At 70.6% G+C, this 56212-nt stretch carries 55 protein-coding genes and 1 tRNA gene; 35 read left to right on the top strand and 21 right to left on the bottom strand.

The window, feature by feature from the left end:
* The first annotated feature begins 63 nt into the window (after positions 1-63).
* Together FYW95_RS21045 and dnaN are read left to right on the top strand one after the other, a co-directional pair.
* A complete protein-coding gene (locus FYW95_RS21045; RefSeq protein ID WP_160050686.1) occupies positions 64-522 on the top strand; it encodes a DUF4442 domain-containing protein in 459 nt (152 codons plus the stop codon).
* Positions 523-611: 89 nt separating this feature from the next.
* Positions 612-1754, top strand: coding sequence for a DNA polymerase III subunit beta (gene dnaN, locus FYW95_RS21050; RefSeq protein WP_159944330.1), 1143 nt, complete (start codon positions 612-614; stop codon positions 1752-1754).
* Positions 1755-1978: 224 nt separating this feature from the next.
* On the opposite strand, the gene FYW95_RS21055 is transcribed toward dnaN, so the two are convergent.
* The 3 genes from FYW95_RS21055 to FYW95_RS21065 all read right to left on the bottom strand — a co-directional run bounded on the left by FYW95_RS21055 (position 1979) and on the right by FYW95_RS21065 (position 3939).
* On the bottom strand, positions 1979-2776 hold the full coding sequence (locus FYW95_RS21055) for a DUF2786 domain-containing protein (RefSeq protein WP_159944331.1): 798 nt from the start codon (positions 2774-2776) through the stop codon (positions 1979-1981).
* Between the two features lie 87 nt (positions 2777-2863).
* Positions 2864-3283, bottom strand: a complete 420-nt coding sequence (locus FYW95_RS21060) for a hypothetical protein (protein ID WP_159944284.1) — start codon at positions 3281-3283, stop codon at positions 2864-2866.
* Between the two features lie 176 nt (positions 3284-3459).
* Positions 3460-3939 carry an NUDIX hydrolase gene (locus FYW95_RS21065; protein WP_159944332.1) on the bottom strand — a complete coding sequence of 160 codons (480 nt, stop codon included), beginning with the start codon at positions 3937-3939 and terminating at the stop codon, positions 3460-3462.
* Positions 3940-4612: 673 nt separating this feature from the next.
* Here FYW95_RS21065 and FYW95_RS27815 point away from each other — a divergent pair.
* A complete protein-coding gene (locus FYW95_RS27815) occupies positions 4613-4783 on the top strand; it encodes a hypothetical protein (RefSeq protein WP_201294965.1) in 171 nt (56 codons plus the stop codon).
* Between the two features lie 117 nt (positions 4784-4900).
* The gene (locus FYW95_RS21070) at positions 4901-7876 is read left to right on the top strand and encodes an AfsR/SARP family transcriptional regulator (RefSeq protein WP_201294966.1); all 2976 of its coding nucleotides are present in this window, start codon (positions 4901-4903) and stop codon (positions 7874-7876) included.
* On the opposite strand, the gene FYW95_RS21075 is transcribed toward FYW95_RS21070, so the two are convergent.
* A complete protein-coding gene (locus FYW95_RS21075; protein WP_201294967.1) occupies positions 7812-8693 on the bottom strand; it encodes an oxygenase MpaB family protein in 882 nt (293 codons plus the stop codon). The two genes, FYW95_RS21070 and FYW95_RS21075, sit on opposite strands and share 65 nt — an antisense overlap.
* Positions 8694-8742: 49 nt before the next feature.
* Entirely contained in the window at positions 8743-9780 is a 1038-nt protein-coding gene (locus FYW95_RS21080; RefSeq protein ID WP_159944285.1) for a DUF4037 domain-containing protein, read from the bottom strand.
* A gap of 509 nt (positions 9781-10289) precedes the next feature.
* On the opposite strand from FYW95_RS21080, the gene FYW95_RS21085 reads away from it, so the two are divergent.
* Positions 10290-10808, top strand: coding sequence for a lytic polysaccharide monooxygenase auxiliary activity family 9 protein (locus FYW95_RS21085; RefSeq protein WP_159944286.1), 519 nt, complete (start codon positions 10290-10292; stop codon positions 10806-10808).
* Positions 10809-10862: 54 nt separating this feature from the next.
* On the opposite strand, the gene FYW95_RS21090 is transcribed toward FYW95_RS21085, so the two are convergent.
* Positions 10863-11198, bottom strand: a complete 336-nt coding sequence (locus FYW95_RS21090; RefSeq protein ID WP_159944287.1) for a DUF1330 domain-containing protein — start codon at positions 11196-11198, stop codon at positions 10863-10865.
* Positions 11199-11317: 119 nt separating this feature from the next.
* The gene (locus FYW95_RS21095; RefSeq protein ID WP_236567954.1) at positions 11318-11845 is read right to left on the bottom strand and encodes a hypothetical protein; all 528 of its coding nucleotides are present in this window, start codon (positions 11843-11845) and stop codon (positions 11318-11320) included.
* Positions 11846-12549: 704 nt separating this feature from the next.
* On the opposite strand from FYW95_RS21095, the gene FYW95_RS21100 reads away from it, so the two are divergent.
* Positions 12550-14274, top strand: coding sequence for an AIPR family protein (locus tag FYW95_RS21100; protein ID WP_159944288.1), 1725 nt, complete (start codon positions 12550-12552; stop codon positions 14272-14274).
* A 122-nt stretch (positions 14275-14396) separates the two neighbouring features.
* Here the strand turns inward: FYW95_RS21100 and FYW95_RS21105 are convergent, their stop codons facing one another.
* On the bottom strand, positions 14397-14852 hold the full coding sequence (locus FYW95_RS21105; protein ID WP_236567955.1) for an NUDIX hydrolase: 456 nt from the start codon (positions 14850-14852) through the stop codon (positions 14397-14399).
* 30 nt (positions 14853-14882) lie between these two features.
* On the opposite strand from FYW95_RS21105, the gene FYW95_RS21110 reads away from it, so the two are divergent.
* The 10 genes from FYW95_RS21110 (at position 14883) to FYW95_RS21155 (ending at position 23545) form a co-directional block, all read left to right on the top strand.
* Positions 14883-15662: a GntR family transcriptional regulator gene (locus FYW95_RS21110; RefSeq protein WP_159944290.1), complete on the top strand. Its 780-nt coding sequence runs from the start codon at positions 14883-14885 to the stop codon at positions 15660-15662.
* 620 nt (positions 15663-16282) lie between these two features.
* Positions 16283-16525 (top strand): hypothetical protein, encoded by a 243-nt coding sequence (locus tag FYW95_RS21115; protein WP_236567956.1) that lies wholly within the window; start codon positions 16283-16285, stop codon positions 16523-16525.
* On the top strand, positions 16522-16953 hold the full coding sequence (locus FYW95_RS21120; RefSeq protein ID WP_159944291.1) for a hypothetical protein: 432 nt from the start codon (positions 16522-16524) through the stop codon (positions 16951-16953). The genes FYW95_RS21115 and FYW95_RS21120 overlap by 4 nt, the downstream gene beginning before the upstream one ends.
* Before the next feature lie 215 nt (positions 16954-17168).
* Positions 17169-17909, top strand: coding sequence for a GntR family transcriptional regulator (locus tag FYW95_RS21125; protein WP_159944292.1), 741 nt, complete (start codon positions 17169-17171; stop codon positions 17907-17909).
* A 116-nt stretch (positions 17910-18025) separates the two neighbouring features.
* Entirely contained in the window at positions 18026-18427 is a 402-nt protein-coding gene (locus FYW95_RS21130; RefSeq protein WP_159944293.1) for a plasmid replication, integration and excision activator, read from the top strand.
* A 102-nt stretch (positions 18428-18529) separates the two neighbouring features.
* Complete coding sequence (locus tag FYW95_RS21135) at positions 18530-18784, top strand: hypothetical protein (RefSeq protein WP_159944294.1); 255 nt, start codon at positions 18530-18532, stop codon at positions 18782-18784.
* Complete coding sequence (locus FYW95_RS21140) at positions 18781-20211, top strand: FtsK/SpoIIIE domain-containing protein (RefSeq protein WP_159944295.1); 1431 nt, start codon at positions 18781-18783, stop codon at positions 20209-20211. Before FYW95_RS21135 ends, FYW95_RS21140 begins: the two co-directional genes overlap by 4 nt.
* Positions 20212-20416: 205 nt before the next feature.
* Positions 20417-22108, top strand: a complete 1692-nt coding sequence (locus FYW95_RS21145; RefSeq protein ID WP_159944296.1) for a replication initiator — start codon at positions 20417-20419, stop codon at positions 22106-22108.
* Positions 22105-22314, top strand: a complete 210-nt coding sequence (locus FYW95_RS21150) for a helix-turn-helix transcriptional regulator (RefSeq protein ID WP_159944297.1) — start codon at positions 22105-22107, stop codon at positions 22312-22314. Before FYW95_RS21145 ends, FYW95_RS21150 begins: the two co-directional genes overlap by 4 nt.
* A 31-nt stretch (positions 22315-22345) precedes the next feature.
* Entirely contained in the window at positions 22346-23545 is a 1200-nt protein-coding gene (locus tag FYW95_RS21155) for a tyrosine-type recombinase/integrase (RefSeq protein WP_159944298.1), read from the top strand.
* Positions 23546-23659: 114 nt separating this feature from the next.
* Here FYW95_RS21155 and FYW95_RS21160 read toward each other — a convergent pair.
* Positions 23660-23733, bottom strand: a tRNA-Pro gene (locus tag FYW95_RS21160).
* A 61-nt stretch (positions 23734-23794) separates the two neighbouring features.
* Positions 23795-24715 (bottom strand): metallophosphoesterase, encoded by a 921-nt coding sequence (locus tag FYW95_RS21165; protein WP_159944299.1) that lies wholly within the window; start codon positions 24713-24715, stop codon positions 23795-23797.
* A gap of 97 nt (positions 24716-24812) precedes the next feature.
* Here FYW95_RS21165 and FYW95_RS21170 point away from each other — a divergent pair, with 97 nt between their 5' ends.
* Positions 24813-25274: a GatB/YqeY domain-containing protein gene (locus FYW95_RS21170; RefSeq protein WP_159944300.1), complete on the top strand. Its 462-nt coding sequence runs from the start codon at positions 24813-24815 to the stop codon at positions 25272-25274.
* 52 nt (positions 25275-25326) lie between these two features.
* Here the strand turns inward: FYW95_RS21170 and FYW95_RS21175 are convergent, their stop codons facing one another.
* The gene (locus FYW95_RS21175; protein WP_159944335.1) at positions 25327-27711 is read right to left on the bottom strand and encodes a penicillin-binding protein; all 2385 of its coding nucleotides are present in this window, start codon (positions 27709-27711) and stop codon (positions 25327-25329) included.
* Between the two features lie 453 nt (positions 27712-28164).
* Between FYW95_RS21175 and FYW95_RS21180 the strand changes: the two genes are divergently transcribed.
* On the top strand, positions 28165-28488 hold the full coding sequence (locus FYW95_RS21180) for a WhiB family transcriptional regulator (protein ID WP_159944301.1): 324 nt from the start codon (positions 28165-28167) through the stop codon (positions 28486-28488).
* Between the two features lie 9 nt (positions 28489-28497).
* On the opposite strand, the gene FYW95_RS21185 is transcribed toward FYW95_RS21180, so the two are convergent.
* Both FYW95_RS21185 and FYW95_RS21190 read right to left on the bottom strand, forming a co-directional pair.
* A complete protein-coding gene (locus FYW95_RS21185; RefSeq protein ID WP_159944302.1) occupies positions 28498-29640 on the bottom strand; it encodes an ArsA family ATPase in 1143 nt (380 codons plus the stop codon).
* Positions 29637-30680 (bottom strand): ATPase BagA, encoded by a 1044-nt coding sequence (locus FYW95_RS21190; protein ID WP_159944303.1) that lies wholly within the window; start codon positions 30678-30680, stop codon positions 29637-29639. Before FYW95_RS21190 ends, FYW95_RS21185 begins: the two co-directional genes overlap by 4 nt.
* A 151-nt stretch (positions 30681-30831) precedes the next feature.
* Between FYW95_RS21190 and FYW95_RS21195 the strand changes: the two genes are divergently transcribed.
* From FYW95_RS21195 to FYW95_RS21210, 4 genes are all read left to right on the top strand, one after another.
* The gene (locus tag FYW95_RS21195) at positions 30832-31005 is read left to right on the top strand and encodes a Sp36 family protein (RefSeq protein ID WP_013156298.1); all 174 of its coding nucleotides are present in this window, start codon (positions 30832-30834) and stop codon (positions 31003-31005) included.
* Positions 31005-31466, top strand: a complete 462-nt coding sequence (locus FYW95_RS21200; protein WP_159944304.1) for a RidA family protein — start codon at positions 31005-31007, stop codon at positions 31464-31466. Before FYW95_RS21195 ends, FYW95_RS21200 begins: the two co-directional genes overlap by 1 nt.
* Positions 31467-31528: 62 nt before the next feature.
* The gene (locus FYW95_RS21205; protein WP_160050678.1) at positions 31529-32389 is read left to right on the top strand and encodes an NUDIX hydrolase; all 861 of its coding nucleotides are present in this window, start codon (positions 31529-31531) and stop codon (positions 32387-32389) included.
* Positions 32390-32478: 89 nt separating this feature from the next.
* Positions 32479-33285 carry an MBL fold metallo-hydrolase gene (locus FYW95_RS21210; protein WP_160050679.1) on the top strand — a complete coding sequence of 269 codons (807 nt, stop codon included), beginning with the start codon at positions 32479-32481 and terminating at the stop codon, positions 33283-33285.
* A gap of 121 nt (positions 33286-33406) precedes the next feature.
* On the opposite strand, the gene FYW95_RS21215 is transcribed toward FYW95_RS21210, so the two are convergent.
* The gene (locus tag FYW95_RS21215; protein WP_201294972.1) at positions 33407-34081 is read right to left on the bottom strand and encodes a Crp/Fnr family transcriptional regulator; all 675 of its coding nucleotides are present in this window, start codon (positions 34079-34081) and stop codon (positions 33407-33409) included.
* Positions 34082-34387: 306 nt separating this feature from the next.
* On the opposite strand from FYW95_RS21215, the gene nth reads away from it, so the two are divergent.
* From nth to FYW95_RS21230, 3 genes are all read left to right on the top strand, one after another.
* Positions 34388-35131, top strand: coding sequence for an endonuclease III (gene nth, locus FYW95_RS21220; RefSeq protein ID WP_201294968.1), 744 nt, complete (start codon positions 34388-34390; stop codon positions 35129-35131).
* A 385-nt stretch (positions 35132-35516) separates the two neighbouring features.
* The gene (locus FYW95_RS21225; RefSeq protein WP_159944308.1) at positions 35517-36170 is read left to right on the top strand and encodes an NUDIX hydrolase; all 654 of its coding nucleotides are present in this window, start codon (positions 35517-35519) and stop codon (positions 36168-36170) included.
* Between the two features lie 21 nt (positions 36171-36191).
* Complete coding sequence (locus FYW95_RS21230) at positions 36192-37370, top strand: MarP family serine protease (protein WP_159944309.1); 1179 nt, start codon at positions 36192-36194, stop codon at positions 37368-37370.
* A 95-nt stretch (positions 37371-37465) separates the two neighbouring features.
* On the opposite strand, the gene FYW95_RS21235 is transcribed toward FYW95_RS21230, so the two are convergent.
* The gene (locus FYW95_RS21235; protein WP_159944310.1) at positions 37466-38014 is read right to left on the bottom strand and encodes an ATP-binding protein; all 549 of its coding nucleotides are present in this window, start codon (positions 38012-38014) and stop codon (positions 37466-37468) included.
* 13 nt (positions 38015-38027) lie between these two features.
* Entirely contained in the window at positions 38028-38375 is a 348-nt protein-coding gene (locus FYW95_RS21240; protein WP_159944311.1) for an STAS domain-containing protein, read from the bottom strand.
* A 232-nt stretch (positions 38376-38607) separates the two neighbouring features.
* Between FYW95_RS21240 and FYW95_RS21245 the strand changes: the two genes are divergently transcribed.
* From FYW95_RS21245 to FYW95_RS21260, 4 genes are all read left to right on the top strand, one after another.
* Positions 38608-40896, top strand: coding sequence for a DEAD/DEAH box helicase (locus tag FYW95_RS21245; RefSeq protein ID WP_201294969.1), 2289 nt, complete (start codon positions 38608-38610; stop codon positions 40894-40896).
* Positions 40897-41093: 197 nt separating this feature from the next.
* Positions 41094-41231 carry a DUF4244 domain-containing protein gene (locus tag FYW95_RS28420; RefSeq protein WP_236567962.1) on the top strand — a complete coding sequence of 46 codons (138 nt, stop codon included), beginning with the start codon at positions 41094-41096 and terminating at the stop codon, positions 41229-41231.
* Entirely contained in the window at positions 41209-41565 is a 357-nt protein-coding gene (locus FYW95_RS21255; protein ID WP_305081038.1) for a TadE family type IV pilus minor pilin, read from the top strand. Before FYW95_RS28420 ends, FYW95_RS21255 begins: the two co-directional genes overlap by 23 nt.
* A gap of 4 nt (positions 41566-41569) precedes the next feature.
* Positions 41570-41938, top strand: coding sequence for an Rv3654c family TadE-like protein (locus tag FYW95_RS21260; protein WP_159944313.1), 369 nt, complete (start codon positions 41570-41572; stop codon positions 41936-41938).
* A 346-nt stretch (positions 41939-42284) separates the two neighbouring features.
* Here FYW95_RS21260 and FYW95_RS21265 read toward each other — a convergent pair whose 3' ends face one another.
* The 5 genes from FYW95_RS21265 to FYW95_RS21285 form a co-directional block, all read right to left on the bottom strand.
* Complete coding sequence (locus FYW95_RS21265; RefSeq protein ID WP_159944314.1) at positions 42285-42980, bottom strand: type II secretion system F family protein; 696 nt, start codon at positions 42978-42980, stop codon at positions 42285-42287.
* Between the two features lie 18 nt (positions 42981-42998).
* Positions 42999-43691: a type II secretion system F family protein gene (locus FYW95_RS21270; RefSeq protein ID WP_201294970.1), complete on the bottom strand. Its 693-nt coding sequence runs from the start codon at positions 43689-43691 to the stop codon at positions 42999-43001.
* Positions 43679-44827 (bottom strand): TadA family conjugal transfer-associated ATPase, encoded by a 1149-nt coding sequence (locus FYW95_RS21275; RefSeq protein ID WP_160050680.1) that lies wholly within the window; start codon positions 44825-44827, stop codon positions 43679-43681. The genes FYW95_RS21270 and FYW95_RS21275 overlap by 13 nt, the downstream gene beginning before the upstream one ends.
* Complete coding sequence (ssd, locus tag FYW95_RS21280) at positions 44824-45945, bottom strand: septum site-determining protein Ssd (RefSeq protein ID WP_159944317.1); 1122 nt, start codon at positions 45943-45945, stop codon at positions 44824-44826. Before ssd ends, FYW95_RS21275 begins: the two co-directional genes overlap by 4 nt.
* Before the next feature lie 893 nt (positions 45946-46838).
* Complete coding sequence (locus tag FYW95_RS21285; protein ID WP_159944318.1) at positions 46839-47651, bottom strand: Fic family protein; 813 nt, start codon at positions 47649-47651, stop codon at positions 46839-46841.
* A 199-nt stretch (positions 47652-47850) separates the two neighbouring features.
* Between FYW95_RS21285 and acs the strand changes: the two genes are divergently transcribed.
* From acs to FYW95_RS21315, 6 genes are all read left to right on the top strand, one after another.
* Positions 47851-49821, top strand: a complete 1971-nt coding sequence (acs, locus tag FYW95_RS21290) for an acetate--CoA ligase (RefSeq protein ID WP_159944319.1) — start codon at positions 47851-47853, stop codon at positions 49819-49821.
* Positions 49822-50107: 286 nt separating this feature from the next.
* Entirely contained in the window at positions 50108-50584 is a 477-nt protein-coding gene (locus FYW95_RS21295; RefSeq protein ID WP_159944320.1) for a phage holin family protein, read from the top strand.
* Between the two features lie 10 nt (positions 50585-50594).
* A complete protein-coding gene (locus FYW95_RS21300) occupies positions 50595-51506 on the top strand; it encodes an alpha/beta fold hydrolase (protein WP_159944321.1) in 912 nt (303 codons plus the stop codon).
* A 30-nt stretch (positions 51507-51536) separates the two neighbouring features.
* Positions 51537-52037: a DUF309 domain-containing protein gene (locus tag FYW95_RS21305; RefSeq protein WP_159944322.1), complete on the top strand. Its 501-nt coding sequence runs from the start codon at positions 51537-51539 to the stop codon at positions 52035-52037.
* Between the two features lie 499 nt (positions 52038-52536).
* Complete coding sequence (locus FYW95_RS21310; protein WP_160050688.1) at positions 52537-54948, top strand: sodium-translocating pyrophosphatase; 2412 nt, start codon at positions 52537-52539, stop codon at positions 54946-54948.
* Positions 54949-55267: 319 nt separating this feature from the next.
* Positions 55268-55750 (top strand): SixA phosphatase family protein, encoded by a 483-nt coding sequence (locus FYW95_RS21315; RefSeq protein ID WP_236567957.1) that lies wholly within the window; start codon positions 55268-55270, stop codon positions 55748-55750.
* Positions 55751-56212: the final 462 nt, after the last annotated feature.

Raw genomic sequence — 56212 nt, forward strand, 5'->3', positions numbered from 1 at the left:
ACAGGCGGCCGGCCGGGTTCCACCCTTGGGTTACTCGCTAGTAACATGAGGTTCATGGCACACATGAACGCTGAGGCGGCCGAGACGGCCAAGGCCGGTTTCCTGGCCGCCGTGCCCTTCGCCCGCACCCTCGGACTGACCTTCACCGAGCTGGACCACGGGCGCGCCGTCATGCGCCTGCCCGACAACGCCGACCACCACAACCACGTCGGAGGCCCGCACGCGGGCGCCATGTTCACCGTGGCCGAGTCCGCCTCCGGCGCGGCCGTCATCGCCGCCTTCAGCGACCAGTTCGACCGGGCCGTCCCCCTGCCCACCACGGCCCGGATCGACTTCCTCAAGCTCGCCATGGGCGACCTGACCGCCGAGGCGACCCTGGGCCGCCCCCGGGAGGAGGTCGTCGCCGAGCTCGACGCCGGCACGCGCCCGGAGTTCCCCGTGGAGGCCGAGCTGCGTACCGGGGACGGCACCGTCACCGGCCGCATGAGCGTCACCTGGACGCTGCGCCCCGACCGGAGGTAGGTCCGTCGGACAGGGGCGTTTGTCGGCCTCGCTGGGTACGTTGACCGGTGGACCACAGCGACGAGGGAGGCCCCATCGTGAAACTTCGAGTGGACCGCGACGCGTTCGCCGACGCGGTCGCCTGGACGGCCCGGGCACTGCCCTCCCGGCCCGCCATCCCGGTGCTCGCGGGTATCCGCATGGAGCTCTCTCCGGACGGCTCCTCACTGCACCTGAGCGGTTTCGACTACGAGGTCTCCACCCGCGCCTCGGTCGAGGTGCTCTCCGAGGAGGGCGGAGCCGCCCTCGTGCCCGGCCGCCTGCTGTCCGAGATCGTGCGCAACCTGCCGCCCGGCTCCGTGCACATCGACACCGACGGCCCCCGGCTGCGCGTCTCCGGAGGCGCGGCCCGCTTCACCCTCATCACCATGCCGCTGGAGGACTACCCCACGCTGCCCGGCATGCCCGGCCGCATCGGCTCGGTCTCCTCCGACGCCTTCGCCGCCGCGGTGCGCCAGGTGACCCCGGCGGCCAGCCGGGACGACACCCTGCCCATGCTCACCGGCGCCTACCTCGACTTCCGCGGGGACACCCTGAGCGTGGTGGCCACCGACCGCTACCGCATCGCCGTGCGCGACCTGTGGTGGAACCCCGACGGCCAGGGGCTGGACGTGGCCGCCCTGGTGCCCGCCCGCACGCTCAGCGACACCGTGCGGGGCCTGATCACCCGCTCCAACGTGGACATCGCCCTGTCCACGGTCCGCGGGGGCGACGGCGTCAGCCTGTCCCCGGGCGAGGGCATGATCGGCTTCGAGAACGGCGAGCGCCGCACCACCACCCGGCTGATCGACAGCGAGTTCGTCAAGTACGCCGCCTGGTTCCCCAAGGAGTTCGCCGCGCGCGCCGAGGTGGCCGTGGCGCCCCTGGCGGAGGCGGTCAAGCGCGTGGCCCTGGTCGCCGACCGCAACACGCCGCTGCGTCTGGCCTTCGCCGGGGGCGAGGTCGTGCTGGAGGCGGGCTCGGGCGAGGACGCCCAGGCCGTCGAGGCGATCGAGGTCGGCTACGAGGGCGACCCGATGCGGTTGGCCTTCCGCCCCGACTACCTCATGGACGGCCTGTCGGGCGTGGAGAGCGACACCGCGCACCTGAACCTCACCGAGCCGACCAAACCCGCGGTGATCACCGACGTGCCGGTCAAGGAGGGCGAGAAGCCGTCCTTCCGCTATCTGGTTCAGCCTTTGCGGGTGTCCTGAACTGGGGTTTTGGTCCCTTTCTCTGCCGACCCGGCCCCTTATCCACAGAGTTATCCACAGGAAGGCGGCCTTCCTGTGGATAACCCGCGGTAACCGTGACCAACCGACACCCGAACCGCCCTCGCTGAACTCTCGCATTTCGGCTCTGACATGCGGAAACAGCAAAGAGGGCTGTTCTGTGCACAACCTGTGGATAACTTCGGCCTCCGGTGGAGGAAAAGGTGCTAGTCGCTCTCCGCCAGCGCGGACGTGCCGCCGCCGCCCACAGGGGTGTCCAGTCCCAATTCCGCCTGGCGCCCCCGCCGGTAACCCGCCCGGTACCCCGCCGCGCTGTGCGTGCGCTCGGGACGGTGCTTGCGTAGCTGAGGGAACTGGCGGTGGAACTCCTCGTTCACCCGGTGCACGTCGTCCCGCAGCACCAGCTCGGCACCGCGCGCGGGCTCCTCGCCGCCCCCGACCGAGCCCTCCGGCGAGGCCATCTCCTGCAACCGGGCCCGGAACTCGCGGATGCGCTCGGCCACCGCCTGCCCGTAGGCGCGCACGAACGAGCGGTAGTAGCGCTTGCGCTCGGTCTCCAGCTCCGAACGCGTGTAGTTGCGCAGCTCCCGGATGTCGGACACGTGCGACGAGCTCATGAACTTCGCCGACGCCTCCATCTGCATCGAGATCGACGGCAGGAGCATCCGCAGCGCGTCCAGCGCGCTCACCGTGCCCACCAGGATCATGACGCGCTCGGTGTTCTCGGAGTTGTTGCCCCGTACCGCGGACTGGCAGCCGTAGGCGGCGGCGATGTCGGCCAGCGCCCGCACCCGTGCCTTGCCGTGTCCGCCCACTCCCGACACCGTGTAGTCCATACGGCTGATCGCGTCCGGAGCCTCGCCCCTCTCGGCGCGGGCCTCGGCCTCCGCGATCGCGTGGCGGGTCATCAGCTCGGCGGCCTTGGCGGTGAACGCCTGGCTCTCGGCATCAGTAACCGCGGGGTCCTCCGCCATGCGGAGGAGCCCGCGGACCCGCTCGACCATCTTCTGACGAGCAGATTCAGTCATCGGCGCCCGGTTGTCTCCCTAGGTTGCGTGTCTCGCTTCCGCCAGCGGCGGAAAACACCGAGCCTAGGCGTTCTTGTTCCCGACCACCATCGCGATGAGACCCACGGTGACCCAGATGGCCGCCGCGACGAACAGTCCGCCGAACAGTCCGCCGAGGATCGAGCCCGTGAGGATGCTGACGAGGGCGTAGCCCGCGCCGCCGATCCCGGCGGGCACGGCCGCGTACCGGAACGGGTAGGTGGCCGCGTACCGCCTGCCCCGGCGGTCGGCCTTGCCTCTCATCACGCCGCCCACGCCGCCGATCAGCGAGAAGAAGATCACCGCGGCGGTCAGCCCGGAGGCGATGGCGCCCAGGCCCGAGCCCAGGTTGAGGAGGAAGAAGAGGGCCCCACCGGCGGCACCGCCCAGCACCGAGGTGGTCCAGGGCCAGATCATCGTCGCCGATGCGACGGGAGTGAATGCGTTGCCCCGTTCCAGCGTCATGTCCACTGCTCCAGTCGAATAGCGTGACGACCGCTCTTCGCCGGGCCGTCCCCTCCAGCATGCGGGACCGGGGGTACCGAGTACATCAGGGCCCGTCCCTGACATTCCCCTTACTCGCACGTGGTACCCCGCCAACGTTCGGGGAGGGGTCGCGGGTTCCGGGCGGGGCGTGCGGATCACCCGGCCGCGGAGGCGGTCAGGTTCGCGTACAGGTGCGGCCACGCCGCGCGGAACGGGGGCAGCAGCGGAAGGGCGGGGGCCGACTCCACCGGGACCCAGCGCACCTCGTGGCTCTCGGAGTTGCCCGGCCGGAACGGCGTCATCCCCGGAAGCCGCGCCATGAACGTGTCGTAGCGCCACACGGTCAGGTCCTGCTCGTGCACGCCCAGGAGCGTGTACTCGTCCAGGTCCCCGGCGACCTCCTCGCGGAACTCGCGCACGGCCGCCTCCAGCGGCGTCTCGTCCCGGTTGCGCGCTCCGCCCGGGATGCCCCAGGTGCCGCCCATGTGGGTCCACCCGGCCCGGTGCTGGAGCAGCACGTGGCCGGTTCCGGCCGTGTCGGTGGCGTACAGCAGCAGACCGGCCGCGCCGTAGACCCCCCACCTGCGCGATCCGTCCGGCAGGCTCACCCAGCCGTTTCCGTCGCCGTCCAGCATCACGTCCTCCAACTCCGCACCCTCCAGGATCGCCGGTGCCGTCCATCCGGCTACTCCCTAGAACCTATGGCCCGGGCCGGTGCTTCCGCAGCCCTTCCGCCGATGTACCTGCCCGCAGTGGCCCGGTGCTACCGCGCTCCCGCGGCCGGGGTGGCCGGGGATCCGGGGCCACCAGGGGTTTACCCGGTCCGTTTCTCGGAAGTATTGAGCAGCGTGTGCGGTTTCGTGGGGCTTCGGCATTCCTCTTCCCGAGTCTTTCGCCAAATAGGACCAATGTACCAGGGGTATCGTTCGCATAACAGAAGAGCATCATTTCCTGTTGTTGTCCGCAATCGGCCAGGCGCTGGTCACGGCGGGCGGCGGGGGTCAATGATGTCCCGGTCTCCAGAAACCCCTGCGGTTACGCCGTTTTCGGTGCTGAAAGAAGACTGAAAGCGGAGCAGAAGAGGATCTCTCTAGCGTGGAAGACGTTCGACGCGGCCGGTCCGCGAGAGGACGGCTCGCGAGGCCGGCCAGTGCGACGTTCGTTGGACACGAGCCACCCGTGGTGTGGTCTGAGGCGGAACTCACCACGGGTGGCCGGTCCGCCGGAAGGCGGGGTCCGTTGATGCTTCGTAGGAGGCGTAGGGCGACGTTGCGGCTCTACGCGAGTGCTGTCAGACGAGGAGTCCGAGTGCCGAAGATGCTGACCGTGGACGAGGAGTTCGAGGCCATCGTCGCCGACGTGGCCCCTGAGGCGAAGCTCAGCCCGTTCCAGGAACCGGATCCGAGCAAGCCCGCTCCGGCCGAGGAGAAGCCCGCGGAGAGCGCGCCCGGCGAGGAGAAGCCCAGCCAGGAGAAGTAACTCCGCGAAAAGTAGCCAGAAGGTCACTCCGGGTGCCTGGATTGAGGGGGTGCTCGGAGCCTTTGGCGTACCCGGATTCCCTTTTTCCGCCAATGACCCTTGCTAGGGTGGCTGTTTGTGGAATTCGGCGTCCTTGGCCCCATCACCGTCTGGTCCGACGGCCGACCCGTTCCGGTCGGCGGTCCGCGCCAGCTCTGCGTGCTGGGCGCATTGCTGGTGCATCTGGGGCGCGAGGTAACCATCGAACAGCTCATCGGTTACCTCTGGAGCGATGATCCGCCCCGTACCGCGCGATCGGTCATCCAGGTCCAGGTCTCCCACCTGCGCCGCGCCCTTCCCGGCATCATCGCCACGACGTCGGGCGGCTACACCCTCGACGTCGACCCGGACTCCGTGGACCTCCACCGCTTCCGGCGGCTGCGGGAGGCCGCTGCTTCCTCCGACCCCGAGGAAGCGGTCGAGCTGCTGGAACGCGCCCTGGAGTGCTGGCGCGGGGTTCCCTTCTCCGGTGTCGGCTCGGAGTACCTGGACCACTCCGTGGTGGCCCCCCTGAAGGAGGAACGCTGGTCCTCCGTCATCGCCTGGGCCACCCGCGCCCTGGAACTGGGCAGATACTCCGACGTGGTCTCCCGCCTGACCCCCCTGATCACCGAGGAGCCGTTCCGGGAGCGCCTGCACCACCTGCTCATCACGGCGCTGTGGCGCGACAACGAACGCGCCAGGGCGCTCTCCGTCTACGAGGAGTTCCGGTCCAGGCTCGCCGAGGAACTGGGCGTCGACCCGGGTCCGGAGCTCACCACCCTGCACACCCGCATCCTCCAGGACGACCTCCCGGAGGAGCCGGACGAACCGGCCGCCGAGCAGGGCACGCGTTTCGTGGTGCGCAACGACCTCCCCCGGGACCTGCCCGACTTCACCGGACGCCACGATTCCCTGCGGCAGCTGGACGAGGTGGCCCGTGCCGGGGAGGACCGCGCCCAGGTCTGCGTCATCACGGGCAGCGGCGGCGAGGGCAAGACGACCACAGCGGTGCGCTTCGGTTACGAGGTGGCCAAACGCTACCCCGACGGACAGCTGTTCATCGACCTGTACGGCTACACCCCGGACCGGGAGCCGCTGGACGCCGCGTCCGCGCTCGGCGCTCTGTTGCGCGCGGTCGGGGTCGAGCCCGAGGAGGTGCCCGAGTCCCTGGACGAGCGCTCGGCACTGTGGCGGGCCACCCTCATGGGACGCAGGGTGCTGGTCGTGCTCGACAACGCCTTCAGCTACGCCCAGGTCAGCCCGCTCCTGCCGTCGTCCCCGGGGTCGCTGACCCTGGTCACGACCCGCAACGAGCTCTCCGGGCTCAGCGGCGCCCGCTTCCTCTCCCTCGGGGTGTTCGACGAGCGGTCCTCCCTGGAGCTCTTCGGACGTGTGCTCGGTGACGAACGCGTTCAGAGGGAGCAGGACCAGGCCCGAGAGATCATCCGCGTCTGCGGAGGCCTTCCGCTTGCCCTGCGCGTGGTCGCCGGCCGCATGCTCAGCCGTCCCAGATGGTCGTTCTCGCACGTGGCCCGGCGGCTCAACGAGCAGAACCGCAGGTTCCGGGAACTCCAGGTCGAGGGGCAGAGCGTCGAAGCCGCCATCGACCTGTCGTACCAGAGCCTCAACCAGGAACAGGGCCGGGCCTTCCTCCTCCTGGGCCTGATGATCGGCAGCACCATCGACCTCGGCGGGGCGGCGGCGCTGCTGGACATGTCGGTGGAGGACGCCGACGACATCCTCCAGGAGCTGGTCGGGATGTGCCTGCTGGAGGAACCCCAGGGGGACGTGTACCGCCTGCACGACCTCATCGGTGCCTTCTCCCGGGAGCGCGCGGCGACCACACTGGCCGCTGAGGAGATCGACGCGGCCAGGCTTCGTCTGGCGGAGCACTACATGGCGACCGCCCAGCAGGCCGCCGACCTCCTGGGACCGCGGGGACACGACGACTTCGATGTCGTACCCAGCTACAGGACGGAACTGTCCGTCCGCGAGGACGCGGAGAACTGGTTCACCCTGCACCAGGAGAACCTGGCGGAGACGATCGAGTACTTCGCCTCGCATGACAACGGCGAGTACGCCTGGCGGATGGCCGACGCGGTGTGGCGCTTCTACGCCCTCCACGGCCAGATGGGCCTCTTGATCAGCTCACATCAGCGGGCACTCCAGATCAGCGACAAGCAGGGGAACCGGCGCGGGCGCGCGGTGACCCTCATCGGACTGGGCATCGCCCACTGTCTCTCGGGGCGCTTCGACGAATCGTTGCGTCTCCTCCTGGAGGCCCGGGACCTGCTTGACTCGCTCGACGACAACAGGGGCATCATCCGTGCCCTGGCGAATCTGGGCATGGTCTACGAACGCGTCGGACGCCTCCAAGACGCGGCCGAGGCCATCCAAGGAGTGCTGGACTACGCCGTTCAACTGGACGACGCTCGGCTGGAGGCGCTCCAGTGGGGCAACCTCGCGGTGATGAAGCAGACGCTCGGGGAGCACGCCGCAGCGCTGCACTGCGCTGAGCGGGCCGTGGCGAAGGCGGCGGGCGGGGACCAGAACGAGGCCCGGGCCCAGGCCAAGCGCGTCATGGGAGAGGCCCGGATCGGCCTGGGAGAACTGGAGCTGGCCTTCCAGGACCTGAACGAGGCGCTGGAGCTGTCCCTGCGTCTCCAACTGCTGGGCAACCAGGTCTACGTGCACAACGCCCTGGGCGTCGCCCACCGGGCCGCGGGGTCGTGGGACCAGGCGGTGGAGTCCCACACCGAGGCCCTGACCCTGGCGGAGAAGTCCGGCCACCGCAGCGGCGACGCCGAGATCCGCACCGACCTGGGGATCACCCACGCGGCCGCGGGGCGGCACGCGGAGGCCGCCGAGGAGCTGGAGCGGGCCCGGGCGATCGCGGTCGAGCGCAGTGAGCGCTACATGGTCGCCCGCGCCGCGCTGGCCCTGGGACAGCTGCCGACCGTGGCGGGCGACCGGGCCCGGGACTTCCTGCGCGAGGCGGAGGAGATCTTCACCGACCTGGGTCTGTCCGAGGCGGCGCGGGCACGCCGGGCCCTGGATGAGCTGGAGTCCTGACGGCTCGGCGGCGCGCTTCCGGCCGGGGCGGCGCCAGCCAGCGCGGCCCCAGGGTTCCGCGCCGCATGGACCACAGGCACAGGGTGGCGGGCAGGACGCGGACCGGCCGGGGGACACGGGGGTAGACCGCGCGTGTCACCCGCACGATCCGGTCGAATCGGCGCTGGTGCCCCTGGGACCAGGGGATGCCGAACCGCTCGCGCAGGTCGGGCGGGAGCAGGCCGCCGCTGAGCAGGCACTGTACCCGCATGAACACGCGCAGCAGGGCGTTGTCGGGCCGGAGGAGCTGCTCGGTGATGACGCGGGCCTCCTCGCCGACGCGCAGGCCCTTCACGGTGTCGTCCCAGTAGGAGCCGAACTCCGCCGGGGTCGCGGGCCACTCCTCCCCGGGCAGGCCCAGGGCGGTGGCGAACACCGACGCCTCGCGCAGGTGCAGGGCGCGCTCCTCCTCACCGGGGTCACCGAACACCAACGCGTGCAGGCGCGCGGAGGAGTGGTACAGGGTGGCGGCCACCCACAGCAGCAGGTCGTGGTCGAGCGCCCGGTAGTCCGGTCCGGTCACCTTCCGGTGCAGGGCCCGCACGATGGCGTGCAGGCGCTGCCTCTCCTCCTCGGTGCCGTAGACGGTCCCGTACACGAAGTACAGGGTGCCCAGCAGGCGGTCGAACGGCCGGGCGGCGAGGTCGCTGTGGTCGTGCACGCCCCAGGCGACGCTGGGGTGGGCGATCTGGAGCAGGACGGCGTACGTCGCTCCGCCGAGGACGCAGGCCTCCCCGCTGATCCGCCGCAGGGCTGAGTCGTCGGATGATCGGCGCATGCCAGGGATCGTACGGCACGCCGGCCGCATGGCGGAGGGGGCACGCCCCTCACGGACTCAGGGAGCGGAACACCTCCGGTCGGCTCAGGGCGTCGGTGCTGTCCACGAACTGGTCCACCGCGCCCACGGGAGGGCGTCCGGCCAGCTGCGGGTCGCTGATCCGGTCCAGCAGCGCCCGGGTGAACCGGGCCGCGTCCAGGACCGGCCAGGGACGGCCGTGGAAGGGCCGCGGAGCGGGGTCCAGCGGTTCGGCCAGGCCGGTGCGGTTCTGCCAGGCGGCGAGGAGTGAGCAGGCCTCGGCGAGGGCGGCGGTGTCCGCGTCCAGGGCCCGGGACAGCGCAGGGGTGAGCGCCTCCGCCTCGGGCATTCTGGAGAAGGCGCTGCCCAACCACTTGGAGTAGGGCGGGTAGCGGCGGGACAGCAGCAGGGCCAGGCGCATGAGGTCGCGGGCCAGCCGGGCGGCGACCACCCTGGCGCCCAGGCGGTCGCCCGCCTCGGCGCAGCGACCCGGGAAGGGCTCCTCCTGGGACACGCGCAGCCACTGGCAGGCCAGCACGTAGCGCCACACGTCGTCGGGGTACCACTCCAGCCGCCGCCGGACCCGGGTGAGCTCTCCGTGGCCGTCGTGGAAGACAGCACCGCCGACCACCTCGGCGAACCGCTGGGTGGGTGCGGAGAGCCAGTCGGCGGTGGCCGCATCCGTGCGCGGGTCGAAGCCCAGCCGTTCGGCCAGCCACTCACCGAGGTCGCGCACCTCCACCCGGTGCCGGCCGTCGGGGTCCAGCAGCCAGGTCCCGGGATCGTCCTTCGCGGGTGTGAAGCGGGTCGGCCAGCCGTGTACCCGGTCGGGCAGGCCCTCGTCGAGCAGGTCCAGCACCCGTCGGCGGTCGTCGGGGTCGGGCAGGAAGAGCTGCAGGCGCGGCCCCCACCCGTGGTCGGTGGAGCGCTCGGTGTCCAGTCCGAGGACCTCGGAGCCGGGGCCGACCAGGGCGGCGGCGTGCGGAGGACCGTCCGAGAGCAGCGGTGCGACCGCGTCGGTGTACAGGGCCCGGGACAGCTCCGGGCCGGGGAGGAACACGGGGGACATGGCCGACAAGCCTAAGGGCGCGGCCCGGCGGCGGCCATGGTTTTTCCGGGCGCGACCCGGCGCGGCAGCAGGTAAGGAAAATCTATCTTCGAGGTTAGATGCAGCCCCGGGGAAGCCCGGTGCGCGAATGGGCGGACGCGTTTTCCGAATAGACCACACAGGTCAACTGTAAGGTGTCTTTCCAGTTGGGGGCGCAAATGGCGGCGAAAGCCAGGTCATACCAGTCGACTGGCATGTTTACTCCCGCGTAGAGCGATCACGGGTGGCACTCCGTTCCCCGTGCACCAGCGGCCTTGACGTGTGGTGACCGGGTACTTACCTTCTATCGACAACAGGTGGAAGGAAATATCCGGCCCTCCGGAATTCCCTGGACAACGCCGTCCGGCATCCATAGGGGAAATATCCGAGCCCCGTTGGACGCCCTCCGCCCGCCTGGGCCGGAAACGGTCCGGGTCACCCCCGCTACGACCCCCGACCCGGGTCGTGACCCGAAAGAAGGGCTCCCGCTCATGAAGATCCGCAGCAGAATCCGCTCCCTCGCGGCCGTGGCCGCCGCCACCGCGCTCACCTTCACCCTGATGCCCGCCGGAGTCGCCAGCGCCCACGGCTACGTCTCCGCCCCCATGAGCCGACAGGCCCAGTGCGCCGCGGGCATCGTGCAGTGCGGCGGCATCCAGTGGGAGCCGCAGAGCGTGGAGGGCCCCAAGGGCCTGATGAGCTGCTCCGGCGGCAACGCCCGCTTCTCCGAGCTCGACGACAACAACTACGGCTGGCAGGTCACCCAGGTCGGCACCTCCCTGACCTTCACCTGGACCCTGACCGCCATGCACGCCACCGCCAACTGGGAGTACTTCATCGGCGGCCACCGCATCGCCAACTTCAACGACAACGGCGCCCGCCCGCCGTCGACCGTTCGGCACACCGTGAACCTGTCCGGCTACAACGGCAGGCACACGATCCTGGCCCGGTGGAACGTCGCCGACACCGCCAACGCCTTCTACTCCTGCGTGGACGTCAACATCCGCTAGGAACCGCCCTCTCCCCGGTCCGGTCACCAAGCCCGGACCGGGGGTCCTCCGTCCTCAGGACGCGCGCAGCGACCGACCGAACGCGCCGGAGTCGTGGTCGGGTCCCACACCCTCGACGAGGACGATGTCGCCCTCGATGTGGTCGGCGCGCAGCGGGATGATCTCCTGGTAGGCGGGGGACTCGTACCAGGCCCGCGCCCGCTCGATGGACGGGAATCCGATGAGGACGAGGCCGCCCTCCCACGACCCCTCCCGCACCTCGACCGGGGCGCCGTGGACGAGGAAGCGCCCGCCGAAGGGGTCCAGGGTCGACTGGATGCGCTCCATGTACTCGATGACGTCGTCATGGATGTCGGCCGGGCGCAGGTGCCCGATGGCGTAGCCGGTCATGTGTCCCCGTTCGGTCCGCCCGTCGTGTCGGGACCACGGTCACAGATCCGCTCGGCGGTGTCGAGGCTTTTATCCGCCCCGGACGGGACTCCCCGCGCCGGGGCCCGCGGTGGCGCTGCCTATGGTTCGGGCCAGAACTGGGCCAGGTACTGTTCACGGCCCTCGAGGTCGCGTTTGGCGGCGGTGAATCCTGGCCCGTGTCTGTCCTCGAACTGGTCGAAGAGCGCCATGTAGGCCCCACTGACCATGCGGCGGTTGCGGTGCGCGACCCGGACCCGGTACCTCCCCGGTGCCGGGAGCGTGAGCAGGTCGTGTTGTGCGCCTGCGGTGATCTCGTTGACGCCGACCACTCCCGTGGCGAGTTCGATGGCGGCGGTGTGCGAGCCCTCCCAGGCCTCTCCGCCCCAGGCCGGTTCGGACTCCCACGACTCCAGGCCCAGACGGACGAGGACGTTGGTCTGGAAGCTGCGGAGGTAGACGGAGCGCTCACCGACACTGAAGTCGTCGCGGCCGGGAACTGGGGCCGTGTCGTCGTAGTCCTCGCGGTCGAAGGTCTGGAACATGCCGTAGTCGGGGTAGACGAGTGTGCTGTTCCGGCTGAGGAGGCGGCTCGTGCGTCTGCTCCGTTGTCGGGGCGTCGGGCGCACTGAGCGTAGACGGAGGTGCTGTCAGACCACGGGATCCCTTCTCCGGCGCATGGCTGGAGAAACGACGAGGGCCGGTCCCGTAGGACCGGCCTTCGTGCTGGTCGGGGTGGCGGGATTTGAACCCACGACCTCTTCCCGTACCGGGGGCCTCCGCTGGCCTGTGTGCGGACCCCAGGAACCGCACCTGACCTCGGCCGACGTGCCTGACGCTTCTTGTCGTTCCCGGAGCTCTCCCGAAGCCATGTGCACTGAATGTGCATCGCTCTGAGCCCTGCCACGGACCCCCGACCCCAGGTGGGCCGGGGGTTCTCGTGTGCCTGCGTCACCGCTCCCTCAGCCCCAGTACTCGGCAACCAAGGCTCCGGTCCGGGGTGCCCGATGGCGCCGGGGCCGGTCACCCCAGACAGACCGTGTCGCGTCATCGGGTGCCCCGGGACCTGAACACATCATCAACCATTGGGACCAAATGCCCTGACAGGGGACTGTGTCCTGAGTCACCATGGAGGTATCGGGCAGCTCTGGCCCTGCTCGCCGTACGGGCCTGTCCGAGAGATGTTGCGTGCGTGCGGCCAACGGCCGTGCGCTCGGGACCGGGCGGCAGCCCGCAGCCCGAGCGGCGGCCGGGGGCCGCCGCGACGGCGCTCGCGCCGTCGCCTTGATCCCATACAGCTCAACCCGGCAATAGTTTTACCTGGAAGGAACCAATGAATCCCCTTGTGCAGGGTTTGTTTAAGAATTTCTGTAAATCTGAAGAACTGGGTTCTATCAGTCAGTCCGATGCCTTCGAGTTGTTTTCAGCCTCCTTGGTGATTCCTGATGAGGTCACTTCTCAGGCTCAGTTGACGGACCTCCTTCTTGACCAAGGAACAATTGGAATTGATGTCATTGTAATTGAAATAAACGGAAAGATTGTATGGGATTCGGACGATGTCACCGATGTTTGTGATCAGGCTTCTCAGCTTAGTGTTGCCGTCTACTTCATTCAGGCTAAGTACTCGGAGAAAATATCATCCCCTGATATTCTAAACTTCGGTAAGTCGGTAAAGGATTTCCTTAAGGGGGAAGGTTTTCATGCATACCGACGGACAAGGACGCTAGTAGATGCACTTGCGTTTTTGTTTTCTGAGTACGCAGGGAAGCTAAAAGGTTCACCCTCTGTTAATGTTCACTTCTGCACCGCTGCTCCTAAGAATTCAGTAGAGAGTGAAGTAATTTCGAGTGCCATCAACGATGTAAAGTCTAGCGTTGAATCTCTTGGTTTTATTGGGGCTGTTAGTGCAGAGGTTTTGGGGGCAAATGATATTCACGAATCCTGGAATAGGAAAAACAAGGCGAACGAAGTGGAGGTCCAGCTGGAGAAACATGTCAATCTACCGAGGATGACCGGTGTGGACCAGGCTATCCTTGGAGTTGTTTCTGTCTCTGAGTTGCTTAAGTTGATTCAAGGCGACGAGAATGGGATTCTGGACGAAAGAGTTTTCTATGATAATGTACGGGGGTTTGATGGGATAGACAATCCCGTTAATAAGAAGATCATCGGAACTCTTAAATCTGAAGAGAAGAACCTTCTCCCTGTTCTGAATAATGGAGTTACGGTAGTTGCGTCCTCGTACTCGCCTAAGCCTGGAGACGCAGTGGTGATATCAGATTATCAAATTGTCAATGGTTGTCAGACTAGCCACTGTATCTATATTGCCAAGGATTCTCTGGGGGAGGATATTGAGCGAGTTTTCGTCCCAATCAGAATTGTAGTGACGGGAAACGAGGATGTGGCGAATAGCATTGTCCGAGCCACAAATTCACAAACTGCTGTTCGCGAGAATGACCTTGTAGCTCTGACAAAGTTTCAGAAACGTCTCGAAGAGTTTTATCGACTGGATACACAGGATGTGGGTCTCACGTATGAGCGCAGGTCAGGTCAGTTCTATGGGAAGGAGGTGACTAAAGCGAGGGTTGTAAATATTAATGATCAGCTAAAGGCGGTGGCTGCCATGTTCTTGGATATGCCGCACCTGGCGACTAGGTACCCTAGTCACCTCTATTACGAAGTTAATTCTTCTATTTTCTTGGAAGCTCATAAACTGCTTCCATATGTGGCAAGCGCTTACGGTGCTTATAGGCTTGAGAATGCCTTCAGGACCGGCCTTGATCCTGCGTTCAAGCCGGTGCGATACCACCTCCTGATGGCGTATAAGTATCACGTCCTTAAGCACAAGTCAGCGCCTCTGGATAAGAACCAATCTGAAAGGGATAGTGAAGCAATAATTACTGCCCTTAGGCAGCCGGGGCAGGTTTCCGTATTCCAAAATTTGGCCAACATGATTGTTCAGGCTGGGGGAGGCACTTTGCCTTCTACGGACCGCCTTAAAAGGCAGCAGTTTGCGCGAGAGTTGGTTTCTCACTCGTTTCTTATTAATGATGCTTTTTGATTTAAATCAATCGCCGTTCGGGGTGGTAGCCTCTTCTTCTTATTAAGTGCAGCTATCAGATCTTCAAATAAAAATTTTCCTATCGATTGCTTGATCAGGAAATAAACCTTTGCGTGAGGGCGCTAATGGCTTGACGAGAAGTGTTTGCCGTCGTGGGTGCGGACATAAGGAATATTCGTTCCTAGGGCATCTAGGAGGCGGACCGAATAGACTTCATCCATGTGCCCCTTGATCTCGTCGGTCCTCAGCCACTCAACGGTGGTGGCTTCGCTTGTTGGGCGTTTCTCGCCCCCACGCGGCTTGCAGCGGAAGACGAGGGCGACGATTCCGCGGGCCATGTTCTTGTAGACGCCCGTGAGCTGTTCCACCTCGACGTGGATACCGGTCTCCTCCAGGACCTCGCGGACGACTCCCTCCTGCGGGGTCTCGTCCAACTCCAGTACTCCGCCCGGTGGCTCCCAGTTGCCGTTGTCCCTGCGCTTGATCACCAGCATCCGCCCGTCTTCGCGGATGACGGCTCCCGCCACGGACACGGAGTGCAGCGGCGTTGACGGCTTGTCTCCGGTGCTGTTACTCATGTGCAGGAGCATAGGAGGAACAGAAGGACTATGGCGAGCACTGTAGGGGCGCGGTCCGCGAAGCCCCGGTACCTCCAGATCGCGGACGACATTGAAGAGCAGATCAGAGCCGGGCGGCTGGCTCCCGCTGAGGAGATCCCGAGTGAGACCGCGCTGATGGAGCGCTACGGCGTCTCCTCGGGCACGGTCCGCAAGGCCGTGGCCCAGCTCCGCACGACCGGCCTGGTGGAGACCTACCAGGGCAAGGGCTCCTTCGTGAAGTCTCGGCCTCCGGTCACCCGCAAGTCCTCCGACCGCTTCCGGCGCTCACACCGCCGTGCGGGCAAGGCGGCCTACATCGCCGAGACCGAACAGGCCGGGGTCAAGCCCACCGTTCAGGTCCTTTCCATCGGACCTGTGTCGGCTCCCGCCGAGATTGCTGAGCGCCTGGGCGTGGACGAGGGCGACAAGGTTCTTGCCCGTCGCCGTCTCTACTTCAGCGACGGCACTCCCACCGAGGAAGCGACGTCCTACCTGCCGTGGGACGTGGCGCGGGACATCCCTGAACTCTTCGAGGAGAATCCTGGAGGCGGTGGCATCTACGCCCGGCTGGAAGAACACGGTCACGAGTTCGCCGAGTACACCGAGACTGTGCGGGCGCGTCTGGCCACCAAGCAGGAGGCGAGTGCCCTGAGCCTGAGTCCTGGCTCCCCGATCATCCACCTGACGCGCAACGCCGTGACGACGGTCGGCCGTGTGGTGGAGGTGTGCGACACGATCATGGCCGCTGACCAGTTCGTGCTCGACTACCGCATCCCCGCCACGGACTGAGGTACCCGGTCCCTGGCTCCTCGGACAAGCTTCTGTGCCCTAACAGGGTTGACTCATGTACATGAGTGAGGCAACCTAATCTCACAACTCCTATACATGAGTGAATGTGACTGACTCATGTATAGAGGTGTTCTGTAGTCCGTTGGTGTGAGCGGTGCGCTGGCGACCTGGCGAAGCGGCGCGCCACCTGTCCCCCTGGAGCGTGCTTGGTGGATGCCGCCGTCTCTGATCCGAAGCGATGCAGGTCCTGTCGTGGACGCGGACGCAAAACCGTCCGCTCTCGGCGCCTGGTCGTGCTGCGTTCCTCAACTGCACGGGAACCGGCGACACGAGTAGTGGCATGCACCGCGTGCCGGGGGACCGGTACGGACTCCTGACGCACAAGGGCGGAGAACGCTCCGGCCGGATGGCTACCGGCCAGCGGAGCAACCGCCCACAGACAACTGACCCCCGCGACGCGGGCTAGGCATCCGGGGGCACGGCCAACCTGAGGAAAGCAGGCTGACGTGAGCGACCTTATCGCCCTGATTCGGGCTTGGGTGACTCTGATTCGACCGACCCGACACGGCAGGCACCACCGCACTGGCCCTCGGCCCTACTACCTGCCAACCCCCGCACGGGTGGAGCTGTGGCCCGCCCCGGACCCCATCGTGATGGACACGGGTGACCCCCGCGCCTACTCCCTCCAGCGCGGCCCCTACACCCATCTGGAGAACCGGCGCCGCGCCCAGCGGGCCGAACGGGACCGGCGGGGGATCGACCTGCTGGTGCAGATCGCCCGTTCGACCCCCGCACTCGACGACATGGCCGAGTTGCGTGACCTGGTGCGCACGGCCATCGCGGTTGGGGCGGTGCGACGATGACCACCGAACCCTCCGGCCCGATCGCCGACCGGGAGACCCTGACGGCCTGGGCACGGGAACAGGGCGTACGGGTGCGGGTGGCGTGTGAGGACTGGGAGTCCATCACCTACGAAGCCCTCTCCACAGGACCGGACGGAACCCCGCTGGCACAGCGGTACCGGTGTGTGCTGCCCGCGTCCCTCGCGCTGCGGCGTCTGCGACTGACCTACGTCGTCGGGCTCTGCCACGACGCGGGCGGGGCGGCGTGCAACCACGTCCGCCGGGTCGTGCCCCCGGTGCTCTCGGCACCCGAGACAGCCGCACGCCATGACGTGGCGCTGGTAGCTGCCGCGCTGGTGGAGTCCGAACGCCGGGCGGTGTGCGGGGCCACGGTGGACAACCTGACCGTCTACACCGTGCAGCGCGCTCAGCACTGGCGGCCCTTCTAACGGCGCCTCTCAGACCCCCGCGTGCCCTGATGTCTTCTGAGACCACGGGGCCCAGGGCACGCGGGACCCTTCTTCGCGGCGACGTGCACGCCTCGGGGCGTGCTTCCCGCCGTTGTCCTCTGACCAGTGGCGGGGGTTCATATGTGCCCCCACCTGCTGACAGGGGCCGACAACACAAGTAAGCTACTCGACCATACGAGTACTAGAGTCACCAGGTGGACATCATGTCGAGTCTGGAGTTCGCTCCGCCCAAGTACGTACAGATCGTGCGGGCGATCCAAGAGCGCATCGAGGACGGTACCTATCCGGTGGGGGAGATGCTTCCCTCCGAGTCACGGATGGTGCGCGAGTTCGGGGCCGGACGCTCCACAGTCGTACGCGCTCTACAGATCCTGAGTATGCAGGGGTGGATCGACCGCGAACACGGGCGCGGCTCCTTCGTGCGCGGCGTCCCACAGCAGAGTTCCGAACGCTCCCACGCCGGGGCCAGCGCCTTCGACGCCTCCGAGGAGGCCAAGCACAACCGCATCCTGACCGCCGGACGCACCCCGGTGCCTGCCGCTGTGGCTGAGGCGATCGGTGTGCCTGAGGGCTCCCCGGCGATCATGCGTCAACGCCTGGTCCTGGACGAGGGCGAACCGAGTGAGCTGGTCACCCTGTGGTTCCCCCTGGACGTGGCCGAGGGAACCGACCTGGGCGAGACACAGCCGATCAGCATCGGCGCACGCGAACACGTGCAGATGGTCAAGCAGCTCCGGCCCTCCAAGGTCGTCGAACGGCTCTGCGCCCGCCTGGCCACCAGTGCCGAACGCCAACCCCTGGGGCTGGACGAGGGCACCCCGGTACTGGGTATCACCGCGCGGATACTCGACGCCTCCGGGGACGTGATCGCGGTCGCTGAGGTGGTGCTCCCCGGTGACCTGCACGAACTGGAGGACTCCTACCCGGCCGTGTAGACGCGGCTCCAAGACCGGCCACATATCCACTTGTCCGGACGAGTGTGGCCGGTTATTCTTAATCCCCACTCGATCGGTCAAGTGGTTGAGTGAACATCATAAGGAAGGTCGATCAGATGGCTATTCAGGGTGCGTTGCCCGTCGCGTTCGGGGTGGTGTTCCCCAACGGTGCGTTCGCGCTGGGGGTGGAGGCGATCACGGACTTTGAGACCAAGCGGCCCCAGCTCGACAAGGACAGCGGGTTGCCGCTGTGGGCGGTGGACGTGATCGACGCTGACCCCGAAGCGCGGGGCAAGGCCAAGTCGGTCAAGGTCAAGGTCGCCGCCGAGGTGTGCCCGACCCTGCCGGACGAGGTTCCCGGGCTGCCGTTCCGGCCGATCGAGTTCGAGACGATGGCGGTCATGCCCTATGTAGACGATTCGGGTCGTCGTCCCCGGGTGGCGTACTCGCTGCGGGCCCGTGGTGTGAAGGCTCCTGGTGCTGGTGGTCGCCGTGCCCCGGCCAAGGATGCCGCCTGACCCTGCCCCAGACGTGAAAGCGGGGCGGCCTGGTGCTGCAACACCTGGGCCGCCCCTGAATCCCTCCTGCGACTGCGAAATCTCAGAAGAGGTGTCTTCAGTATGTCCGATTACCCCCGTGACCTGTCCGGGTTGAGCGGCCCGGAACTGGTCCGCCTGCTGCTGGACGCGACCAACCCCCCGCCCACCACCGGCGCTGAGCGTGCGGAGTTCTTCGACTTCAAGGCCCGGGTGTTCGCCACGATCGCGGACCGGGACGAGAACCCTACGGCCGCGACCTTCGCCGCCCGCGCCCGTGCTGACCGTGACCGTCTCCTGGCCCAGATCGAGAACGAGAACGGCGGTGGCCAGCGATGATGCGCCAACCCAAGGTGGGGAGCGCTCAGTCCTCCCCGACCCTGCCGACCCCGGCCCAGGGCGTGCGGTGGACGACCCCGATCGTGGAAACCCCGGGGATCCTCGTCTTGGCCTCGTGGATCTGGCGACTGGTGTGGTTCCTTCTCACCCTGCCGTTCCGGTTCCCCGTCATGGTCGCCTGTCTGTCCGCCACGCTCGGGGCCTGGTGGTGGCTGGACTGGCTCGGCCTCGCCTCGCTGTGGGGTGCCGCTGCGGTGGTGTCCCTCATCTGGTGGCGGACCTGGCCCGGCTCCTACCGGACCTGTGTCACGTTCCGACTGTTGGCGTGGTGGCGGCACCTGTTCGTATACCGGCGGCACTGGCAACCGGTTCTGGTCATCTCTGGGCTGGCCGAGTCCTACCAGGAACGCCGCTACCTCCCCCGCATCCGCCGGGTCTCCTGCAACGCCTGGGCCGACTACGTCCGCGTCTCCCTGGTGGCCGGAACCTCCCCGGCCGACTTCGAGCACCGCGTCACCGAGCTGGCGCACGGTTTCGCGGCTCCCTCCTGCCGTGTGGTGGTCAACGGGCCTCGGGACATCACGTTGGAGTTCCCGAGACGGGACACCTTGGCCGAACCCCTGGACGCCCTGCCCGTGCCTGCCTCCCCGGACCTGGACGCGCTCCCGGTCGGTCAGCGGGAAGACGGCTCGCCGTGGCTGCTGCGGTTGCACGGAACCCACGTGCTCGTGGTCGGCGTGACCGGGGCCGGCAAGGGCTCGGTGATCTGGTCCACCATCCGCGCCATGCTCCCCGCCATCTCCGAGGGCACCGCGCAGGTGTGGGCGATCGACCCCAAACGCATGGAGCTGGCCTACGGACGGGGCCTGTTCGCCCACTACGCCGACACCGGCGAATCCGCAGTGGCCCTGCTCGAACGCGCTGTGACCTCGATGCAGGAGCGGGCCGAACGCTACGCGGGCAAACAGCGCTCCCACATCCCGACCACGGCTGACCCGTTTGTCGTGGTGCTGCTCGATGAGGTGGCTTTTCTGACCGCCTACCACCCCGACCGGGACGTGCGCCGTCGCGCGGAGAACGCCATAGCCACCCTGACCTCACAAGGCCGCTCGGTCGGCTTCGCGGTCTTGGCCGCTCTCCAGGACCCGCGCAAGGAGGTCATGAACCTCCGGAACCTGTTCCCGGACAAGGTGGCCCTGAGGTTGGACGAGGCGTCCCAGGTGGACATGGTTCTTGGTGAGGGCGCCCGGGAGCGGGGTGCTGAGGCGCACCTGATCGACGCCGCCTTGCCCGGTGTGGCCTATGTCCGCCTGGAAGGCTCCCCGTCCCCAGTAAGGGTGCGGGCCGCGTACGTCTCGGACGAGGACATCACGACCATGGCGGCTGCCTACGGAGTGGATTCCGGCTCGGTGGGTGGTGCCTCATGATGGCGGTCCGTGCGAGCTTCGAAGAAATCCCACGTCCACAAGGCGGTCACGGAAACAGTGGCGACGATGAGTGCCCACCAGATGTGGCCGGAGCCGAGCAGGAGGAACACCGCGACGAATTGGGCGGCCCACAGCAGGCTCCGGAGGTGCATGGGCAGAGCCTAGAGCGTCTTCCAGCGGGCAACCAGAGCCGGGTGGTGCTCTGATGCCGACTCCTACCGGTAAGTCCACCCGTGCTGAACGCCTCGCGCAACCGCTCGCGCGTGAGGTGGCCGAACAGGTCGCTGCCGACCACGGTGTGTGCATCCGCCCCGTCTCCCTCCGTCGCACCGATATCGCTACTGGTGCCACCGAGGTGATCGACGTCCCGTGCGGATCCACGCTGGAATCCCGGTGCCCGGCCTGCGCCAAGCGGAAGCGGTCGCTGCGGCGCTCCCAGTGTGAAGAGGGCTGGCACCTGGCCGAGGAACCCGTGGTGAAACCTGATCCGCCGTCCGAGGAACAGCGCGGATGGGTGGAACAGCGGGCGATGGTCACCGCCGAACGGGACCGCCTCGCCGCCACCGGGGCCGCTGACCCGGAACAGCTCTCGGCTCTGGATGCGGCGATCGCGGACCTGGACGAGGAGATCACCGCATCCGGCCTACGTGGCTCCGTCACCCGCTCCGCTGACTCCTCGGGCTCGTCGAGGTCGCGTCGGGTGCGCTCGACCAAGCGGCGTCTGGACGTGCCTGACCTGCCCAAGCGTCCCATGACCCGTAAGACGGTCGGTCGGGCCTTCACCGATCCGAACTCGGGGAAGGTGTTCCGGCCCTCGCTGTTCATCACCCTGACCCTGGACTCCTACGGTCGGGTGCGCTCGGACGGAACCCCGGTCGATCCCTCGACGTACGACTATCGCCGTGCCGCTCGGGACGCGCTGCACTTCTCCAAGCTCGTGGATCGGTTCGTGCAGAACCTGCGCAGGGTCGCGGGGTTCGATGTCCAGTACTTCGCGGCTGTGGAACCCCAACGGCGCTTGGCCCCGCACCTGCACATGGCCACCCGGGGCACGATTCCCCGGGCGGAGCTGCGCCAGATCGCCGCCGCGACCTACCACCAGGTGTGGTGGCCTGCCGCCGACACGGTCCGCTTCGAGGGGGACCACCTGCCCGAGTGGGACGAGGCGACAGGGTCCTATGTCGACACGTCGACCGGCGAAGTGTTGCCCACCTGGGACGAGGCTTTGGATGCCCTCGACGCTGACCCGGACGCCGAACCCTTCCACGTGGTGCGGTTCGGTCGACAGGTCGACGCCAAAGGAGTCGTAGCCGGTTCCGAGGACGCCGCGCGGTGTGTGCGCTACCTGGCGAAGTACCTGACCAAGGACATCGCCGAGTGCCATGCCGCCGAGATAGTTCGCCAGGAACAGCACGTGGACCGTCTCCTGGACGCGCTCCGCTTCGAGCCGTGCTCGCCCCGGTGCGCGAACTGGCTGCGCTACGGCATCCAACCCGATCAGGCCAAAGCCGGACTGCGCCCCGGATTCTGCCGGTCCAAGGCTCATCGTCGTGAGCACTTGGGCTATGCGGGCCGTCGCGTCCTGGTCTCGCGCAAGTGGTCGGGAAAGACACTCGCCGATCACAAGGCGGACCGGCTCGCCTGGGTCCTCAACGCCCTCGGCGTCGACCCGGCCAACGAGGACCAGGGCGACGAGGAGACCCCACGTCCCCCGGTGCTGGCCTCGGTCTCCTCCGGCTCCTTCGAATGGGAGTTGGCCAGACCCACCGACCCGGACGTGGCCCCTCGGGAGCAACGCCTCCTCCGGGCTGTGGGCGAAGCCCTCAAACGCCGCGCCCAACTCGACACCGCACGGCGGAACGATCTTTCGGCAACATACGACGAGAGGGCCGCATGACCCCCGCACCCACCACACCGACCCCTCCCAGACCTCGCCCTGAGGCTGCCCTCTGGTCGGTCAAGGATGCCGCCGCCTACCTCCAGGTGCCTCCCAAGACGCTCTATGAGTGGCGCTACAAGGGTGACGGTCCTCCCTCCCACCGGATCGGCCGGTACGTGCGCTACGTGCCCGCCGAGGTCCGCGCCTGGGTCACCTCCCGCTGACTCCACCCTCCACCCCCTGAAAGGAACTCCCATGGCCCGTGCGTGGGTCTACGACCGCACCAAGGACAAGGCGTACGTGGAGGCGGTGAAGAAGGCCAAGGCGACCAGGCGCACGCCTCCCGCGCGCTGGATGGTCCGCTACTACGACCCCTCCGGGAAGATCAAGAGCGGCGGCACCTTCAAGAAGAAGCCGGACGCGGAGAAGAAGCAGACCGAGATCGAGAACAGCCTTCACGAGGGCTCCTACCGCAACCCGCACGATGCCAAGGTCACCGTGGCGGAGATGGCTGAGAAGTGGTTGAGCACCCGCACCGACATCAAGCGCTCTACCTGGTGGAAGTACCGGGGGCTTCTCGACGCGCACGTGCTGCCGCGCTGGGGAGAACTCCCGATCTCGGCGGTGTACTCGGAAGACGTCGCCGTGTGGGTGGCCGAACTCCAAAAGCCGCGGGACGAGGGCGGGGCCAACCTCGGAGCCTCCCAGACCAGGCACGCCTACGGCGTCCTCTCCATGGTCCTGGAGTGGTGCGTTCCTCGACGGCTCCCCGCCAACCCCGCCCGGGGCGTCCCGCTTCCGAAGCCGAGTGAGGCCGAACACGTCTACCTCGATCACCGCCAGGTGGAAGCGCTGGCGGACGCGGCCGGATCACTGCGCACCAAGTACGGCCAGATCGCCGCCGCCGCGAACATCAACCGGCCGTTGATCCTGCTCCTGGCCTACACCGGCCTGCGCTTCAACGAAGCCGCCGCGCTCCGGGTGGGCAGGGTCGACCTGGACCGGCGGCGCATCCGGGTCGTGACGGCCTTCGCCGAGGTGGAGGGCAAGCTTGTGGAACAGTCCCCCAAGACGGGCAAGAGCCGGACCGTCCCCATCCCCGCGTCCCTCGTCGCCGAGCTGCTTCCGCTCGTGCGGGGGCGTGCGGAATCGGATCTGGTGTTCACCACCAAGCGGGGGAGTGAGGTGCGTCTGCGCAACTGGCGCAACCGGGAGTTCGGCAAGGCCGTGAAGGCGGCGGGTCTGGACGGGCTCGGGCTCACACCCCATAAGCTCCGCCACACCGCCGCGTCCCTGGCGATCGCCGCCGGGGCCGACGTGAAGGTGGTTCAGGCGATGCTCGGACACGCCACGGCCACGATGACCCTGGACCGGTACGGGCATCTCTTCCCTGATCGCCTGGACGAGGTCGCCGAGGCGATGGACGCCGCGCGGCTGCGGGTGCTCGCCGCCTGACCAACAGAACGGCCAACCTCCGCCATGTGCAATGAATGTGCACTGCGGTCCTGAGGGCTCCAAGCCCGGAAAACGAAGAACGGGTGCCCACCTGCGTGGACACCCGTTCCTTTGTCGGGGTGGCGGGATTTGAACCCACGACCTCTTCGTCCCGAACGAAGCGCGCTGCCAAGCTGCGCTACACCCCGAAGCAACGTCCCCAAGTCTAACGGACGCCGGGAGTGCTCGCGCACGCTTTTTCGCCGGGGTTCAGGAGGAGGCCACGAGGTCCAGCAGTGAGGCCTCCGGGCGGCAGCAGAACCGCACCGGGGCGTACGGGGAGGTGCCCAGGCCGCCTGACACGTGCAGCCACGCGTCGCCGTACTCGTGCAGTCCCCAGGCGCGCCTGCGGTCGATGCCGCAGTTGGTGACCAGGGTCCCGTAGAACGGCAGGCACAGCTGGCCGCCGTGCGTGTGCCCGGCCAGCAGCAGCTGGTAGCCGTCGGCCGCGAACCGGTCCAGGTTGGCCGGCTCCGGCGAGTGCAGCACCCCCAGGCGCAGGGCCGCCGAGGGGTCCGCCCGACCCGCCACCTTCTCGTACCGGTCCAGCTTGATGTGGGAGTCGTGCACCCCGGCCAGGGCGACGTCGAGGCCGCCCGCCCGCAGGGAGCCCTTCCGGTTGTTCAGGTCCAGCCAGCCCGCCGAGGACATGGCCCCGCCCAGCTCGCGCCAGGGCAGGTCCGGCACCCGGCGCTTGTTGTAGTCGTCCTTGCTGGTCCGCCACAGGTAGCGGGCCGGATTCTTCGGCTGCGGCGAGAACAGGTCGTTGGACCCGTACACGAACGCGCCCGGCAGGTCGAGCAGCGGCCCGAGGGCCTCGAGGAACGGACCCACGGCCCGGGGGTGGGCCAGGGAGTCGCCCGTGTTGACCACCAGGTCCGGCTCGTGCTCCGCCAGCCCCCGGATCCAGTCGATGAGCATCCTGCGGCCCGGCGTGAGGTGCGCGTCGGACAGGTGCAGGATCCGCAGCCGCGGGCTGCCGGGCGGCAGCAGCGGCAGCTCGTAGCGGCGCAGCCGGAACCAGTTGCGCTCGATGACCGAGGCGTACACCAGCCCCGCCGCTCCGACGGCGCCCGTGATGGCGGCCGCGCGCCCCACCCGGCGCAGGAGTCGTCTGTTGTCGGCGCCCATCGCCCTCCTTCGTTGTCGCGAACGATCGTCGCAGATCCGGCGGCCCCCGCGCGCAAACCGTTGGTGGGCCGCGGAGCCGCCGCCGTAGGATCGGTGCATGTCCGAACTCAAAGACCGCCTCAAGAACGACCTGACCACCGCCATCAAGGCGCGTGACAAGGTGCGCACGGCCACGCTGCGCATGGTCCTGGCCGCCATCTCCACCGAGGAGTCCTCCGGTAGCTCCCAGCGCTCCCTCGGTGACGAGGAGATCGTCCGGCTGCTGACCCGCGAGGCCAAGAAGCGGCGCGAGGCGGCCGAGGCGTTCGACAAGGGCGGCCGTCCCGAACAGGCCGAGGCGGAGCGGGCCGAGAGCGAGGTCATCTCCGACTACCTGCCCAAGCAGCTCACGGACGAGGAGCTGACCCGGCTGGTGGCCGAGGCCGTCGTGGAGACCGGCGTCGACAGCCCCAAGGCCATGGGCCAGGTCATGAAGGCCCTCAACCCCCGGGTGGCGGGCCGGGCCGAGGGCTCCCGCGTGGCCGCCGAGGTCAAGCGCCAGCTCTCCGGACGGCTCTGACGACACGCGGAGGGGGCGGCGGGAACACCCCGCCGCCCCCTCCGCGTGTGCGCTAGTCGCCCTCCCGGAACGAGGGACTCGACGCGGGTCGGACCGGGTACCAGTCCTCGTCGTCCTCGGTTCCGCTCGCGGTTCCGCCTCCGCGGCTCAGGAACACGTTCACCGTGGCCCCTTCCGGCAGCCGCGTGCCCGGGTCGGGGTTGACCGCGGCCACCGCGCCCTCCGGCTCGGTGGAGCGCACCCGGGTCCCGGACACGTTCACCGTGTAGCCCGCGGCCTCCAGGGCGTTCACCGCGGCCGCCTCGGACAGACCGATGACGTTCGGCACGCCGCCGTCGTCACTGGCCGGGCTGGCGTCCTCGTCGTTCTCCCGCTGGGGAGGACGCGGCATGGAGGTGGAGCCGAACCTCGACGGCGCCGAGGCCAGCTGTTCGACCTCCACGCCCTCGTGGGCGCCCCGCATGGTCTCCTGCCAGATCGGCCCGGGGATCGTCGCGCCGTAGACCACGCCGTAGGGCCGACCGCCGAGCGTGATGTTGCGCAGCGGGTACTGCTGGGGACCGCGCGGGTCGCCGACGAAGACCGCGCCCGCCATCTGCGGGGTGAACCCGGCGAACCAGGCCGCCGCGGAGCCGTCGGTGGTGCCGGTCTTGCCCGCGGCCGGGCGGCCGATGCCCAGGTTGCTCGCGGTGCCGCCGTGGAAGGTCTGGGACAGCAGGTAGCTGACCCCGTTGGCCACGTCCTCGTCGATGGCCCGCGAGCACTCCGGCTCGATCTCGATCGTGGTGCCCGACTGCTGGTCCTCGATCCGGCTGATCGCCTGCGGCTCGCAGTAGATCCCGCCCGAGGCGAAGGTGGCGTAGGCGTTGGCCACCCGCAGCGGGGAGACCTCCTCGCTGCCCAGCGTGAAGCTGCTGTTGGCCAGGGAGTTCTCGTTCTCGGTGAACAGGGTCCCGTCCGCGCGCTTGAGCCCGAGCTTCTCCGCCATCTTCATCACGTCGCAGATGCCCACCTGGCGCTGCAGCTGCGCGAAGTAGGTGTTGGACGAGGCCTTGGTGCCGGAGACCATGTTGTGGGTGGTGTCGGCGCCGGTGTCCCCGGAGTTCTTGGGTGTCCACGTGCTCAGCGTGCCGCCGTTGCAGCTGCGCTGGCCCGAGATCGACACCTGGGACGGGGAGTTGAACGCGGTGCTGAACGGCATCCCCTCGTCCAGGGCGGCGGCCAGCGTGATCGCCTTGAACGTCGACCCGGCCTGGAAGCCGTTGCTTCCGCCCCGGTCCGCGTCGGTGGCGAAGTTGATCGAGGTCTCGCCGAGCTTGCTCTCGTCGGGCCCGTAGTTGCGGCTCTGCACCATGCCCAGGATCCGGCCGGTGCCCGGCTCGATGACCACCTCGGCCGCGACCTTGCGGGACTCGTTCGTGCGCGGCACCCACTTGTCCACGGCCGCCTGCGCCGACTGCTGGGTCTGCGGTTCGAGCGTGGTGTGGATCTCCAGGCCGGCGGTGCGCAGCCAGCGCGCCCGCTCGGTCTCGTTGGGGCCGAAGCGCTCGTCCTGCTCGATCTCCTGCACCACGTAGTCGCAGAAGAACGGCTGGCCGCTGGGCACGCACCCGTTGGGCGGCGTGGACAGGTCCAGCTCCATCGGCTCTTCCTTGGCCTCGGCGGCCTCGGCCTCGGTGATGGCGCCGGTGGCCACCATCCGGTCCAGGACCACGTTGCGGCGCTCGATGGTCTGCTCGGGGAAGAAGCGGGGGTTGTAGAGGTAGGGGTAGCGGACCAGGCCCGCGATGGTCGCGGCCTGGTGCAGCTCCAGGTCGCTGGCGGGCACCTGGAAGAAGTGCTGCGCGGCGGATTCGACCCCGTAGGCGCCGTCGCTGAAGTAGGCGATGTTGAGGTAGCCCTCGAGGATCTCGTCCTTGGACATCCTCTGCTCCAGGGCCACGGCGTAGCGCAGCTCCCGGATCTTGCGGGCGATGGTCTCCTCGCGCGCCTCGTCGAGCTCCTCCTGGGAGGTGGCCGCCTCGATCTGCACGTTCTTCACGTACTGCTGGGTGATGGAGGAGGCGCCCTGGGTGTTGCCGCCGACGGTGCGCACCGCGGCGCGCAGGGTGCCCGCCACGTCCAGGCCGCCGTGCTCGTAGAAGTGGGAGTCCTCGATGGCGAGGATCGCGTCGATCATCACCGGCGCGACGTCGTCGAGCTCGACCAGCTCACGGTTCTGGTCGAAGATCTCGGCGATGACACCGCCCTCGCTGTCGTAGATCGTGGATCTCTGCGGCGGCGGCGGAGTTTCGAGATTGCTGGGCATGTCCAGGAAGCCGCTGGCCACGTTGCGCGCCGTGATGCCCAGTCCCCCGACCGCGGGGAGGGCCAGCGCGGCCACGAGAAGACCCGCGATGACGCCGACGACGACCAGTTGGCTGATTCTTTGAAGCAATGTCCCCTGACCCACCCCATCAGACTAGGTGACCACGAACGGGCGAAGTGGTGCGATGTGGAACGGATGATGCGCGAACGCGCAGAAACGCCCGCGGCGTATCGCGGGCTGTGCCCCCATGCCATCTTTTCATGCTTATCGCAGACCAATCGCCCCGCGGTTCGCCGGTACGGGGAGCCGCGCGTCCGGCGCACGGAGCTACTGGGCCCCTCCGCAATGGCCCGAGCGGACCATATTCGTTGGGACGGAAAGTAGGTCGAGTGGGTTCTGTCGGCGAGGCGCACAGGACCGTAACTTTCTGAGCAGTGGGGTGGGCGTGAGGCATCGCACCCCAGGCGGCGGCGGGAGCCCACCGTGCCCTCCCGCACGACCGGGGCGCACGGGGCTCGGGTGTACCGGGGACCCCACCCGGAGGCCCCGTCGGCGCCGGGTGCGCACACAGGGGAGCAGGGAATGTGGATCGACCAGTGGACGACCAGAGCGCTGTGCCGACGTTTGGATCCGGACGCGCTGTTCGTCCAGGGCGCCGCGCAGCACCGCGCCAAGCTCATCTGCCGGGGCTGCCCGGTACGCACTGAGTGCCTGGCCGACGCCCTCGACAACCGGGTCGAGTTCGGCGTCTGGGGCGGCATGACCGAGCGCGAGCGGCGCGCCCTGCTGCGCAAGCACCCCGAGGTCACCCGGTGGCGGCCCCTCCTGGAGGAGGCCGACCGCGAGGGCGCGGACGACCTCGCCCGCTACGCCGCCGTGCACGCCGAGGGTTCCTCCGCGGCCTGAGCCCCGGCCCTACCGGCCCCGGGCGGCCGCGGCCAGGGCCGCGCCGATCGTGCGCAGCCCCGCCAGGTCGTGCACGTCCTCGGGCAGCGCGGCCACCTCGGCCACCGGAACACCGGGGTGGGCGGACAGCAGGGCGTCCCGCAACCGGTTCTCGCGTTCGCGGGTGCGGACCCTGTCCGCGTGCAGCCGCAGCGCCGCGGACGCCAGCGGGTGCGAGCCCGAGCGCTCCAGCGACTCCGCGGCGGCCACCGCCCGCCCGGCGTCCAGCGCGGCGGCCGGACCTTCCGGCAGGGGGTGGGCCCGGTTCACCACCAGCCCGCCCAGGGGCATGGAGTCGGCGGCCAGCCGCTCGACGAAGTAGGCCGCCTCGCGCATCGCGTCCGTGTCCGGGACGGCCACCACCACGAACGCGGTGCCCGGGGCCTGGAGCAGCCGGTAGGTGCGCTCCGCACGCTCCTGGAACCCGCCGAACACCGTCTCGAAGGCCGCCACGAACGCCCGCAGGTCGTTGAGGAGCTGGGCGCCCACGATCCGCCCGATCGCCGACGTCACCATGCCGACGCCGGCGCCGAGCAGCCGGAACGCCCCGGTGCTGGCCGGGGCGCCCAGGAAGCGGATCAGCCGTCCGTCCAGGAACCGGCCCAGCCGCTTGGGCGCGTCCAGGAAGTCCAGGGCGGAGCGGCTGGGCGGGGTGTCCACCACGATCAGGTCCCAGTCCCCCGACTGGCGCAGCTGCCCCAGCTTCTCCATGGCCATGTACTCCTGCGTGCCGGAGAAGCTCGTGGACAGGGTCCGGTAGAAGGGGTTGGCCAGGATCTGCCGGGCCCGCTCGGGGTCGGCGTGCTCCTCGACCACCTCGTCGAAGGTCCGCTTCATGTCGAGCATCATCGCGTGCAGGCTGCCCGCGGCTCCCTCGGGCAGGGGCACGGGACGCGGGGTGTTGTCCAGCGACTCCAGCCCCAGCGACTGCGCCAGCCGCCGCGCGGGGTCCACGGTGATCACCACGGCCCGCCGTCCGCGCTCGGCGGCGCGCAGCCCCAGCGCCGCGGCGGTGGTGGTCTTGCCGACCCCGCCCGCGCCGCAGCACACGAGGATCCGCGTCACGGGGTCGTCCACGAGCGCGTCCACGTCCCACGGCTCCGGGGCGCTCACCGGCGCACCCCCTGTTCGGAGAGGCGCCGCGCCAGGAGCTCCAGGGCGGCGCGGTCCACACCGCCCTCCAGCAGGGGCAGTTCCAGCAGCGGGCGGCCCAGCGCCTCCAGTTCGGCGCGCATCCGGCGCTCCAGGCCCACGCGCAGGGCGTGCGCCCGGACCTCCCCCGCCAGCGCGGCCGCGAGTTCCCCGGGGTGTTCCAGGCCGGCCTCCTTCAGCCCGGCGGAGAGCGCGTCGGTGTCCGCGCCGTCCGCCGACGCGGCGGCGGCCAGGTCGGCCTCCGCCAGCAGCGGCGGCCGCACCATGTTCACCAGCACCGTGCCCACCGGGATCCCCAGCCCGGCCAGTTCGGCGATGCCCTCCCGTGTCTCCTGCACGGGCATCTCCTCCAACAGGGACACGAAGTGCACGCGCGTCTGCGCGGAGCGGATGACCTCCATGACCCGGTCCGCGTGGTTGCGGACCGGTCCCACCCGGGCCAGGCCCGCGACCTCGGAGTTCACGTTGAGGAACCGGGCGATCCGGCCGGTGGGCGGCGCGTCCATCACCACGGCGTCGTAGTGGAACGGGGCCGTGGCGGGCGCGTCGGCGGACCTGCGGCGCGCGCCCCGGCGCCGCCGCACCGCCTCGGTGGCCTTGCCGGTGAGCAGGACGTCGCGCAGGCCGGGGGCGATGGTGGTGGCGAAGTCCACGGCGCCGAGCCTGTTCAGCGCCTGACCGGCCCGGCGCATGCCGTAGAACATCTCCAGGTACTCCAGCAGCGCCGCCTCGGGGTCGGCGGCCAGGACGCACACCGTGCCGCCGCCGGGCACGGAGAGCATCTCCCGCTCCTCGTAGGGCAGCGGCGGCACCCCGAGCAGGGTGGCGAGGCCCTGACGGCCCTCCACCTCGACCAGCAGCACCCGCCCGCCGTCGGCGGCCAGCGCCCGCGCCAGCGCCGCGGCCGCCGTGGTCTTCCCCGTCCCGCCCTTGCCGGTGACGATGTGCAGTCGTGCCCTCGCGTCCGCCGGGGGCCGCGGTCCGTGCTCGCCCTCGCTCACCCCAGGGAGTCTACGCGCGCCCGCGCCCGCCGTTCCGGAGGCCGCCGGGCGCGGGCGCGGGCGGGGCGCCCGGGTGAGTAAGGTGGCGGCGTTGACGTGCGGTGCCCCGGTATCCGGACGGGGACACCGGTGGACGAGTAGGGGTGGACTCATGAGCAAGTGGGAGTACCAGACCGTGGCGCTGCTGTCGCACGCCACCAAGCAGATCCTGGACAACTGGGGCGCGGACGGCTGGGAGCTGGTCTCGGTCGTGCCCGCCCCGCTGCCGGAGGGCACCGACCCCCGCAACCAGCAGTACGTGGCGTACATGAAGCGGGAGCTGTGATGGCCACCCCCGAGGAGCGGATCGCCCAGCTGGGGCTGACCCTGCCCGAGGTCGCGGCGCCGGTGGCCTCGTACACGCCGACGGTGCGCAGCGGAGACCACGTGTACGTGTCGGGGCAGCTGCCCTTCGTGGAGGGCAGGCTGCCCGCCACGGGCAAGGTGGGCGCCGAGGTCAGTCCGGAGACCGCCCAGGAGCTGGCGGCCCTGTGCGCCCTCAACGCCGTCGCCGCGGTGCGCGCGGAGGTCGGCGAGCTGTCCAACGTGGTGCGGGTGGTGAAGGTGGGCGGTTTCGTGGCCAGCGCCCCCGACTTCACCGGCCACCCCGGCGTGGTCAACGGCGCCAGCGACCTGCTCGCGGAGGTCTTCGGTGACGCCGGGGTGCACGCCCGCGCCGCCGTGGGCGTGGCGTCCCTGCCGCTGGACGCCCCCGTCGAGGTCGAGATGATCGTCGAGGTCCGCTGAGCGTTGCCCCGCCCCTCCCCGGGTACGCGCCCGGGGAGGGGCCCCGACCCGGGAGGTAGTCCATGCACGACGGTCCGGTCCCCGAGGGCGCCGACCGGGGCGCCCGGCCCCGTCCGGCCGCCACGGTCATGCTGCTGCGCCCCGCGGGCTCCCCGGGGGCCCGCGACGGGGCGGACGGCCCCATGGAGGTCCTGCTCATGCGCCGGGTCCGCTCCATGGGCTTCGCGCCCGGGGCCTACGTCTTCCCCGGAGGGCGGGTGGACGGGCGCGACGCCGACGGCGGCGTCCCCTGGACCGGCCCGGGGCCCGAGGAGTGGGCGCGCACGCTCGGCACCGACGTGCCGGCGGCGCGCGCGCTCGTGTGCGCGGCGGTCCGGGAGACCTTCGAGGAGACCGGGGTCCTCCTGGCCAGCGAGCCCGAGCGCGCGGACGAGGGGGCCATCACCCTGGACACCTCCCCGGAGGACTGGGAACGGGACCGGCTGGGGCTGATCGACCGCTCCCGCTCCTTCACGGAGGTCCTGTCCCGGCGCGGTCTGGTCCTGCGCTCGGAGTGGCTGCGGGCGTGGTCGCGGTGGATCACCCCGCGCGCCGAGCCGCGCCGCTACGACACGTGGTTCTTCGCCGCCGAGCTCCCGCCGGGGCAGGTTCCCCGGGACGTGGGCGGCGAGGCCGACCTGAGCCTGTGGACCGACCCGGCCGCGGTCGCCGCCGAGTGGGAGGCGGGCCGGATGCCGATGCTGCCGCCCACGGTGGCGTCCTGCGCCGAACTCGCCCGGTGCCGGACCCTCCGAGGTGTGCGGGAGGCCCGTCGGGATATCGTCCCCATTGAACCGGTCGTCCGGAAGGTCGGCGGCCAACTCCGCGTGGTCGTGCCGAACGGTGTCGACTATCCTCTGCCGAAACCCGGCGCGACCCCCTGAGGCGCCGCCCCGCGCCGAGGCGCGGCCCAGCGGGTCGTCCCCGTCCCCCGGCGCCCCCTGTTCCGGTTCGGTGAGCGAAGCGAGGTGCGATGAGGATCGACGGTTCCGGGACACTGCGCGCCAGCTGCGTGCTGTGCCCCAATCCCGGCCCGATGACGCTGGAGGGCACCAACACCTGGATCCTCCGGGAACCGGGTGCGCGCGGGGTCGTGGTCGTCGACCCCGGCCCGCACGACGAGCGGCACCTGGAGAGGGTGGCGCGGACGGTGCAGGAGCAGGGGGCGCAGGTCCTCATGGCCGTGGTGACCCACCGCCACCCCGACCACGGCGAGGGAGCCCGGTACTTCTCGGAGCTGACCGGGGCCCCGGTGCACGCGGTCGACCCGGCCGCCCGGGTCGGCGGGCGCCGCCTGGACGACGGGGAGGTCCTGGAGGCCGACGGCCTGTGCCTGCGGGTGATCGCCACCCCGGGGCACACCGACGACTCCGTGTGCCTGCTGCTGGAGGCCGACAACACCATCCTGACCGGTGACACGGTCCTGGGGCACGGCACGACGGTGATCGACGGCGACGACGGACTGGGCCCCTACATGGACTCGCTGTACCGGCTGCGCGACCTCGTGCGCGAGTACGACGTGCGCACGCTGCTGCCCGGACACGGGCCCATCCTCACGTCGCCCGCCACGGTGCTGGACTCCTACGTCACCCACCGGGAGTCGCGCCTGCGCCAGGTGCTGGACGCGGTGCGCGCGGGGGCGACCGGGGTCGAGGAGATCGTGGACCGGGTCTACCCGGACGTCACCGAGCGGATCCGCTTCGCGGCCGCCTCGTCGGTGCGCGCCCAGCTGCGCTACCTCGCGGCGCGCGGAGAGCTGCCCGAGGGCGTCGAGTCCTAGGGCGCGGGCGGAGCGCCGTTCCCCCGGGGGCGCGGGTACGGCGCTGTGGCCGCCCTCCCCGGGGGGGATGAGCGGCCACACAGCATGTGCGGGTCCCCGGGGCGTCCCGGAGACGGCCGGGCTAGCGGGCGCGGCGGCGCATCCGCTCGACGTCCAGCAGGACCACGGCCTTGGCCTCGATCCGCAGCCAGCCGCGCAGCGCGAACTCGGCGAGGGCCTTGTTGACCGTCTCACGCGAGGCGCCGACCAGCTGGGCGAGCTCCTCCTGGGTGAGGTCGTGGTGGACGTGCAGGCCGTCCTCGCCCTCCTTGCCGAACTTGTCGGCCAGCTCCAGCAGGGCCTTGGCGACGCGGCCGGGGACGTCGGTGAAGACGAGGTCGGCCATCACGTCGTTGGTCCGGCGCAGGCGGGCGGCCAGCGCCTTGAGCAGCTGCAGTGACACCTGCGGGCGGCTGGACAGGAACGGGCGCAGGTCGTCGTGGCCCAGTCCGGCGAGCACGGAGTCGGTGACCGCGATGGCGCTCGCGGTGCGCGGGCGCGGGTCGAACAGCGACAGCTCACCGAACATCTCGCTGGGGCCGAGCACCCCGAGCAGGTTCTCGCGGCCGTCCACGGCCGTGCGGGTCAGCTTGACCTTCCCGCTGAGGATGACGTACAGGCGGTCGCCCTCGTCCCCCTCGCTGAACAGGGTCTGGCCGCGGCCGAGGCGCACCTCGTTCACCGAGGAGCGGAGTGCGGCCGTGTCCTCCTCGTCCAGCGCCTCGAACAGAGGGGCCTTCCGCAGCACCTCGTTGATCTCGTCCACCACACGTCCTCCTAGAAACCTGACCGCCAACAGTGTGACGTATATCGCACCCCGGGGTGAAACCAGGGTGTTATCCCGGCTTGTCCGCCGAGAGACCACGTGCCCACAACAGCCGACGCCAGCCCCTGCGATCTTAGTCGTCATCAGTTCTGTACCAGGGCCGTCCGCGCCGCGCCACCGGAGGTTGGTTACATCCTCCCGTTCCGCGGCCGGGGCGGCGGCGGGTTCCGCGGGACGTCCACGCGTCGGATCGGTGAACACGGACCGCACCGCCTCCGGGACGCCTACCCTGTGACGATGCCCCGTGACACACCAGACGCGCCCGCCGAGGCGGCCACCCCCACGGGCGAGAGCCGTCTCGCGCTGGTCCGCCGCGCACGCAGGATGTACCGGCAGCTCGTTGAGCTGTACCCCGACGCGCACTGCGAACTGAACTTCACGACCCCCCTGGAACTGCTGGTCGCCACGATCCTGTCCGCGCAGTGCACGGACAAGCGGGTCAACCAGGTCACCCCCGCCCTCTTCGCCCGCTACCCCGACGCCGAGGCCTACGCCTCGGCCCGGCGGGAGGAGTTGGAGGAGATGATCCGTTCGACCGGCTTCTTCCGGGCCAAGACCAACAGCCTCATCGGGCTGGGCCAGGCCCTGTGCGACCGGCACGGCGGAGAGGTTCCGGGGAAACTCTCCGACCTGGTCAAACTACCCGGTGTAGGACGAAAAACCGCAAACGTACTGCTGGGTAACGCTTTCGATGTGCCCGGTATCACCGTCGACACCCACTTCGGCAGGCTCGTCCGCCGCTTCGGGTGGACCGACGAGGAGGACCCGGTGAAGGTCGAGCACGCCGTCGGCGAGCTCTTCCCGCCGCGCGACTGGACGATGCTCTCCCACCGGGTGATCTGGCACGGGCGCCGGGTCTGCCACGCCCGCAAGCCCGCCTGCGGCGCCTGTGGGCTGGCCCGCCTGTGCCCCTCCTTCGGCGAGGGCCCCACGGACACCGCCACCGCGACCAAGCTGCTGCGGATGCGTTCCTTCTCCTGAGCGTCCCGGACCGGCTCCGCGGCCGGCGTTCCCGTCCCCCGCGGACGGGCGGGTCCGACCCGCGAGGGGAACGGGGAAGCCGGGGTCCGGGCCCCTCCCCGCTACCGGAGGGGCCCGGAAGTACCCGGCGGCAGTTTGTACCCTGATCACGTGAGTGTGCGCACATCGGCTCCACCACGGGCCCCTCGGTCTGCGGCACCCCGTGCGAGCGGTGTCCCCGCCGACCGGAGCCGGGGAAGATCCGACCACGTGACGACCTCCCGGGACGCACCGCCTCGCGCGTCGGTGCTCCCGGTCCGCACCCGACGCCCGTGGCGCCCGCTCGGCGCACACGGCCCCGACCACCCGACCGACGGCGCGACGACACCCGGAACAGGTCCCACGTATGAACCCGACCCCGCTCTGGCTGACCGCGCTCGCGGAGGCCGCCACGACGATGCCCGTGCCGCCGCCCATGCGCCCGCCCGCGAGGGGCGGGCGCGAGTCGGCCGTGCTCATCCTCTTCGGTGAGGGGCCCCAGGGCCCGGACCTGCTGCTGATCCAGCGCGGCGACGGCCTGCGCAGGCACTCCGGACAGCCCGCCTTCCCCGGCGGCCGCATCGAGCCCTCCGACGCCTCCCCCGAGGCCGCGGCGCTGCGCGAGGCGGAGGAGGAGACCGGGCTCCTGCCCTCCGGGGTGGACGTCGTGGGCCGCCTGCCCGAGCTCTACCTGAGCTACAGCGACTTCCGGGTCGCCCCCGTCCTGGGCTGGTGGCGTGAGCCGAGCGAGGTGCGCCCCACCGACCTGGGCGAGGTCGCCGCCGTCTCCCGCGTTCCGGTGGCCGACCTGGCCGACCCGGCCAACCGGGTCATGGTGCGCTACGGCGGCGGCGTCCGGTGGGGTCCCGGCTTCCGGGTGGACGGGATGCTCGTGTGGGGTTTCACCGGTGCGGTCGTCGACGGTCTGCTCAGACTCGGCGGTTGGGAACTTCCGTGGCGCCACGAGGGTCTCACCGACGTGTTCGAAGCCACCCCGCAGGGCCTGCGGCCGGTCGGGTAGCGCTCACTCTTGGAGGGCAATGTGCTCGACGTGGTCCTGGTCGTCCTGTTGCTGCTGTTCGCGGTGACCGGGTACCGGCAGGGTTTCATCGTCGGAGTCTTCAGCTTCGCGGGCTTCATCGGCGGCGGAGTCCTCGCCGCGCTGACCGCCCCGGACCACATCCAGAACTGGGTGGACGACCCCGGAAGGCAGGCGCTGCTGGCCATCGCGGTGGTGTTCCTCGCCGCCGCGCTCGGCCAGTTCCTGTGCTCCTACGTGGGCACCCTCGTGCGCAACAGGGTCACGTGGGACTCGGCCCGGGTGGCGGACGCCGTCGGCGGCGCCCTGGTCAGCGGGGTCTCGGTGCTGCTGGTGGCCTGGTTCATCGGCAGCACGGTCGCCAACTCGGCGCTGCCGTTCGTGGCCGGCCAGGTGAAGGAGTCGCGCATCCTGCAGGCGGTCGACACCCTGATGCCCGAGTCCGCGCACCACGGGTTCTCCACCTTCCGCCGGATCGTGGACCAGAGCGCCTTCCCCCAGGTGTTCAGCGGCCTGGGCACCGGTGAGCTGGCCGAGGTCGAGCCGCCGGACCCCGACGTGCTCACCACGCCCGAGCTGATCGAGGCGAGCCGCAGCGTGGTCAAGGTCCTCGGTACCGCGCCCTCCTGCCAGCGCCGCGTGGAGGGGACCGGCTTCGTCTTCGCCGAGGACCGGATCATGACCAACGCGCACGTGGTGGCCGGGGTCACCGACGACCTGCGCGTGGTCACCCGGGAGGGGTACCAGCTCGACGCCACGCTGGTCCTCTTCGACGCCCAGCAGGACCTGGCGGTGCTGCACGTGCCCGGCCTGGAGCTGGAGCCGCTGGAGTTCACCCACGAGGCCCCGCAGGGCGGCGACGCGGTGGTGGCGGGCTTCCCGCGCAACAGCGGCTTCACGGCCGTCCCCGCGCGCGTACGGGCCCGCCAGACGGCCCAGGGGCCCGACTTCTACCACTCGCAGCAGGTGAGCCGGGAGATCTACCAGGTGCGCGCCGTGGTGCGCCCCGGAAACTCCGGGGGCCCGCTGCTGGCGCCGGACGGCACCGTGTACGGGGTGGTCTTCGCCGCGGCCACCAACGAGCCGGAGACGGGCTACGTGCTCACCGCCGACGAGGTCGCCGAGAACGCGCGCAGAGGCCTGGAGGCCACCGGGCAGGTCTCCTCGCAGACCTGCGACTGAGCCGGGGGTTCGGGGTGGCGCGCCCCGAACCCCCGGACACACCGCGGGGGCGCCTCCTCCAGGGGGCGCCCCCGCACGCGTCTTGCCGCCGGGACCTAGTTGGAACTGGGGTCGGGCGAGTGCTCCGCCGCCAGCGGCCAGCTCATCCGCACCACGGTGCCGCGGTCGCTGGGATCGATCTTGACCTCGTCGGCCAGTCCCGTGATGACCGCCAGGCCCAGCCCCGGGGAGAAGCCCGAGATCCCGCCGGGAGGGGTGTCCTCGCCGTCCAGGAAGAGCCCGTCGAGCATGGACGGGTTGGCGCTCGCGTCCGCGTCCTTGGCCGGTGCGCGGTCGGAGACGACGACCTCGAAACGTTGCGTCGCGCTCCCGTTGGCGCGCGGGATACGGCTCATGGCGTCGGTGCGGGAGTCCGACGCCGGATCAGGCCCGCTGCCGTCGATCAGCTGGAGCAGGATCGGCTGTGTCGGGCAGTGCAGCTTGTGCGCCGCCACCGCCCGGGAACACGCCTCACCGACCGCCAGCCTGATCTCGTCGATGGCGGAGGCCGCGATACCCGCCCGCCGCGCGACCGTCGCGGCCATGAGCCGCGCCGTGCGCACGTGGGCAGGGAGCGCGCTGATCGTGAGCGTGATGGTTGCCATCGCTCGCTCTGGGCTACTTCGCCGAACGCTTGTCGATGGCTTCCTGCACCGAGCCGTGGATACCGAAGACCTTGGTCAGACCGGTGATCCGGAAGATCTTCAGGATGCGCTCCTGGGTGCAGACCAGGTCGAGGGTGCCGTCGTGCGCCCGGACGCGCTTGAGCCCGCCCACGAGCACACCGAGGCCCGTCGAGTCCAGGAACTCCACCTTCTCCATGTTGACCACGAGGTGGAAGTTGCCCTTGTTGACCAGGTCGATCAGCAGCTCGCGGAGCCGCGGCGCGGTATAGACATCGATCTCACCCTCAACGACGACGATCTCGGTGTCGCCCTCGGTGTAATGATCAAGCTTCAAGTCCACTAGTCCTCCAGCGCCGAACCGCGAAAAACGCGAATGATCTCTGCCGGGCGTTACCCCACCAGGACGCATTCAACCACGCGTGTCGAGTGCGTCTTCCTGTGATGCACAGAAAAACCATGACACCGCGCCACTGTTCCCCCGGATGTCACACTGAAACCGATGTCCCAGTGCCTCACCGTTCGTCGGATGGCGCGTGCGGGTCTGGAGCGTGTCCAGTGAGGAGGGGTCTCGGATGAGGCGATCGGAGCCCGTGCTCCCCGGCGTGTGGCGTGACGATACCCGGTACCCGCAGGTGACCCACATCGAGCACATGGCCCGTAACGACGGGGTGGGCGGGGAGTGGCCGGGGTGGACCGCGCCCCACCTGATCGAACGGCTCGCCGACCGGGGGATCACGGGACCGTGGTCCCACCAGGCCGAGGCCGCCGACCTCGCACGTTCGGGCCGTGATGTGATCATAGCCACGGGCACCGCCTCGGGAAAGTCACTTGCCTTCCTTATGCCCGCCGTGGACGCGGTTGACGCGGGCGGAACCGTGCTCTACCTCTCGCCCACCAAGGCGCTCGCCCAGGACCAGCTCCGGTGGATCGGGGACCTTTCCCTGCCGGGGCTGCGCGCGGCGGTCTACGACGGCGACACCTCGCCCGAGGAGCGCTCCTGGGTCCGCGAGCACGGCAACTACGTGCTGACCAACCCGGACATGCTGCACCACGGGATCCTGCCCCGCCACGGGGCCTGGGCGCGCTTCCTGCGGCGGCTGCGCTACGTGGTGATCGACGAGGCGCACCGGTACAGGGGGGTTTTCGGCTCGCACGTCGCGCAGATCCTGCGGCGCCTGCGCCGGATCTGTGCCCGCTACCGGTCGGAGCCGGTGTTCGTGCTCGCCTCGGCCACCTCGGGCAGCCCCGCCGAGAGCGCCACCCGGCTGACGGGTGTGCCCGTCACGGCGGTCAGCGAGGACGGCTCTCCGCGCCCCGGGATGTCCGTGGCGCTGGTGGAGCCGGAGTTGACCGACCTGACCGGCGAACACGGCGCGCCGATCCGCCGGACGGCTCCCTCCCAGGCGGCCGAGATGCTCGCTGACCTGGTGGGGGAAGGGGTGCGCACCCTGGTGTTCGTCCGCTCCCGCCAGGGCGCGGAGGTGGTCGCGCTGAACGCCCAGAGGCTGCTGGCCGAGCGCGGCGAGCACGTGCTGGCCGAACGGGTGGCCGCCTACCGGGGCGGTTACCTCGCCTCGGAGCGCCGCGATCTGGAGGAGGCGCTGCGCTCGGGGGAGCTCCTCGGCCTGGCCAGCACCAACGCCCTGGAACTGGGCGTGGACATCAGCGGACTGGACGCCGTGCTCATCGCCGGGTGGCCGGGGACGCTGGCGTCGCTGTGGCAGCAGGCGGGCCGCGCGGGACGGCGCGGGGAGGACGCGCTGGCGGTCTTCATCGCCCGGGACGACCCACTGGACACCTACCTCGCCCACCACCCGGAGGCCATTTTTGGTCAGTCCGTAGAGGCCACCGTCCTTGACCCGGAAAACCCGCACATCCTGGGTCCGCACCTGTGCGCGGCGGCCCAGGAGCTGCCGATCACCAAGGACGACTTCGTCCTCTTCGGGGACAGCACCGAGGAGCGGCTGGACGAACTCGTCGACCGGGGACTGCTCCGCAGGCGCCCGCGCGGCTGGTTCTGGACGAGTAACGAACGGGCGAGTGACCTCGCCGATATTCGGGGATCGGGCGGTCCGCCGGTCCAGATCGTCGACACCGGAAGCGGCCAGCTCCTCGGTGAGATCGACGAGCCCGCCGCCCACGGCACGGTGCACCCCGGCGCGGTGTACCTGCACCAGGGGTCCACCTACCTGGTCGACGACCTCGACCTCGGCGAGGGAGTCGCCCTGGTCCGCCCGGCCGAGCCGCCCTACAGCACGTGGGCCCGCGACACCACCGACATCACCGTCCGGTCGGTGCTGCGCCGGGAGGAGTGGACGAGCGGGGCCACCGTGTACTTCGGCGAGGTGCAGGTGGTCCGCCGGGTGGTGGGCTTCCTCAGACGGGACGTGCGGACCGGGGCGGTGCTGGGGGAGCAGCCGCTGGAGCTGCCCGAGCGGATCCTCGACACCCGCGCGGTGTGGTGGACGCTGTCCGCCGAGGGCGAGGCGCGCCTGCGCGCCCAGGACGTGGGGCTGCTGGGGGCGGCCCACGCCGCCGAGCACGCCGCGATCGGACTGCTGCCGCTGCTGGCGACCTGCGACCGCTGGGACATCGGCGGCGTGTCCACCGCCGTGCACGGCGACACCGGCAGGCTGACGGTGTTCGTCTACGACGGGTACGAGGGGGGCGCGGGCTTCGCCGAACGGGGGTACTCGGCGGCGCGCGCGTGGCTGTCGGCCACCCGGGCGGCGATCGCCGACTGCGAGTGCGACCAGGGCTGCCCCTCCTGCATCCAGTCGCCCAAGTGCGGGACCGGCAACGAGCCGCTGAGCAAGGCCGGAGCGCTGCGGCTGCTGGACGAGGTGCTCACTGGGGAATGAACCGCCGTCCACAGCCTGTGGACGGGCGCTTCGGGGCGCCCGGAGTTGTCCACAGGCTGTGGACGGGGCTTTTCCGCCGACCCCGGCCCCCCGAACCTGGAGGAAGAGGGCCGGCATCCCGTCGGCCCCCGCCCCAGGAGGCCGCCGTGCCCGTTTCCACCCGTCCCGTTCCGCGCTCCACCGGTCCCGACACCGGTATGGGCACGTCCGAGTACGCCTTCTGCACCGTGGCGGCCATCGCGTTCGCGGGCGTGCTCTACGCGATCGTCACCAGCGGCGCGGTCCGGGAGGCCCTGACCGACCTCGTGGTCAATGCGCTCAGCTCGGGCCTGTGACCGCGGCTCGGTCACCGCTGAGGCGGCGATGACGCTGCCCTCGCTGCTGCTCGTGCTGGGCGTGGCCCTCGGCGCCGTCGAGGCCGCCTCCGCCCAGCTCGCCTGCGCCGACGCCGCACGCGTGGGCGCCCGGGCCCTGGCCCGCGGCGAACCCCCCGAACAGGCGCGCGCCCTGGCCCTGTCCGCCGCCCCCGCCGACGCGGAGGTCCGCCTGGCCGAGGACGGGGGCCTGGCCCGGGTCACCGTACGGGCCGGGCTGCGCCTCGGCACCGTGCTCGCGCTGCCCGTGGAGGTGGACGGCAGCGCCGCCGTCCCCCTCGAACCCGGGAGCTGAACCCGTGCGCTCCGACTCCGGCTCCGCCACCGTCTGGTGGGCGGCCCTGGGCGCCCTGCTGTGGCTGGCCGCCCTCGCCGTGCTCGCCGCGGCCGCCGCCCGGCTGGACCGGGACCGCGCCACCGCCGCCGCCGACCTCGCCGCGCTCGCGGCCGCCTCCCGCGCCCTCCAGGGCACCGCGTCCGCCTGCGCCGGCGCGCGCGTCACCGCCGAGGCCAACGGGGCGCACCTCGAAGCGTGCGACCTCACCGGCCTCACCGTGACGGTGGCGGTCTCGGTGCCCTCCTCCCTCGCCGACCGGCCCGTCACGGCCCGTGCCCGCGCCGGGCCGGTCTCCGCCTCCCCCGGGCCGGGCTCCGCGACCCCGCCCTGACCCGGACCGCCCGCCGAGCGCTCACCCCCCGGCACCGCTACGCCACCGCGGACCCGTGGTGAATCCCGTGTCCTCAGCGGCGTCTCGGCGTGGCGGACCCGGTGGCGTCTGCTTGTTCTCCACGGGGTCGGGCGGCGGATGAGTGGCGGGCCCGTGTTCTCGGCGGACTGCGGCCCGGCGGCTCCCGTCCGGCTTCGGCGCGGACCTGTCGGAAAGGGCTCCCCGGCCTCAACGTCGATGGCGGTAGGCCGCCGGGAACCGGCCGGTGGCGCCTGCGCGGACCGCGGCCGGTGCTCCCCGTGTTCCCCGGGACTCCGCCAGGGGCGGTGCGGCGGCTCCGGCCGGATCAGCCGCCGAGGGAGCGGGACAGGAGTTCGGCGGCCATGGGGACGATGCCGACCAACACGAACGCGGGCAGGAAGCACAACCCCAGCGGAGCCACCACCAGGACGCCCAGCCGCTCCACCCGTGCCATGGCCTGGGACCGCAGGGCCCGGCGCAGGTCGGCCACGTGCCGGTCCAGCAGATCGGCCACCGGGGCGCCCGTGTCCGCGGCCCGGGCGAGGTCGCGCCCCACCAACACCAGGGGTTCGGGGAGCGCGGGCCGCCGCCAGGCCTCCGCGGGGCTCGCGCCCAAACGCAGCCGCTCGGCCACCGCCGACAGCTCCGTGCCGAGCGGTCCGCGCGCGGCACGGGAGACCGCCGCCAGACAGGCGGGTACCGTCGCCCCGGCGCGGACCCCGGCGGCGATCAGACCGATCAGCACGGGAAGGTCGGCGGTCAGCGGGAGGCGGTCCGCGCGGGCCGCCCTCCGGCGGGCGCGCACCAGGGCCAGGCCCGCTCCGGCCACGAGGAGCCCCCCGAGCACCCCGAGCAGCGCCACCGCCGCGACGAACGCGGCCGCCCAGGCCAGGGCCGCGGACACCCGCCGCACCGGAAACCGCACGGGCGGGGAGGGCGGACGCAGCCTGCGGGCCCCCTGCCCGCCCAGCAGCACCCACGTACCGGCGGCGCCGAGCACCGCCGCGGTCGTCAGGAACATCGAATCTCCTTCTCCGGGTCAGCCCACGGGGGGATCGGCGGTCGCCGAGCGCAGCATGCGCAGGGTCCACCAGGCGCCGAACGCGTCCAGCGCGACCCCGAGCACGAGACAGGCCAGGCCCGGCGGTGTGGTGAACAGGAAGGCCAGCGGCGACCCGCCCAGGGCGGAGGCCGCGACCAGACCTGCCAGCGGCAGGCTCATCAGCACGACGGCGGTCGTGCGCGGCCCGCTCGTGCGCGCGGCGGCCTCGGCGCGCTGCTCCTCCTGCTCGGTGAGCTGCCGCGACAACGCGTCCACCACCCCCGCCAGGCCCGCCCCGGTGTCGGCGGCCACCTCCCAGCACACCGCCAGGTAGGCCAGGGCCTCCAGGCCGGGACCGCGCTCGGCCGCGCGGCGCAGTGACTCCGCGTCGGACACCGGACCGACGAGGGGGCCGACCTCGGCGGCGGAGACCCGCAAGGCCTCCCGCGGGGGCTGTCCGGCCCGCAGTTCCGCGGCCAGCACCCGGCACAGCACCACCACCGCGCGGCGCCGTGCCGCCCTCTCCCCGGCGCGGGACGCCAGCGCCCGTGCCCGCACCCGCGTCCACCGGCGCACAGGCGGCCGGGGAGGGGACAGGGCCTCCGCCAACCGGACCCCGGGTGTTCCGGGTACCAGACAGAGCAGGACCAGGGCGGCCGCGCAGACCAGCGGCGCGGTCACCGCCGCCACCCCGAGCCCAGCCGGTCGGCCACCTCCGCCGCTCCCGGGTGCTCCCGGAGCGCGCCGTCGGGGCCGAAGGACACCGCGGGCTCCGCCCGCACCAGCCCGGACCCGTCGCGGCCCAGCACCCGTACCTCGGCGAGGCGCCGCCCCGCGGCGTCCCGCACCAGGTGCACGATCATGGCCCGGGTGGCGGCCAGCTGGCTGTGCACCGCGGCCCGGTCCATCCCGGCCGCGCAGCCCAGCGCCTCCACCCGTGCGGGCACCTCGGCCGCACCGTTGGCGTGCAGGGTCCCCGCGCCGCCCTCGTGCCCGGTGTTGAGGGCGCCCAGCAGCGCCAGGATCTCCGGCCCGCGGGCCTCACCCACCACCAGGCGGTCCGGGCGCATCCGCAGCGCCTGTCGGACCAGGGTCTCCAGGGTCACCCCGCCGCTGCCCTCGATGTTGGCGGGCCGGGTCTGGAGCCGCACCACGTGCGGGTGCTCGGGGCGCAGCTCGGGGGAGTCCTCGGCCAGGACGATCCGCTCCCGCGGGTCCACCAGCGACAGCAGGCCGGACAGCAGGGTGGTCTTGCCCGTGCCGGTGCCGCCCGTCACCAGGAACGGCGCCCGGGCCGCCACCAGTGCCCGGAGCAGGGCGGCCCCGCCCGGGGTCACCGTCCCCCGCCCGGCCAGCCGCTCCAGGGTGAACGTGTGCCGGGGCGGCAGCCGTAGGGACACGCAGGCCCCGGCGGGGGCTATCGGCGGCAGCACCGCGTGCAGGCGGGCGCCGCCGGGCAGGTGGGCGTCGACGTAGGGCACGGCCGCGTCCAGACGCCGCCCCACCCGTGCGGCCAGGCGCTGGGCCAGTGCGCGCACCGCCTCCTCGGAGTCGAACCGCACCCCCGTCCGGCGCAGGCCGTCCCCGTCGTCCACCCACACCTCGTCGGGCCCGTTGACGAGGATGTCGGTGGCGCCGGAGGACATGAGCTCCTCCAGCGGCCCGGCCCCCGACAGCTCGGCGGCCAGGCGCCGGGTCAGGGACAGCACCTCGGTGTCGCCCAGCGGACCGCCCTCCTCACGCAGGGCCGCCGCGACGCTGGACGGACTCACCGGCGCGCCGGAGGCCGCCAGGCGGTTGCGGACGGACTCGGCCAGCCCGCTCACCGGACGGCCCTCGGCACCGGCAGGCCCGCCACCAGGTGGTCGGCGAACCGGGCCAGCGGCGACCGGGGGTGGCGGGCGGGAACGTCCCCGGCGGCCAACAGCCTCGCCAGCCCCGGTTCGTGCGGCAGGTCGGCGCCCAGGGGTGTCCTCAACGAGCGCGCCACCACGTCCGCGCTCAGCTCGCCGCGCGCGCCCCGCACCACCAACCGCACGGCCCGGGCCTCCTCGTGCAGCCGGGAGAGCGCCCGGGCCGCCGCCACCACCGAGGGCACATCCGCCGGTACCACCACCAGGACCAGGTCGGAGCGGTTGAGGAGCACCGTGGTGGCCGGGTCGAACGAGCGCGGCAGGTCGGCCACGACCAGGTCGTTGCCCTCCCGCGCCGAGGACAGCGCCGCGCGCACCGCACCGACCGGTGGCGGTCCGGCCGGCCGGCTCCCCCGGGCCCAGGTCAGCACCGACACCCGTTCGGTGCCCGGCAGCCCGGGGCGCAGGTCGCGCCAGCGCACCCGTCCGTCGAGCCGCAGCAGGTCCCCCCAGCCGGTCCGCCGCGACCGGTGGGGAGAGGTGCGGTCGCAGCCGAGGTAGAGGTCGAGTCCGCAGCCGAGCGGGTCGCCGTCCAGGAGGGCGGTGGAGCGTCCGGCCCGCTCGCCGGCCACGGCCAGGGCCACCGCGAGCAGGCTCGCTCCGGCGCCGCCGCGACCCCCGACCACGGACACGGTCGGCGCCGGTGTGCGGGTGCGGGTCGACGCCCACGCGAACAGGTCCACCAGCACCGGTTCGTCCCGGGGCAGCAGGAGCTCCCTGGCGGGGAGGCGGGAGGACGGTGCGGCCGTGCCCGGACCCGGCGGCTCCGGGGCCGCCCCGGCGGGGAGGGCGGCGGCCGTCCCGGCCGTCTCGCGCGCCACGACCACGTGGCGGCCCGGCGGCGGATCGGTCCCGGCCAGGGCCGCGCACAGGTCGGCGCCGACCACGACGAGCGGGGCGTGCGGCCACAGGCTCAGCGCCCGGTCGGTCGTGTGGGCGACGGCGACCTCGGCGGAGGCGGCCGCGGCCAGCCTGAGGAGGTCGTCGAGGAGCAGGGGGTCGGCGGTCGCGAGCAGGGTCCGGTCGTCCATGGCGGCCTTCGCGGGTCGAGGGGTCTCATCTCGACTGTCGCGGACCGGGGGAGACGGGAGAAGCCCCGTCCGGAGGCTGTGGAGAACTCCGGCGGGGCTCGGTGGGGCAAGGTGGTGCGGCCGGAGGCCGGACCACCCGGCGGGCGGGGTGCGTACACGGGGGCGAATACGCACCCCCGCCCGACAGGCGAGAGGAGCGGACGCGGGGAAGGCCTCCTCAGGGGGAGCGGAGGCTGCCACGCGGATTCCGGTCCCGGGGGGTCGGACCGGGTCCGCTCTCCGGTGAGGGTCAGCCGAGAGGCATGCTCTGGCGACCACCGAAAGACCAAGCTCGCCGCCGTTCCCGGGAGAAGGCGCCTTCCGCGCGGAACGCGGAATACGGCACGTCCGGCGGGACGGGCGGAACCAGTCCTCCGGAGAACGACGGGACAGACGCTACCACGTGACGCTGCGTATCGGTTCGGGAATCCAGGAGAAAAACTTGGGTCAACCACCTTTTCCAAGCCGGAACCTCGGCGTAGAAAGAAAGCAGTTGGTGGCTGAGAACCACCCCGACACGCCAGCCGGGAACCCACGCGCCACTTGGCCCCGTGAGGCCCGTCCTGACCGGACGATGCGATGTCTTTGCTGGTCAGGCTATGGATATGGACGCCTGCTAACTCGGCTGAGCGGGTCGGAGACGGCGCCCCGCACCCTTGCGACGGGGCGTCGTCCCGCGTGTGTGCACGCACTGTCACCGCCGCCGCGGCCATTCACGTATCAGCAGGCGTGACCGAACCGATACCTTTCTTGGTGCCGCTCCCGGCGCCGAAAACTGTCGGCTCTCAACCTTTTCCATGAGGTCATAGTTGTCATACGGCAACTACTTTTCGTGTTCACGGGCCGGCCGCGGTCTAACCGCGTTTGAGGGCCTCACAGGTGGCCAGGGAGTCCTGGGCGCCCGCGCGGACCGCGCGGCAGCAGTACACGACCCAGGCGGCCACGCCCTCGGCGGTGCCGCCCATGTAGCCCCGCAGCGCGGGCCCGTACTCGTCCCGCAGCGTCCGGTGGCCCAGCTCCGAGGGCACCAGCGACTTGGGGTCCAGTCCCCGCTCCACGAGCGTCAGCCGCTCCGCCGCGCGCGCCACCAGGCCGTCGCCCCAGCCGAACGGCCGCACGGCCATCAGCTCACCGTGCACCAGGGCCGACGTCACCAGCGCCGGAACCGAGGTGCGCGCGCCCAGCAGCGCGTACAGACCCTCCAGGCGTGCCAGCGCCGCCTCCGGAGCCGGGGCGGGACCCAGTTCCAGCGGGTCCTCGATCCGCTCCCCGGCCATCCGCGGGCGGCCCAGCGCCTCCTCGGACACCGCGTCCGCCGCGGCGAGCGTGTGCAGCCGGGCCAGAGCCTGGCGCGGCGCCTTCGGCCACGTGCCCACCAGGGAGCCCAGCTCCCCGGACACCCGCAGCGCCCCCTTGATCCGCGTGTCGTACACGTGCCCCTCGCGGATCTCGTCCATCGAGACCTCGGCGCCCTCCAGCGCCGCCGACGCGCAGGCGCCGCGCAGCGCGGACTCCATGGACACGTCACTGCTGCGCCGCCGCAGGATGCGGTGCCCCATCAGGCGGTCGACCAGGGTCCGCGTCTCGGCGACCGCGTCGGCCACACCGGGCAGCTCGGCGATCCGGGCCAGCGGGTCGGGCGCGGAGTCGGAAGTCGAAGGGTTCACGGAACACCACACTACGCGCCGGTAACACCAGGCGCCTCCACCGGCACCCCGCGACCGCTCGTCGCCGCCGGACGACCGTTCACCGGCCGTTCGTCGCGCTCCCCGACATGCCCGTCGCTGTTCGCCGCTCCGGATGTTCACGCGGTATCGCACCACATGATTAATTGGGTGTGAACCAGCCTACGTAAGGAGAATCACAGTGGCCGACAGCACTCCCCCGAGCCAGGAGACACTGTCCAACCTTCTCCACGAGACGCGCAGCTTCCCTCCCCCGGAGGACCTCGCCGCCAACGCCAACGTCAAGGCCGACGCCTACGACAGGGCCGCCGAGGACCGTCTCGCCTTCTGGGAGGAGCAGGCCCGCAGGCTGCAGTGGGACCAGCCCTGGGACACCGCCCTGGAGTGGAACCCGCCCTTCGCCAAGTGGTTCGTCGGCGGCAAGCTCAACGCCTCCGTGAACTGCGTGGACCGCCACGTGGCCAACGGCCTGGGCGACCGGGTGGCCTACCACTGGGAGGGCGAGCCCGGCGACACCCGCACCATCACCTACGCCGAGCTCAAGGACCTGGTCTGCCAGGCCGCCAACGCCATGACCGAGCTCGGGGTCGGCAAGGGCGACCGCGTCGCCATCTACATGCCGATGATCCCCGAGACCGTCGTGGCCATGCTCGCCTGCGCTCGCATCGGCGCCGTCCACATGGTCGTCTTCGGCGGCTTCTCCGTGGACGCCCTCGGCCAGCGCCTCGACGACAGCCAGGCCAAGCTCGTCGTCACCGCCGACGGCGGCTACCGCCGCGGCAAGCCCAGCGCCCTCAAGCCCGCCGTCGACGCCGCCGTCGCCGACCGCCCCGCCGTGGAGAAGGTCCTCGTCGTCCGCCGCACCGGCCAGGACGTCGAGTGGACCGACCGCGACGTGTGGTGGCACGAGTCCGTCGAGACCCAGAGCACCGAGCACACCCCGCAGGCGCACGACGCCGAGGACCCGCTGTACATCATGTACACCAGCGGCACCACGGCCAAGCCCAAGGGCATCCTGCACACCACGGGCGGCTACCTCACCCAGGCCTCCTACACCCACTGGGCGGTCTTCGACCTCAAGCCCGAGACCGACGTCTACTGGTGCGCCGCCGACATCGGCTGGGTGACCGGCCACTCCTACATCGTCTACGGGCCGCTCTCCAACGCCGCCACCACGGTCCTGTACGAGGGCACCCCGGACACTCCGCACCGCGGCCGGTTCTGGGAGATCATCGAGAAGTACAAGGTCACCATCGCCTACATGGCTCCCACGGCGATCCGCACCTTCATGAAGTGGGGCGACGACATCCCCGCCAAGTTCGACCTGTCCAGCCTGCGCGTCATCGGTTCGGTGGGCGAACCCATCAACCCCGAGGCCTACATCTGGTACCGCAAGAACATCGGCGGCGACCGCGCCCCCGTCGTGGACACCTGGTGGCAGACCGAGACCGGCGCCATCATGGTCAGCCCCCTGCCCGGCGTCACCTCGGGCAAGCCCGGCGCCGCCATGCGCGCCATCCCGGGCATCGTCGCCGACGTGGTGGACGAGGAGGGTAAGTCCGTGCCCAACGGCGAGGGCGGCTTCATCGTCATCCGCGAGCCGTGGCCGTCCATGCTCCGCGGCATCTGGGGCGACACCGAGCGCTACAAGGACACCTACTGGTCCCGCTTCGAGGGCCTGTACTTCCCCGGTGACGGCGCCAAGAAGGACGAGGACGGCGACCTGTGGCTGCTGGGCCGCGTGGACGACGTCATGCTCGTCTCCGGCCACAACATCTCCACCACCGAGGTCGAGTCCGCCCTGGTCTCGCACCCGCGCGTGGCCGAGGCCGCGGTCGTGGGCGCCACGGACAAGGTCACCGGCCAGGCCATCGTCGGCTTCGTGATCCTGCGCGGCGGTGAGGAGGAGGTCCCCGAGGACCTCGTCCAGGAGCTGCGCAACCACGTCGGCGCCTCGCTCGGCCCGATCGCCAAGCCCGCCCGGCTCCTGGCCGTGCCCGAGCTGCCCAAGACCCGCTCCGGCAAGATCATGCGCCGCCTGCTGCGCGACATCGCCGAGAACCGGGCCGTCGGCGACACCTCCACGCTCACCGACTCCTCGATCATGGAGGTCATCGCCAAGCAGCTGCCGTCCGCCACCCGGGAGGACTGACCCGGACCGCGGGAACGGCCCTCCCCGCCGGGCGGACCCCTTCGCCAGGAGGGGTCCCCGCCAGGACGGGGGGAGCGGACCGCCCTCCGCCACGGTGGAGGGACCGGGCACAGTTCCGACGACGCAGCGGCGCCCCGGCCACCAGGCCGGGGCGCCCTCGTGCTCACCGGTGCGAAGAAACGCCCGAACGTGCTTGCGCGTGCCGTGCGAGACACGGGCGATGGGGTATGTGCGAGGATGCGGAGGATCATCCGCGCGTTCGGACCGACAGAAGGGAACCCCCACGATGGCGGACAAGCCGGGTACCGGTGAACCTGGCGCCACCAGGGACGCCGACCGCTCCATCGGCGCACTGGTCTCAGACGCCACGGGCAACATCTCCCGCCTGGTGAGCCTGGAGATCAAACTCGCCAAGATGGAGGCCAAGGCCGACGCGGCCAGGATCGGCAAGGGCGTCGCCGGTTTCGCGATCGTCGCCGTCCTCGCCCACATCTTCGTCATCCTCCTCTCGGTGACCGTCGCCTTCGTCCTGTACGAGGTCGCGGGGCTTCCCGGCTGGGCCTCCTTCGGGATCGTCACGCTCGCCTACCTGCTGCTCGCGGCGGCCGTCGGGGCGTACGGCATCGCCAACTTCCGCAGGCGCGAGGGCCTGCGGCGCACCTCGCTGACCACCTCCCGCCTCACCGGAATCCTGCGCGGCGACATCCGCCCGCCCGGGAACTCCGTGGACACCACCGGGGCCTCCGCCCCCGCCGCGCGCTAGTCCCCGCACCGTGCTCGACGACTCGGCCGCCTACGTCGACGGAGACTGGACGCACAGGACCGTCAGCGCCGCCGGGGCCCGCTTCCACGTGGCTGAGGCCGGCGAGGGCCCGCTGGTCCTCCTCCTGCACGGCTTCCCCCAGTTCTGGTGGGCGTGGCGCGCCCAGCTGACCGCGCTGTCCGCCGCCGGGTACCGCGCGGCCGCGGTCGACCTGCGCGGCTACGGCGCCAGTGACAAGACCCCCCGCGGCTACGACCTCGTCACCCTCGCCCAGGACGCCGCCGGACTGGTCCGGGCCCTGGGCTCGCAGGACGCGGTCGTGGTGGGACACGGCCTGGGCGGCCTCGTCGGCTGGACCATGACCGCCTACCACCCGGACGCCGTGCGCGCCCTGGTCGCGGTGTCGGCGCCCCACCCGCGCCACGCCGGACGCGTGCTGGCCTCGGTCGGACCCGGGGTACGCCACGTCCTCAAGGCCCAGGTGCCCGTCCTCCCCGAGCACCGGCTCCTCAGCGACGGGTGCGTGCGCCTGGGCGCCCTGCTGCGCGAGTGGTCGGCCCCGGGCTGGCCGGACACCGGGACCGAGGAGCGCTACCGCCGCGCCTTCGCCATCCCGAAGGTCTCCCACTGCTCCCTGGAGAGCCAGCGCTGGCTCTTCCGCTCGCGGTGGCGCTCCGACGGCCTGCGCTACCACGCCAGGATGCGCGCGCCCGTGCGCGTTCCCGTCCTCCAGCTCCACGGCGCCCTCGACCCGGTCTGTCCGCCCGAGGCCGCCCGCGCCTCGCGGCGCGCGGTCACGGGCGCCTACCGTTGGAGGCAGATCCCGGCGGCGGGGCACTTCCCGCACGAGGAGCGGTCCGAGGAGGTCTCGCGCGCCCTCGTGGACTGGTTGGCGCTGACCGCTCCGGGAGGGCGAGGGTAGTCCCGGACGAGAGACGGCGGTGAGGCACTGATGGGAACGCAGCGAGTGGGAGACCGCGACCGCAACACCACCGGGCAGGCGCAGAACCAGCGCCCCCGGGACCGCTACGGGCGGCCGATGCCGCACGGGAGCCGCGGCGAGGTCGAGCGGGTTCCCGACGACGCCGTCTTCTCCGCGGCCGAAGGCATGGAAGAGGCCCAGAGACTGCTCGACGCGGGGTACGCTTTCACCGCCCACGAAGTCCTCGAGGCCGTGTGGAAGTCCTCGCCCGACGCTGAGCGGGAGATGTGGCGCGGCCTGGCCCAGACGGCCGTGGGCCTGACCCACGCCCAGCGCGGCAACACGGTCGGCGCCGCGCGTCTGCTCAGGAGGGGCGCGGAGCGCGTGGAGGAGTTCGGCCCGCGTGCGCCGCACGGAGTGGACGTCGCCGGGGTGGCGGCCTTCGCCCGCGCCCTGGCCGACGACCTGGACGCTGGACGGGTCCGGTCGGGCGGGGACGTCGACACGTCCGGGATGCGCCTGCTCCCCTGACCCGCGTCCGTGGCGGTGCGCGCGTCCGCTGGGCGGTGCGTCCCGGTGCCCCGTGCCCTGTGTCGCTGTGGCCGGAGGGGCTCATTTCTGTTTTATGCCCTTATGTGAGCTTTAGCGTTAACACGGCACTACGACATTATGCAATGCTTATGTCATAAATAAAGGCATTTATCCTCCTTTTGAGATCACCGGAAGATCACATCTTCGGATTGTCTTGAAGAAATCACCGACCGGCCCTCTCCTTTGTTGTGCGTCGTGCGTAGAATCCCCGGATCACCGCCCGTGAGCACGCGGCACGGGCGGTACGCACCACAACCAAAGGTGGCACCGCTTCGACCCCGCCAAGCGTGCCGTCGGACCAGCTCAGGCTCCTGATGGACGGTAGCCGCGCGGGACCGGCGAACCGTTCCGCGCGTTTTTCGGTGGATGGGGCCGAAAAGGTCGCGCCCGTCGCAAGGAGGACGGATTGTCTGGGCTCAACCTCGCCGCGGAAAGCGGCATGGCCCTATCACTGGCAGGCACCGACTTCACCCTCGTCATCATCGTCATGGTGGTGGCCCTGCTGGCACTCGCCGTCGCGGGAATGCTGGTACGTGAGGTCCTCGCCGCAGGACAGGGCACCGAGCGAATGCGCAACATCGCGGTCGCGGTGCAGGAGGGAGCGGCGGCCTACCTCAAACGGCAGTTCCGCACCCTCGCGGTCTTCGTCGTCGCCATCCCCCTCCTGCTGCTCCTGCTCCCCGCCGACTCCTGGGCCATCGCCATCGGCCGGTCGGCCTTCTTCGCCCTGGGCGCCCTGCTCTCGGCGGCCACCGGCTTCGTCGGCATGTGGCTCGCCGTACGCGGCAACGTCAGGGTCGCCGCGGCGGCCCGGGGCGGTGACGACGCCGCCAACCGCACCGCCATGCGCATCGCCTTCCGCACCGGAGGCGTGGCGGGCATGATCACCGTCGGCCTCGGCCTGTTCGGCGCGGCCGTCGTCGTCCTCCTCTACCGGGGGGACGCGCCCATCGTCCTGGAGGGCTTCGGCTTCGGCGCGGCCCTGCTCGCCATGTTCATGCGTGTGGGCGGCGGCATCTTCACCAAGGCGGCCGACGTCGGCGCCGACCTCGTCGGCAAGGTCGAACAGGGCATCCCCGAGGACGACCCCCGCAACGCCGCCACCATCGCCGACAACGTGGGCGACAACGTGGGCGACTGCGCGGGCATGGCCGCCGACCTCTTCGAGTCCTACGCGGTCGTGCTCGTGGCCTCGCTCATCCTGGGCCGGGTCGCCTTCGGCACCGAGGGCCTGGTGTTCCCGCTGCTCGTCCCCATGATCGGCGTGCTCACCGCCATCATCGGCATCTTCCTGGTCGCCCCCCGCGACCGGGACAGGACGGCGATGTCGGCGATCAACCGCGGCTTCTTCGCCTCGGCCCTCATCTCCGCCGTACTCGTCGTCGCCGTCTCCTTCTGGTACCTGCCCGACAGCTTCGGCGGGCTGTCCGGGGTCAGCCCGCAGGTCATGGCCGAGATCGAGGCGGCCGGAACCGACCCGGACCCCCGGGTCATCGCCGTGGCCGCGGTCCTCATCGGCCTGGTGCTCGCCGCGGCGATCCAGCTCCTCACCGGCTACTTCACCGAGACCAACCGCCGCCCGGTCCGCGACATCGGCGACAGCTCCGAGACCGGCGCGGCGACCGTCATCCTCTCCGGTATCTCCGTCGGCCTGGAGTCGGCCGTCTACTCCGCCCTCCTCATCGCGGGCGCCGTCTACGCCGCCTTCCTTCTCGGCGGCGGTTCCATCACCCTGAGCCTGTTCGCCGTCGCCCTCGCCGGAACGGGCCTGCTCACCACCGTCGGCATCATCGTGGCGATGGACACCTTCGGCCCCGTCTCCGACAACGCCCAGGGCATCGCCGAGATGTCCGGCGACGTGGAGGGCCGGGGCGCCGAGATCCTCACCGGGCTCGACGCCGTGGGCAACACCACCAAGGCGATCACCAAGGGCATCGCCATCGCGACCGCGGTCCTGGCCGCGACCGCGCTGTTCGGCGCCTTCCGCACCTCGGTGCAGGCCGAGCTCGGCGAGGGCGCGTTCTCCCTCTCCCTGGACCAGCCCGACGTGCTCGTCGGCGTCATCATCGGCGCCAGCGTGGTGTTCTTCTTCTCCGGACTGGCCATCATGGCCGTGGGCCGCGCGGCGGGCCGCGTGGTGCTGGAGGTGCGCGACCAGTTCCGCACCCGGCCGGGGATCATGGACGGCAGCGAGAAACCCGAGTACGCCCGCGTGGTCGACATCTGCACGAAGGACTCCCTGCGGGAACTGGTCATCCCGGGCCTGCTGGCGGTCCTCGCGCCGATCGCGGTCGGCTTCGCCCTGGGCTACGCGCCACTGGGCGCCTTCCTGGGCGGCGCCATCGCGGCCGGCGTGCTCATGGCCGTCTTCCTCGCCAACTCCGGCGGGGCCTGGGACAACGCCAAGAAGCTCGTCGAGGACGGGCACCACGGCGGCAAGGGCTCGGAGGCACACGAGGCCACGGTCATCGGCGACACCGTCGGCGACCCGTTCAAGGACACCGCCGGCCCGGCGATCAACCCGCTGCTCAAGGTCATGAACCTCGTCGCGCTGATCGTGGCGCCCAGCGTGGTGATCTACGCCGACAACGTCCTGCTGCGCACGGTCGTGTCCCTGCTGGCCGTCGCCCTGCTCGTCGGCGCGGTCCTGTGGTCCAAGCGCCGCGGCTCGGGCACCGAGGCCGAACTCGCCGAGATCGGCGGCCAGTCCGCGCCCAAGGACGCCCCCGAGGCCAGTGACGGGGGAGCCGCCCCGCGGGGCGAGGTTCCCGCCGGGGAGCCCGCGCCCAAGGGGGAACCGGTCGCCGGCGAGGACAACAAGGAGGAGGCCCGGGCCGGAGAAGGCAAGTAGCCGGTGCTCTGCGGTCCGGCAGTCCAGGAGCCGGTAACCCGGTAACGGGGAAGCCGGTCAGCGGCGATCCGGCCTGTCATGGACAGGCGGGCGCCGGTCCGACCGAAGGCCATCGGCAGTCGCCAGCGGTGGTCTGCGGTGATCGGAAGTGAACAGGTGGCCGCCCGGGGGTCCCGGGCGGCCACACCTAACCTGGAGGGACAGCCGTGCCAGAAAAGGGGTGGTTCCCGGTGTCCGGGATGAAGGGACTGTTCGTCCTCGTGGCGATCATGGTCGGGTTCATCGGCGCTCTCGCCGTCGTCGCGACGAGCCTGACCTCATGACGGGTACGTCGGGAACGAAGCGCACCCTGCTGCTCATGAGGCACGCCGAGGCGGCCCAGGGTTATGAGGACTTCGAACGAGCGCTCACCGACCGGGGACGGAGCCAGGCGGAGGAGGTCGGACGCCTGCTCACCGAGCACGGATACGCCCCGGACCACGTCATCTGCTCCGCGGCCAGGCGGACCCGGCAGACCCTGGAGGGCGTTCTCGGCGCGATGGAGCTGACCGCCGAACCTGAGGTGGACTACTCGGAGGCCGCGTACTCGGCCGGGGTGGACACGCTCCTGGAACTGGTCAACCACGTGGACGCCGAGGCCCGGACGGTCCTGGTCGTGGCGCACAACCCGACGGTGGCCCAGGTGGCGTCCTCCTTCGCGCCCCTGACCTCCTTCGCTCCGGCCACGGTCGCCGCCGTCGACCTGGAGGTCGAGTGGCTGTACGCCGCTCCGGGGACCGGCTCGGGCCGTCTTCTCAACTAGCGGTAAGGTGACCCAAGACACGTCAGGTCGGAGTTGCCAGGGGTCCGTGCCCCGGGTAACGTTCTCCGAGTCGCCTCCTCCCGGCCCAAGGTCGCAGGGGCGGTGGCACTCCTCCCGAGCGAAACGAACGCGAGCTTTTCGCGGGCGTGCCGGAAATCCCTCTCCGAAGCGGACTGGTTCGAGCAGTGCTCCGAACCGGGTAGGCTCGGAGAGCACTTCCACGGAAAGCCCCTCCGGGGCCGCTCGCGGAAGCGCAGCAGGAAAAACGGGTCTTTACCCCGGACCAGGAACACCGAAACCGCCGGTTTGGCGGGGCACGGAACACCTGATAAAGTAAAGGCATAACAAAGCGGAAACGCACACAGCGCCTTCCACGGAAAAGCGACAGACCGGTTTCGGCTGGTCGGGCTTGTACGGGAAGAGCGGTTGTTTCTTGAGAACTCAACAGCGCGTGTTTGATTT

Source organism: Nocardiopsis sp. FR4 (assembly GCF_009830945.1).
Classification (GTDB): Bacteria; Actinomycetota; Actinomycetes; order Streptosporangiales; family Streptosporangiaceae; genus Nocardiopsis.

Coding starts and splice junctions, on each gene's coding strand:
- FYW95_RS21045 (WP_160050686.1), top strand. CDS start 64: ATGAACGCTGAGGCGGCCGAGACGGCCAAGGCCGGTTTCCTGGCCGCC.
- FYW95_RS21055 (WP_159944331.1), bottom strand. CDS start 2,776: ATGGTCGAGCGGGTCCGCGGGCTCCTCCGCATGGCGGAGGACCCCGCG.
- FYW95_RS21060 (WP_159944284.1), bottom strand. CDS start 3,283: ATGACGCTGGAACGGGGCAACGCATTCACTCCCGTCGCATCGGCGACG.
- FYW95_RS21065 (WP_159944332.1), bottom strand. CDS start 3,939: ATGCTGGACGGCGACGGAAACGGCTGGGTGAGCCTGCCGGACGGATCG.
- FYW95_RS21075 (WP_201294967.1), bottom strand. CDS start 8,693: ATGCGCCGATCATCCGACGACTCAGCCCTGCGGCGGATCAGCGGGGAG.
- FYW95_RS21080 (WP_159944285.1), bottom strand. CDS start 9,780: ATGTCCCCCGTGTTCCTCCCCGGCCCGGAGCTGTCCCGGGCCCTGTAC.
- FYW95_RS21085 (WP_159944286.1), top strand. CDS start 10,290: ATGAAGATCCGCAGCAGAATCCGCTCCCTCGCGGCCGTGGCCGCCGCC.
- FYW95_RS21090 (WP_159944287.1), bottom strand. CDS start 11,198: ATGACCGGCTACGCCATCGGGCACCTGCGCCCGGCCGACATCCATGAC.
- FYW95_RS21100 (WP_159944288.1), top strand. CDS start 12,550: ATGAATCCCCTTGTGCAGGGTTTGTTTAAGAATTTCTGTAAATCTGAA.
- FYW95_RS21105 (WP_236567955.1), bottom strand. CDS start 14,852: ATGAGTAACAGCACCGGAGACAAGCCGTCAACGCCGCTGCACTCCGTG.
- FYW95_RS21110 (WP_159944290.1), top strand. CDS start 14,883: ATGGCGAGCACTGTAGGGGCGCGGTCCGCGAAGCCCCGGTACCTCCAG.
- FYW95_RS21120 (WP_159944291.1), top strand. CDS start 16,522: ATGACCACCGAACCCTCCGGCCCGATCGCCGACCGGGAGACCCTGACG.
- FYW95_RS21130 (WP_159944293.1), top strand. CDS start 18,026: ATGGCTATTCAGGGTGCGTTGCCCGTCGCGTTCGGGGTGGTGTTCCCC.
- FYW95_RS21135 (WP_159944294.1), top strand. CDS start 18,530: ATGTCCGATTACCCCCGTGACCTGTCCGGGTTGAGCGGCCCGGAACTG.
- FYW95_RS21140 (WP_159944295.1), top strand. CDS start 18,781: ATGATGCGCCAACCCAAGGTGGGGAGCGCTCAGTCCTCCCCGACCCTG.
- FYW95_RS21145 (WP_159944296.1), top strand. CDS start 20,417: ATGCCGACTCCTACCGGTAAGTCCACCCGTGCTGAACGCCTCGCGCAA.
- FYW95_RS21150 (WP_159944297.1), top strand. CDS start 22,105: ATGACCCCCGCACCCACCACACCGACCCCTCCCAGACCTCGCCCTGAG.
- FYW95_RS21155 (WP_159944298.1), top strand. CDS start 22,346: ATGGCCCGTGCGTGGGTCTACGACCGCACCAAGGACAAGGCGTACGTG.
- FYW95_RS21165 (WP_159944299.1), bottom strand. CDS start 24,715: ATGGGCGCCGACAACAGACGACTCCTGCGCCGGGTGGGGCGCGCGGCC.
- FYW95_RS21170 (WP_159944300.1), top strand. CDS start 24,813: ATGTCCGAACTCAAAGACCGCCTCAAGAACGACCTGACCACCGCCATC.
- FYW95_RS21180 (WP_159944301.1), top strand. CDS start 28,165: ATGTGGATCGACCAGTGGACGACCAGAGCGCTGTGCCGACGTTTGGAT.
- FYW95_RS21195 (WP_013156298.1), top strand. CDS start 30,832: ATGAGCAAGTGGGAGTACCAGACCGTGGCGCTGCTGTCGCACGCCACC.
- FYW95_RS21200 (WP_159944304.1), top strand. CDS start 31,005: ATGGCCACCCCCGAGGAGCGGATCGCCCAGCTGGGGCTGACCCTGCCC.
- FYW95_RS21205 (WP_160050678.1), top strand. CDS start 31,529: ATGCACGACGGTCCGGTCCCCGAGGGCGCCGACCGGGGCGCCCGGCCC.
- FYW95_RS21210 (WP_160050679.1), top strand. CDS start 32,479: ATGAGGATCGACGGTTCCGGGACACTGCGCGCCAGCTGCGTGCTGTGC.
- nth (WP_201294968.1), top strand. CDS start 34,388: ATGCCCCGTGACACACCAGACGCGCCCGCCGAGGCGGCCACCCCCACG.
- FYW95_RS21225 (WP_159944308.1), top strand. CDS start 35,517: ATGAACCCGACCCCGCTCTGGCTGACCGCGCTCGCGGAGGCCGCCACG.
- FYW95_RS21235 (WP_159944310.1), bottom strand. CDS start 38,014: ATGGCAACCATCACGCTCACGATCAGCGCGCTCCCTGCCCACGTGCGC.
- FYW95_RS21245 (WP_201294969.1), top strand. CDS start 38,608: ATGAGGCGATCGGAGCCCGTGCTCCCCGGCGTGTGGCGTGACGATACC.
- FYW95_RS28420 (WP_236567962.1), top strand. CDS start 41,094: ATGGGCACGTCCGAGTACGCCTTCTGCACCGTGGCGGCCATCGCGTTC.
- FYW95_RS21255 (WP_305081038.1), top strand. CDS start 41,209: ATGCGCTCAGCTCGGGCCTGTGACCGCGGCTCGGTCACCGCTGAGGCG.
- FYW95_RS21265 (WP_159944314.1), bottom strand. CDS start 42,980: ATGTTCCTGACGACCGCGGCGGTGCTCGGCGCCGCCGGTACGTGGGTG.
- ssd (WP_159944317.1), bottom strand. CDS start 45,945: ATGGACGACCGGACCCTGCTCGCGACCGCCGACCCCCTGCTCCTCGAC.
- FYW95_RS21295 (WP_159944320.1), top strand. CDS start 50,108: ATGGCGGACAAGCCGGGTACCGGTGAACCTGGCGCCACCAGGGACGCC.
- FYW95_RS21305 (WP_159944322.1), top strand. CDS start 51,537: ATGGGAACGCAGCGAGTGGGAGACCGCGACCGCAACACCACCGGGCAG.
- FYW95_RS21310 (WP_160050688.1), top strand. CDS start 52,537: ATGGCCCTATCACTGGCAGGCACCGACTTCACCCTCGTCATCATCGTC.
- FYW95_RS21315 (WP_236567957.1), top strand. CDS start 55,268: ATGACGGGTACGTCGGGAACGAAGCGCACCCTGCTGCTCATGAGGCAC.